This window comes from Citrobacter sp. KTE30, assembly GCF_000398825.1.
GTDB lineage: Bacteria > Pseudomonadota > Gammaproteobacteria > Enterobacterales > Enterobacteriaceae > Citrobacter > Citrobacter freundii.
This window is the reverse complement of record NZ_KB976055.1, coordinates 3,373,183-3,430,853: the sequence shown is the minus strand read 5'-3', so window position 1 is coordinate 3,430,853 and position 57,671 is coordinate 3,373,183. Positions and strand designations below refer to the sequence as shown.

Here is a 57,671-nt window from a genome sequence, read left to right as displayed (position 1 = left end):
ATGCTGTTACAGCTGACAGAACACCGCAGGCGCCTTAAAACCGTCCAGTCAAATGAGCGCAAGGCTCAGCTCAAACGTGAGTTTCTTCCCGCTTATGCCTCATGGATTGCCGGTTTACTGGATGCTGACGCGTCAGGTCAGGACGACGTGGCGATGTACGTCATGATCTGGCGCATTGATGCCGGAGACTATACCGGCGCGCTGGACATTGCCCGCCATGCCATTAAACACGGCTGGGTCCTGCCGCAGCGATTCAACCGGACCTGCGGGACTGCTGTTGCGGAAGAGTTTGCCGACGCGGCAATGCGCGCTTTTTCTGCCGGTGAATCATTCAGTGCCGCCATTCTTACCCAGGTGCTCGATATCGTTGAAGGTCAGGATATGCCGGATCAGTCCCGCGCCCGACTTCATAAGGCGATGGGCTACGCGCTGCGGGATAACGATCAGGCAGTGGCGGCACTTAACCATCTGAAGCGTGCCCTGCAGCTGGATAACAGTTCTGGCGTCAAAACCGAAATCAACAAGCTTGAAAGCCGATTGCGACAGGCAATGTCGGCTTAACGAATCGTGCCAACGCGCGGGGCGGCACGGGGTGGCGACAGGCTTTATGCCGCGTCAAAACCCCGTCCACCGCCCAACTATTTGGGAGTGCCAGAAATATGCAATTCGTTTCGCCGGAACAGGCCGGGGAAAGTACCCAGGACGTTATTAAGAACACCAGTTTCTGGCCTGATGTCAGGGTTTCAGAGTTCCGCCGTGATATGCGCATGGATGGGAGTGTCACCGATCCGCGCCTGCGTCTGGCGTTGCTGACAGCGATTGCTGAAGTTAACGCCGATCTTTATGAGTTCCGCGAGAAACAACGGGCGCAGGGGTATGCGAGCCTGGCCGACGTCCCTGCGGATGTGATCGACGACGAAAGCCAGCGGCTCATGCTGTATCGCCGTGCGGTGTTTTGCTGGGCAAAAGCAAACCTGGTTGAGCGCTATCGCGATTTTGACGCAACCGGCGACGGAAGCAAGAAAGCTGAAGATATCGAAACAACCTTAGGCGAGCTGTGGCGCGATGTGCGCTGGGCGGAGTCCCGCCTGCGCGATATGCCGCATATGACGGTGGAGCTGATTTGATGAAAGTGCGTGCGCATCAGTATGACACGGTGGACGCACTCTGCTGGCGCCATTACGGGCGCACGCAGGGAGTCACTGAACAGGTGCTGCAGGCGAATCCGGGGCTGGCTGAATATGGCCCATTTTTACCGCACGGGCTGCAGGTGGAGCTGCCGGACATTACGGCGTCAACCACTGCGCAGACTGTCCAGTTATGGGACTGAACTATGACGCTTGAACGAATCAGCGCCTTTATCACTTACTGCGTTGCCCTGCTTCTGGCATGGCTCGGCGATTTGTCTCTTAAAGATGTGTCGACCATCACCGGTCTTGCGCTGGGGATTATTACTGCAGCGGTGACCTGTTATTTACGCTGGAAAGCCTACCAGCTGCTGCGGGACGGCAGAATATCCAGGGGGGAATATGAGTCCTTCAATCGTTAAGCGTTGCCTGGTCGGCGCGGTGCTGGCGATTGCCGCCACGCTGCCGGGTTTTCAGTCGCTTCATACCTCCGTCGAGGGGCTGAAACTGATTGCTGATTTCGAAGGGTGTCGCCTCCAGCCATACCAGTGCAGCGCCGGGGTCTGGACTGACGGGATCGGCAATACGTCCGGGGTAGTGCCGGGCAAAACCATAACGGAGCGACAGGCCGCGCAGGGGCTGATTAATAACGTATTGCTGACGGAAAAAAGGATTGAAGCCTGCCTGCAGGTTAAGCCACCTCAGCATGTTTACGATGCCCTGATCAGTATCGGTTTTAATGTCGGAACGGGGGCAATCTGCCGGTCAACAATGGTTTCTTACATCAATCGCCAGCAGTGGTGGCAGGCGTGCAACCAGCTCCCCCGCTGGGTTTATGTAAATGGTCAACGGAATAAAGGGCTGGAAAACAGGCGCGCCCGTGAGCTTGCCTGGTGCCTTAAAGGGGCAGGGGCATGACGCGCGCGCTGGCGGTGATCCTGGCTCTGGTACTGGCACTGCTGGGCTGGCAGTCATGGCGGCTTAACAATGCCGGTCACACCATCGGGACGCAGGCTGAGGCGCTTAAAAAGAACAAGCAGGAGCTGGCGAAGAAAAACAGCCAGCTCATCAGCCTGTCCATTCTTACCGAAACCAACAGCCGGGCGCAGATGCAACTTTATGCTGCAGCGGAGGAGACTTCCTCGCTGTTGCGGAGTCGCCAGCGCCGGATCGAGGAGCTAAAACGTGAAAACGAGGATTTACGCCGCTGGGCTGACACTCCTTTGCCTGCTGACATTATCCGGCTGCGGGAGCGCCCGGCCCTCGCCGGAGGCGCACCATACCGTGAGTGGTTGTCCAAAAGTGACGCAATGCCGCCTGGACAGGTCAGCGCCGCGCAGTAATGGGGATTTGAACCAGGTGCTGGATGAGACTGAGGCCGCCTGGGCAGTATGTGCCGACAAAGTGGACACGATCATAGCGTGTCAGGAGCGAGACAGTGAACAAGCCGCAGTCCTTACGCAACGCCCTGAATAAATCGGTGGCGTATGTCCGTGACAACCCGGACAAACTGCACCTTTTTGTTGATAACGGTTCGCTGGTCGCAACCGGCGCCCGTTCAATGTCATGGGAATATCGCTACACCCTGAATGTGGTGATTGAAGACTTTAGCGGCAACCAGAATTTAGTGATGGCGCCCGTATTGCTCTGGTTAATGACCAATCAACCGGACGCTATCAACAACCCGGAGCTGCGCGAAAAACTTTTTACCTTTGACGTCGATATCCTGAGCAACGATCTGTGTGATGTCAGCCTCAATCTGCAGCTCACGGAGCGCGTGATTGTCAGCACAGACGGCACCATATCGAGCGTTGAAGCGGTGCCGGAACCCGACGTACCCGAAGAAATGTGGACGGTGAAACGTGGATGAACTGCAGAGGGTGGATGACTGGCTGACGGCGCTACTGGCGAATCTGGAGCCTGCCGCGCGCAGCCGTATGATGCGGCAACTGGCGCAACAGCTGCGCCGGACGCAGCAGCAGAACATCAGGCTGCAGCGTAATCCTGACGGTAGCGGCTATGAGCCGCGCCGGGTGACTGCCCGCAGCAAGAAGGGACGCATCAAACGCCAGATGTTTGCAAAGCTTCGCACCACAAAATACCTGAAAACCACCGCCAGTGCGGACTCCGCCAGCGTGCAGTTTGATGGCAAGGTGCAGCGCATTGCCCGTGTTCACCATTACGGCCTGCGGGATCGCGTCAGCCGAAAAGGCCCGGAGGTTCGCTACGCAGAGCGCCGCCTGCTGGGCGTGAATGAAGAAGTGGAAACCGTCACCCGTGACACCCTGTTGCGCTGGCTGGCGGGGTGATCTTTGTGCCACCGCTGGTACAAGCGCCAGCGCTGCCTCCCTTTTCCCTCTGATGGCAACCTTTCGTTATGAATGCACAACTGACCGAAATTATGCGCCTTATCACCAATCTGATCCGCACCGGCACTGTGACCGAAGTGGACCGGAAAAAGTGGCTGTGTCGGGTGAAAGTGGGCGAGCTTGAAACTAACTGGATTAACTGGCTGACGCTGCGCGCCGGTGGTGCACGTACATGGTGGTGTCCGTCGCCGGATGAGCAGGTGGTGGTGCTGAGTATGGGCGGCAATCTGGAAACCGCTTTTGTGCTGCCCGCCATCTACTCCAATCAGTTTCCGCCACCGTCGGATTCCGTGGACGGCTGCGTGACGGAGTACCCGGACGGGGGATGGTTTGAGTATGAACCCGCCACCGGACGGTGGCATGTCAGGGGCATCAAATCCATGGTGATCGAGGCAGCAGACAGCGTCACTTACAAAACCGGTGAGTTTGTGGTGGAGGCTGACACCACGCGTATTAACAGCGAGGTGGTAATCAATGGCGGCGTAACCCAGGGCGGCGGCGCGATGAGTTCTAACGGGATCGTAGTTGATGACCATGAGCATACTGGTGTTCTGAAAGGCGGTTCTAACACGGGAGGTCCGGTATGACGTTGTATATCGGTATGAGCAGGAATGACGGGCAGGCCATTGCAGATACAGACCATCTGCGCCAGTCGGTGCGGGATATTCTGCTGACGCCGCAGGGCAGCCGTCTTGCCCGCCGGGAATATGGCTCCCTGCTGTCTGCCCTGATTGACCAGCCACAGAATCCGGCGCTGCGCCTGCAGATTATGTCTGCGGTCTATGTGGCGTTGAACCGCTGGGAACCGCGCCTTACGCTGGACTCCATCACCATCAACGGCAATTTTGACGGCTCTATGGTGGTTGAACTTACCGGACACGGCAATAACGGCGCACCGGTTTCCCTTTCCGTATCAACAGGAGCAGACAATGGCAGTCATTGACCTTTCCCGGCTACCGCCGCCGCAGATTGTGGACGTGCCGGACTTTGAGGCATTGCTGGCAGAACGCAAGGCCGCCTTTGTGGCACTCCATCCGGCTGATGAACAGGAAGCCGTTATGCGCACGTTAGCGCTGGAGTCAGAACCCGTCACCAAACTGCTGCAGGAAAATACTTACCGTGAAATCCTGCTGCGCCAGCGTATTAATGAGGCTGCGCAGGCGGTCATGGTGGCCTATTCCATGGGAAATGACCTTGAGCAACTGGCAGGTAACTGCAACGTGAAGCGCCTGACGGTAGTCCCTGCAGATAATGACGCGGTGCCGCCGGTCGCCGCAGTGATGGAAAGTGATGAAGCATTACGCCAGCGCATTCCTGCAGCATTTGAGGGGCTGTCCGTTGCAGGGCCGACGGGAGCCTATGAGTTCCACGCCAGAAGCGCCGACGGGCGGGTGGCTGATGCCAGCGCAACCAGTCCGGCACCGGCAGAGGTGGTGCTTACCGTACTGAGCCGCGAGGGTGACGGTACGGCAGGGGCTGACCTGCTGGCAGTGGTTGAGCAGGCGCTTAACAGTGAAAAGGTTCGCCCGGTGGCAGACCGCCTGACGGTGCGCAGCGCTGAAATTATTCCGTACAGCGTGGACGCAACGATCTTCCTTTATCCGGGGCCGGAGGCTGAGCCGGTGATGGCAGAAGCAAAAGCCAGTCTGCAGAAATACATCGCCAGTCAGACGCGGCTGGGACGTGATATCCGCCGCAGCGCCATTTATGCCGCGTTGCATGTGGAGGGCGTCCAGCGTGTGGAGCTGACATCCCCGCTGGGTGATGTGGTGCTGGATAAGACGCAGGCGGCATCCTGTACTGAATGGAGCGTCACCAACGGGGGCACAGATGAATAGCCTGTTGCCGCCGGGTTCGTCGCCGCTTGAGCGCCGACTGGCGCAGACCTGCAGCGGGATTTCCGATCTGCAGATATCACTGCGGGATTTGTGGAACCCGGCAACCTGCACGATCAGATTCCTGCCTTATCTGGCCTGGGCGTTTTCTGTTGACCGCTGGGATGAGGGCTGGACAGAAAGCGTCAAGCGCCGCGTTGTGCAGGACGCGTTTTATATCCATCAGCACAAGGGAACAACCAGCGCCGTGCGGCGTGTGGTGGAGCCGTTTGGCTTCCTGATCCGCATCATTGAGTGGTGGCAGACCGGCGAAACACCGGGGACGTTCCGTCTGGATATTGGCGTGCAGGACCAGGGCATAACAGAAGAAACCTATCTGGAGCTGGAGCGCCTGATCGGTGATGCCAAACCATGCAGCCGTCATCTGGTTGGTATGTCCATCAACCTGCAGACAGGTGGCCCGTATTTTGTGGGGGCAGCCACCTACACCGGCGAAGAAATCACGATCTACCCGTATATCAACGAAACCATTATTTCCGGCGGCACCGCTTATGAGGGCGGCGCGGTCCATGTTATTGACACGATGAGAGTGAACCCATGAGCGCAAAATTTTACACCCTGCTGACGGATATCGGCGCGGCGAAACTGGCAAGCGCCGCCGCGCTCGGTGTCCCGTTGAAAATTACCCATATGGCGGTGGGTAGCGGTGGCGGTGTGCTGCCCACACCCAACGCGCAACAGACCGCGTTAGTTGCTGAGGAGCGCCGCGCAGCGCTGAATATGCTGTATATCGACCCTCAGAACAGCAGCCAGATTATTGCTGAGCAGGTGATCCCCGAAAACGAGGGCGGGTGGTGGATTCGTGAAGTCGGCCTGTTTGATGAAACCGGCGCGCTGATTGCTGTGGGTAATTGCCCGGAGAGCTACAAGCCGAAGCTGGCGGAGGGCAGCGGACGCACGCAGACCGTGCGCATGGTACTGATTACCAGCAGCACTGATAACATCACCCTGAAAATTGACCCTGCTGTGGTTCTGGCAACCCGCAAATATGTGGATGATAAGGCGCTGGAGCTTAAGGTGTACGTGGATGACCTGATGGCAAAGCATCTTGCTGCTGTTGATCCTCATTCGCAGTATGCACCAAAAGACAGTCCGACACTCACCGGCACGCCAAAAGCGCCGACGGCGGCGGCAGGCAATAATTCCGTGCAGATTGCAAACACGGCCTTTGTGCAGGCTGCTATTCTTGCCCTGATTGGTGGCGCACCGGCAACGCTGGATACGCTGAAAGAAATTGCAGCAGCTATCAATAATGATCCGAATTTCAGTACCACCATTAATAATGCACTGGCACTGAAAGCACCGCTGGCAAGTCCGGCACTGACCGGAGCGCCAACGGCTCCCACTGCTGTTCAGTCAACGAATAATACGCAGATTGCCACTACCGCGTTTGTGAAATCTGCTGTTGCGGGGCTGGTTGGTTCGTCGCCGGAGGCGCTGGACACACTGAATGAACTGGCGGCTGCGCTGGGGAATGATCCTAATTTTGCGACAACTGTGATGAACGCGCTGGCGGGTAAACAGCCACTTGATGCCACGCTGACGAATCTCAGCGGGAAAAGCATTTCAGGGCTTCTCGAATACCTTGGTCTGGGAAAGACCGACTCTCCAGAGTTTGGTGGACTGAAGGCACCCTCTATAACTTTACGGGATGGAAAGATAAGCCTCATCTCTTCTACAGATGGTACGACATTAGTCTTTACCGTGAGTGGGGAGCCTGTTGCAGAAATAAAAGCGGGTAGCTTCTTTCATAAAAAAATTATCTCTGCAGGTGAGGTTCTTCAGTCACCAAAATACATCTTCAGGGATGGGGATATTATTTTCTACTCAGGTCCAAATAATCTTGTCATGCAGGTTGACGGTAAAGATGTTGCGACGCTAACGCCAGAAAATTTTTATCATGTCAAACAGGTCGCTGCCGCTGAATCCTTGAGTGCACCAAAAGTGATTCTCAGGCCTGGCGATGTGAACCTCATTTCCGGGAAAAACAACCTGGTTACTCAGGTTGGCGGTAACGATGTTGCAACGCTGACGTCAGATAGTTTTTATCACGTTAAACAGGTAGCCGCGGCTGAATCACTTAAGGCACCAAAGGTCGTATTGCGTGATGGCGATGTGAATCTAATTGGCGGCGCTAACAACCTGGTTATTCAGGTTGGTGGCAACGATATTGCCTCGCTGACGCCGGGGAATAATTTCTTTAAAGGAAAGCTCACAGCTGAAACCAGTCTCCAGGTTGGTAGCACCTGCATTCTGGCTACTGACGGTAATTTAACAGGAAGTAAATGGGGCGGCTGGCTGGATGCATTCATGAAAGACGGCATGTCTACTGACGGGAATGGGTTGTGGTGGGATGCTTTTTCATCTCAGCTCCAGTTCCGTGTTGGAGACTGGAACATACCTGATGCTGCAGGAGGAGCAGGCACTAGCGTGACTTTCCCCAAAGCGTTTAAAAATGGGTGCCTTATGGTTATTCCCATCCCTGGCAATGGCGGCGCTTCACAGCAAATAGGAAGTCAGAGTTACTCAGCTTCTGGCGCGGTGCTTCAAAAAGGTGCGAGTGATAATAACCCTCGCTCCGGTAAATATCTGGCAATCGGGTACTGATATGAAATCACAACATTATTACAGCGCGTCATGGCGTGCTTTTTTTGAACGTCCTGATACTGAAGATAAGATTCCAGCCGAATGGCCGGTGGATGTTTTACCCGTTACTGATATGGATTATCAGCATTTGCAGGCGGGAGTTGAAACGGGGAAAATTATCATTCCCGATGATACCGGGCACCCGGTATTGTCGTGGCGATATTATTACAGCGCTTCACGCCAGGGTTTTTTCCCTGTAGATGACAAGCGTGAGTACGAATCTGGCGCGGGATGGCCTGAGGATGGAATTCCTGTTACTGACTCTGATTATAAGGCACTCTTTGATGCTCAGGGTAAAGGTAAAATCATTAAGCCTGATGACAATGGCTATCCTGTAGCGTCAGAACCTGTGATTGATTATGTTGCGACTGCCGAAGCTGAACGTACCCGCAGAATGTCAGCATTGACACTTCGCATCAATCGTCTTGTTGAGGCGCAGGATGATGGTGATATCACCGATTCTGAACTGGCTGAGCTCGCTGCACTCCGGGAATGCCGCACTAAACTGCGGCGCCTGGATTTAACTGCGGCGCCGGATATTAACTGGCCTGAACCTCCCGAAAATTAATCCCATCCCCCGCGCCTGCGGGGATTTTTTTGCCCCTTTCATTGTGCCATTTCCCATACATAGCCTGCCGCGTGCGCCGCGCGCATATCAACCAGAACATAGGCATACCCCTGTAAATCGGAGAGACTGCCTTATGGCTCAGGATTACCACCACGGGGTGCGCGTTGTTGAAGTCAACGAGGGCACCCGATCTATCACCACGGTGAGCACCGCTATCGTGGGCATGGTCTGCACCGGCGATGATGCTGATGCGTCCGTATTCCCTCTCAATAAGCCGGTTCTGCTGACGGATGTGCTGGAGGCCAGCGGTAAAGCAGGCGAGTCCGGCACGCTGGCCCGTTCACTGGATGCGATTGCCGACCAGTCAAAACCCGTGACGGTTGTTGTGCGCGTGGCGCAGGGCGAAACCGAAGCGGAAACCACCTCTAATATTATCGGCGGCGTGACCGCTGACGGTAAAAAGACGGGCATGAAAGCGCTGCTTTCGGCGCAGTCGCAGCTCGGTGTCAAGCCGCGCATTCTCGGTGTGCCGGGACACGACACGCAGGCGGTTGCCACTGAGCTGCTGAGCGTGGCGCAGAGTCTGCGCGGGTTTGCCTATCTGTCCGCCTACGGCTGCAAAACGGTGGAAGAAGCGATTGCCTACCGTGATAATTTCAGCCAGCGCGAGGGGATGCTGATCTGGCCTGACTTCATCAACTTTGACACCGTGCTAAAAGCCGATGCGACGGCTTACGCCTCTGCACGTGCGCTCGGTCTGCGCGCCAAAATCGACGAACAGACCGGCTGGCACAAAACCCTGTCCAACGTGGGTGTGAATGGCGTCACCGGCATTTCCGCTGATGTGTTCTGGGATCTGCAGGACCCGGCAACGGATGCGGGGCTGCTGAACCAGAACGACGTCACCACGCTGATCTGTAAAGACGGGTTCCGCTTCTGGGGTTCCCGCTGCCTAAGTGACGATCCCTTGTTTGCGTTTGAGAACTACACCCGCACGGCGCAGGTGCTGGCTGACACGATTGCAGAGGGGCATATGTGGGCGGTGGATAAGCCACTGAATCCGTCACTGGCCCGCGACATTATCGAAGGTATCCGCGCCAAATTACGCAGCCTGGTGAATCAGGGATACCTCATCGGGGCGGACTGCTGGCTGGATGAGTCAGTGAACGATAAAGACTCCCTGAAAGCCGGGAAACTCACCATCGACTACGACTACACACCTGTGCCGCCGCTTGAAAATCTGATGCTGCGCCAGCGCATCACCGATCGCTACCTGGTCGATTTTGCCAGCCGTGTCAGTGCATAAGGGGGATACATGGCATTACCACGCAAGTTAAAACACCTGAACCTGTTCAACGACGGGAACAACTGGCAGGGGATCGTTGAGTCCCTGACCCTGCCGAAATTCACCCGCAAGTTTGAGAAGTATCGCGGTGGCGGTATGCCGGGCGCGGTGGATGTGGATATGGGGCTGGATGACGGCGCACTGGACACGGAATTTTCAATCGGCGGCACCGAACTGTTGTTATTCAAGCAGATGGGCAAGGCAACCGTTGACGGCATCCAGCTGCGTTTCACTGGCTCTATTCAGCGTGACGATACCGGCGAAGTGCAGGCCATTGAGCTGGTTGTGCGCGGGCGTCATAAAGAAGTGGATTCCGGCGAGTGGAAAACCGGCGAGAGCAGCACCACCAAAGTCAGCAGCACCAACAGCTACGCGAAGCTGACCATTAACGGCGAGGTGCTCTATGAGGTTGATCTGGTCAACATGATTGAAATCGTTGACGGCGTGGACCTGATGGAAGCGCACCGTAACGCCCTTGGCCTCTGATTTAACTTAACGGCGCGGTGATCCGCGCCAGTATCTGATTAACAGGAAACGAACATGAGCGACAAGCTGACTGAAAAAACCGTACAACTGGATACGCCCATCATGCGCGGCAAAACCCAAATCACCGAAATTGTGCTGCGTAAGCCGCAGTCCGGTGCGCTGCGCGGCACCCGCCTGCAGGCCATTATGGATATGGACGTGGGGGCCATGATGACAGTGATCCCGCGTATTTCCACCCCGACGCTGACCGCACAGGAAATGGCTGAACTGGACCCCGCCGATCTCACCGCGCTGTCGGTCGAGGTGGTGACTTTTTTGTTGAAGAAGTCGGTGCTTGCCGGTTTACCGACAGCCTGACGATTGATGACCTGGTGGCGGATATCGCCACCATCTTTCACTGGTCGCCGTCCATCACTGACGTTATGCCGCTGACTGAGGTGCTGGAGTGGCGGCACAAAGCGATTCAGAGAAGCGGGGCCAGCGATGAGTGACAATAACCTGCGTCTGCAGGTGATCCTGAATGCGGTTGACAAACTCACCCGCCCATTTCGATCCGCGCAGGCCAGCTCAAGGGAGCTGGCTGCTGCTGTCAAAAAATCCCGCGATGCAATAAAGCAGCTTGATCAGGCCGGGAGCAGTCTGGACAGCTTCCGAAAGCTACAGGCAGAAAATCAGAAACTGGGCGACCGGCTGAACTATGCCCGCCAGCGTGCAAATTTACTCAGTCATGAGCTGGGTGCGATGGGGCCGCCTTCCCAACGGCAGGTTGTTGCTCTGGGCCGTCAACAGCTGGCTGTTCAGCGTCTGGAAGAACGCCAGAAAAAGCTGCAGCAGCAGACTGCGCTGGTGCGCGCAGAGCTTTATCGTGCCGGTATTTCAGCCAGTGATGGTGCCAGCGCGACGGCCCGCATTGCCCGTGAAACAATGCGTTATAACAGGCAGCTTTCTGAACAGGAAGCCAGGTTACGACGTGTAGGGGAGCAACAGCGAAAAATGCACGCCGCCCGTGCGGCATACTCCAGGAGTCTTGAGGTAAGGGATCGCATTGCAGGAGCCGGGGCCACCACCACGGCAGCGGGGCTGGCAATGGGCGCGCCGGTTATGGCTGCAGTTAAGAGCTACGCCAGTATGGAAGATGCCATGAAAGGCGTGGCAAAGCAGGTAAACGGGCTGCGGGACGATAACGGCAACCGTACAAAACAGTTTTATGACATGCAGGATGCCATCAAGGCTGCCAGTGAGCAACTGCCGATGGAGAATGGCGCTATAGACTATGCCGCGCTGGTTGAGGGGGGCGCGCGCATGGGCGTGACCAACCAGGACGACCCTTACGAAGACCAGAAACGTGACCTGCTGGCCTTTGCATCCACGGCAGCAAAAGCTGCAACGGCCTTTGAGCTGCCCGCCGATGAGCTGGCGGAAGGGCTGGGGAAAATCGCACAGCTCTATAAAGTTCCGACGCGCAATATTGAACAACTGGGCGATGCGCTGAACTACCTGGACGATAACGCCATGTCAAAGGGCGGGGACATTATCAACGTCCTGCAGCGTATGGGGGGCGTGGCTGACCGCCTTGACTTCCGAAAGGCCGCAGCGCTGGGTTCAACATTCCTTTCTTTGGGGGCTGCCCCGGAAATCGCCGCCAGCGCCTCTAATGCCATGGTGCGTGAACTGTCTATTGCCACCATGCAAAGTAAACGCTTCTTTGAAGGTATGGACCTGCTGAAACTCAATCCGGCGGAGATTGAAAAGCAGATGACCACCGATGCCATGGGCACCATCCAGCGGGTTCTGGAGAAGGTCAACAATCTGCCGCAGGATAAACGCCTGTCAGCCATGACAATGATTTTTGGCAAAGAGTTTGGTGATGATGCGGCAAAGCTGGCTAACAACCTGCCGGAGCTGCAGCGCCAGCTGAAACTCACATCAGGCAGTGGTGCTAATGGTTCCATGCAGAAAGAATCCGACATTAACAAGGATTCATTGTCTGCGCAGTGGTTGCTGGTTAAGACGGGCGCGCAGAACGCTTTCAGCAGCCTGGGGGAAACGTTGCGTCAGCCGCTAATGGATATTATGGGCATGGTTAAGGGCGTGACCGGGGCGCTGCGTCGCTGGGTGGAGCAGAATCCCATGCTGGCTGGCACGCTGATGAAAGTGGCGGCGGCTACGGCGGCTGTCACTGTCGGGCTGGGTACACTTGCCGTGGCAGTGGCTGCTGTGCTGGGGCCGATTGCGGTAATTCGGTTTGGCCTGTCAGTGCTGGGTGTAAAAACATTACCTTCCGTTGCTGCAGCGGTAACACGTACTGGCGGTGCCCTGTCATGGCTGGCAGGTGCGCCACTTTCCCTGTTGCGTCGGGGTATGGCGTCATCCGGTGGCAGTGTCGGGTTACTGAGTGCCCCGCTTAATTCCCTGCGTCGCTCAGCCGGAATGGCGGGTAATGCACTGAAAACGGTCGCAGGTGCGCCGCTTGCCGTGTTCCGTGCCGGTATGTCAGGCATCCGTAATGTTATCGGTATGGTGATGAACCCGCTGGCGGCGTTGCGGGGTGGGCTGACAGCTACCGGTGGCGTATTGCGTTTTCTTGTTTCTGGTCCGCTGGCATTACTTCGCGGCGCGCTGTTTGGTATTTCCGGCCTGCTGGGTGCGCTGCTCAGTCCGATAGGGCTGGTTGTGGCTGCGCTGGCTGGTGTGGCGCTGGTTGTGTGGAAATACTGGCAGCCCATCAGTGCATTTCTGGGGGGCGTTGTGGAAGGGTTCAAAGCCGCTGCTGCACCCATCAGCGCCGCCTTTGAGCCGCTCAGACCCGTGTTTCAGTGGATTGGTGACAGGGTGCAGGCCTTGAGGGGCTGGTTCAATGATTTGCTGACCCCGGTTAAATCCACTTCCGAAGAACTGAACAGCGCAGCTGCAATGGGGCGCCGGTTTGGTGAGGCGCTGGCGGAAGGTCTGAATATGGTGATGCACCCGCTGGAATCACTTAAATCTGGTGTGTCGTGGCTGCTGGAAAAGCTCGGTATTGTCAGTAAAGAGGCGGCAAAGGCGAAACTGCCCGCGCAGGTTACGCAGCAGCAGTCCGCCACGGTGAACAGTGACGGCAAAGTGGTGCTGCCGCCCGGCGGGTTCCCGGCTTACGCGGGGATGTACGACACGGGCGGGATCATTCCACGCGGGCAGTTTGGCATTGTTGGAGAAAATGGCCCTGAAATTGTGAACGGACCGGCAAATGTCACCAGCAGGCGGCGTACTGCTGCGCTGGCCTCTGTCGTTGCTGGCGTGATGGGGGTAGCTGCGACACCTGCAGAAGTGGCTCCGCTTCATCCGTTCAGTCTGCCTGCGAGGGCATACCAGAAGCAGCCAGTGAAGGCTGACAGCCCGCCGTCAGTTATTCGTTATGAGATAAATGCGCCCATTCATATCGTCGCGCAGCCGGGACAGAGTGCGCAGGATATTGCCCGTGAAGTGGCACGCCAGCTTGACGAGCGGGAACGCAGAGCCAGGGCAAAAGCGCGCAGCAATTTCAGCGATCAGGGGGGGTATGAATCATGATGATGGTGCTGGGTTTATATGTATTTATGCTGCGCACTGTCCCTTATCAGGAACTGCAGTATCAGCGCAGCTGGCGACATGCCGCCAACAGCCGGGTGAACCGCCGTCCGTCAACGCAGTTTCTTGGCCCGGATAACGATTCACTGACACTGTCCGGGGTTCTGTTGCCGGAAGTCACCGGGGGCAGGCTGTCATTGCTGGCGCTGGAGTTGATGGCAGAGCAGGGCAAAGCCTGGCCTTTGATTGAAGGCAGCGGAACCATTTACGGCATGTTTGTTATTGAGAGTCTGAGCCAGACAAAGACGGAGTTTTTTGCCAGCGGCATGCCCAGGCGCATTGAGTTTACGATCACCCTCAAACGGGTTGATGAGTCGCTGTCTGACATGTTCGGGAGTCTGAGTGACCAGCTCAGCAACCTGCAGGACTCTGCTGCCTCTGCGATTGGGGGGATTAAAAACACGGTAGGAGGATTGCTGCAGTGAACGTTAATTCTGATTTCCTGAATCTGCACAGCAAAAGCCCGGCATTCAGTATCGTCATTGAAGGTAAGGACGTGACGACCGTGCTGGATACCCGCCTGATGAGTCTGACGCTGACGGATAACCGGGGCTTTGAAGCGGACCTGCTTGAACTGGAGCTGGACGACGCCGACGGGCTGATCGCCATGCCGCGACGTGGGGCAGTGATTCAGCTGGCGCTGGGCTGGAAAGGCCAGCCGCTTTTCCCTAAAGGGGCTTTTACTGTGGATGAAATTGAACACAGCGGTGCCCCTGACCGGCTGACCATCCGGGCGCGTAGCGCAGATTTCCGTGAAACCCTCAATACACGGCGCGAAAAATCATGGCATCAGACAACGGTGGGGGAGGTGGTAAAGGAAATAGCCGCCCGGCATAAGCTCAAAATGGCGCTGGGTAAAGACCTGACGGATAAGGCGCTGGATCATCTGGACCAGACCAATGAAAGCGATGCAAGTTTTCTGATGAAACTGGCGAGACAGTATGGGGCGATTGCTTCCGTTAAGGACGGGAATCTGCTGTTTATCCGGCAAGGACAGGGAAGAACGGCGAGCGGCAAGCCACTGCCGGTTATCACCATCACGCGCAAAGCCGGTGACGGTCATCGGTTCACCCTTGCTGATCGTGGTGCCTATACCGGTGTTATTGCCAGCTGGTTGCATACGCGTGAACCCAGGATAAAAGAGACAACCAGTGTTAAGCGTCGTCGAAAGAAAACCACCACACCCAAAGAGCCGGAAGCAAAACAGGGCGATTATCTGGTGGGAACGGATGAAAACGTGCTGGTTCTTAATCGTACATACGCCAACCGGAGCAATGCAGAGCGCGCAGCAAAAATGCAGTGGGAGCGTCTGCAGCGTGGGGTTGCTTCATTCTCCCTGCAGCTCGCTGAGGGACGGGCTGATCTCTATACGGAAATGCCGGTGAAGGTTACAGGGTTTAAGCAGCCGATTGATGATGCAGAATGGACCATTACCACCCTGACGCATTCTGTCAGCCCAGATAATGGATTTACGACCAGCATGGAGCTTGAAGTAAAGATTGATGATTTAGAAATGGAATAAATAAGTTCTTAATATTGATTCTTTGTGTATCATTATTGAGATTTTAACGGTGGCGGAGAAGAAAAAAATGATGAATTGCCCAAAGTGTGGACATGCGGCGCACACCCGGAGCAGTTTTCAGGTTACTGATAGCACGAAGGAGCGTTACTGCCAGTGCCAGAACATTAATTGCGGCAGCACATTTGTCACCCATGAAACGGTTGTACGATTTATCGTTACGCCGACAATAATCAATAATGCCCCGCCACACCCTACGCCAGGTGGTCAAGGGCACATGAATTTTTAAAACAAGAACCTGCTGCGGCAGGTTTTTTTATATATCAGGAATTTCACCCGTTTCTATAAAATGCACAAAACTTTCTTCATCAATGATGATCGTACCCTTCATGCGTGCAGCATTTACTTTGGAAGGACCTGCATTGTATCCGCAACAGAGCATCTGCAGATTTTGAGTAACTGAACTTCTCACTGTCAGGCTGTTAGCCTCGGCAACTTCAATCAAACGCTCTTTATCCGCCTTTTTGAAACCTGTAAAACAGATGTCAAAAGTTAGAGTTTTAGGCTTGGTCGCTTTGGTTAGATGGATGTAATTTTCTGGTAGAAAGGACAGACAGGCTTGCTGTGCTTCATCAGCAGATGTGCATTCTTGAAGTATTCTATCTTTACGAAATGTTCTTATTGAATGAGCTGATTGGCATATACCCTGAATGTGGTTTTCGCTGTGGCTAACACTGCTTATTGAATGGGCACCAATGCGCGCATTCGCATTGATGTAAACAAAGTGCATTTCTTCCATGTGAATCACCTTTATTACACAAACGGCTAAGACGTTAATGAACGGTGGGCAATTTGGCTGCCGCCATTTTGCCGCCACAGCCAAACAAAAAGGGGTTACGTTTGCACGTAACCCCTTGTTTTATTTGGTGGAGCTGGCGGGAGTTGAACCCGCGTCCGAAATTCCTACATCCTCGGTACTACATGCTTAGTCAGTCTTTACATTCGCCTGGCACCTGCGGACAGACACGCCACTACCAGACTAGCCTGATTAGATTTAACGCTTCAACCCCAGGCAGGGCCTCCACGCGATCTCTTTTGGGTTTGACCTCTCTTTGATCCCCGTCTTAAGAGCGGAAGCTAGGGAGAGAGGGCTCAGAGCAGGTTATTAAGCTGCTAAAGCGTAGTTTTCGTCGTTTGCGACTATTTTTTTGCGGCTTTTTACGAGGCCAACCGCCCCTCGGCATGCACCTTGGGTTTCGCGAATCCCGTCGAATCCAGAATCAGCCCCAATGTGTTAGATCAAGTATAACAGACTTGTGACACGCGTGACCAGCCCCCGCAACCCCTAATCCTCAAGGATTTAGCGCTCACGCAGCGCTTCTTTTGCGCGATTAAACGGTTTGATTAAATAGTCGACGATGGTTTTTTCACCTGTTTTTATATCCACTGTGGCAATCATGCCCGGTACGATGGAGAAATGGCGTCCCAGTTTGTTCTGTAAGAAGTCCTGATGGGTGCGGATAAACACGCGGTAATAGAAGATTTCCGGTTTCACTTTATCCTGAATGGTGTCCGGTGAGATGGTTTCGACTACGCCTTCCAGACCGCCGTAAATGGCGTAGTCATAGGCGGTTATCTTCACCAGCGCCCGCTGGCCAGGATGGATGAACGCGATATCACGCGGCGACAGGCGGGTTTCGATCAGCAGATGATCGTCCAGCGGCACAATCTCCATCATCTCGCCGTTGGGCGGAATAACGCCGCCAATGGTGGTGACCTGGATATTTTTCACAATACCACGCATCGGCGCGCGTACGGTCAGGCGGGTGACGGAATCCTCGCGTCCTTTTAAAATAGCCGCCAGCATATCCACTTCGGCGTTGGCTTTTGACAGCGCTTCCCGCGCCTGCACAAAGTATTGCGAGCGCAGGTCGGTAATTTTTAATCCCAAATCGCTTTTTTGGCGTTGCAGGCGCAGCACTTCTACGTGGCTGGCGGCACCGCTTTTCTCCAGCCGTTGGGTGATGGCCAGCTCTTTATTTACCGAGACCAGCGCATCCTGCAGTTCCGCCATTGAATCCGCAAGCTGCGCGCGGCGGCTTTTATACAGGCGAGTTTCGGAGGCGATGAGATCCGGCCAGGCGCGCAGTGAATCGGGAAAGACCAGCGGCAAATCGTTAACTTCGGCATTGAGCCTTGCGCTGGAGGCCAGTGAGGCGCGATAACGGGCGGCGCTCTCCCCAACGTTGGACTCTGAACGGGTGGGGTCGAGGCGAGCAACAATTTGATTAGCCTGGACTTTATCTCCCTCGCGGACCGTCAGTTCGGCGAGAATACCGCCATCCAGTGATTGCAAGACTTGTTCACGCGAGCTGGGGATCACTTTCCCGCTGCCGGTTGAGACTTCATCCAGCTTGCCGAAATATGCCCAGATACCCAGGACGGCAAACAGCAGCGTGCTGAGCAGAATAATGCGGCTGGCCCCGGAAAAACGGTGCTCGCGGCGAATATCGAGGTCGTCCATAGCGGCATCATGCGGATTGGTTTTCATTTTTCCACTCCCGACCGTGAGTAGGGGCAGGTGCCCGGCTCGCATTCAACGCCTGCGCTTTCGGGGCATCCATGACCAGTTGACCTTCTTTCAACACCACCACGCGTTCGACCAGTTCCAGAACCGGTACGCGATGGGTGGCGACAATCAATGTGCGGTTACCCAACCACTGGTTGAGGCGCTGAATAAATTCCCGCTCGGTATGTTCATCCAGCGAGGCGCTGGGTTCATCGAGCAGCACGATATTGGGCGATCGCAGCAGCATTCTAGCCAGCAGGATCGACTGCCGTTGTCCACCGGACAAACCGTTGCCGCCTTCCATAATGGGATGCGCCAGCCCTTTGGCGAGCTGTTTAACGAAAGCAGCCGCGCCGCTGACCTCCAGCGCTTCGAAGATCTGCGCATCGCTGGCGTGCGGTGCGCCGAGGGTCAGGTTCTCGCGTAGGGTGCCGAAAAACAGTCGCGCATTCTGGCTGAGAAAACCGATGTTGCGGCGTAAATCGGCCATATCGATTTGCACCAGACTCAGGTTATCGAGCCGGACATCGCCCTGGATAATCTCCACACCACCCGCCATGGCCTGCAGCAGCGTTGATTTCCCGGCGCCGTTACGCCCGAGGATCGCCACCCGTTCGCCGGGCATGACCTCCAGGCGCGAGATCCGTAGTGGAACGCGCTGATCATCACTGTGGTAGCGAAAGTGTGCGTTCTCAAACTGATAATGGCCGTGAAAAATCTCCTGATGCACCCGGTCTTCGTCGTACTGCGTTTCGGTGGGAAGCTGCATGATGCTGTCTAATCCCATCTTCGCCGCCTTAACCTGTTGCCAGCGGGCCAGCACGCCGCACAGATTAGCCATCGGGGCAATCATTCTGGAACCGAGCATTGAAGCCGCCACCACGGCGCCGGTGGTCATCGTGCCTTCAATGACCATTGGCGCGCCGAACATAATGATGGCGGCGTAGACCAGGCTTTGTACCGACATGCCCCAGCCAATCAGCCCTTGAGTCAGCTTACGCGTGCGTAGCCCTGACTCTCCGGTAATACGGATATAGCTGTTCCACTGCTGTAAAAAGCGGTTTTCCGCCTGCATCAGCTTGATGTCTTCCAGCCCCTGGACGCTTTCGACCAGCACCGCGTTACGCAGGGTGGATTCATGGGCAGCCTGGTTGGCAAGCACAGCCAGCTTCTTCTGTAACAGCAAGCCAGGCAGGATCATCAGCAGGGCCGCGACGGGTGCAATCCACGCCAGCGGCGGGGCGATAAATGCCAGCACCACGATAAACAGAAAGAAAAACGGCAGATCGACAATGGTCGACATGGTCGAAGAGGTGATCATCTCGCGAACTTGTTCCAGCTCGCGCAGTTGAGAAATAAAGCTCCCCGTCGAGCGGGGGACGGCGCTGTTGCGCAGCCGCAATGCGTGGCTAAACACGCGATCGGAAATGCGCATATCGGCGCGTTTGCCGAGCAGATCCATTATGTGGGTACGCGCTTCGCGCAGCAAAAAGCCAAACAGCACCGCTACCAGAACACCGGTAGAGAGAACATACAGCGTTGGATAAGACTGGGCGGGGATCACCCGGTCATAGACCTGCATGGAAAAGATAATCCCGGCGAGCGACAGGACGTTAATCAGAAAGGCAGCAATCATGACCGGCAGGTAAGGGCGGATGTCCTTTAACACCAGTTTGCGCATCCAGTCGGGCTTGAAGCGCGAAATATAGCGGTCTACCCGACTGTCCTTCAGCGCCGACAGCGGGCGCAGCGCGGTAATGCTCACGATCTCCGGCAGAAGTTCTGCAATCGTTAACCTGTTACGCTGGCCCTCTTCGGCGATGATGAAAACATCTAACGTATCTTCGCCGTTAAAATGTTCTATTACCATCAGTTGGCCGTCGCGCAGTTCCGCCACCACTGGCAGGTGCCATTGACCGAACGCCTGCGTGGCGGTATTCAGCGCATGAAATGACAGTCCCGCCTGACGCGCCAGTTGCGACAGGGCCGTGGCCCGGCTTTTTCCCGCAAACCATGGGGCGTTGGCCTGGATTGCGCCAGGAGAACAGGCCACGCGATAGTGATTGGCAATATGCGTCATCGCCTGCGCCCACTGGCTCAGGGCGTGTTCGCCAATTACATCATCCGCATGTGAACCGAGGTCGCTCATAGCTTGATCTCCACCGATTGAATGCTGCGATTATTTAAGGCGAACGCCTGGCGAAGCGAGCCGGTGTTATAGAGACAGTTCAACTGGAGCTGGCGCAGCTGGTTTTGAGTCTGGAGTTCAGCAAAACGGGCCTGATACACCTCTTGCTCGGCGTTAAGCACGTCGAGCAGCGGGCGCGAGCCAAGGTCCAGATATTGCTGTTGATAAAGCTCGCGCGTTTGTTCGCTCAGCCGCTGTTGGCGACGTAGAATTTGTAGGGCGGTGGCGAGGCTCATCGCCTGGCTGCGGGACTCCAGTAATTTCTGCCGTACTTCGAGTCGGGTGCGCTGGATGGAGTATTGTGCAGATTCTACCGCATGGCTGGCGGCGTTGCGTCTGGCGGTGAGTCCGCCTCCCTGATACAGCGGCATCTCAACTTTTACCCATGCAGAATACTGGGTTTTGTCGAGTACCTCATGGCTGGGGTATTTGTCGTTGAGATAGTGCTGAACCGACGGCTCCAGAGAGATGGTGGGCGTCATCTGCGCGTTGGCGTAATCGAGATTTGCTTGCGCTACATTCGCTTGTGCCCAGGCCGCCAGGACCGCGGGAACCAGTTTATCGTCCGGTTTGACCACATCACAACTGCTGTCCAGTTTGACCGGGAATTCATTGCTGATGCCGTTAAGCGAGTTCCAGCCGAGGAAGCTCATCAGCGTTGCCTTGCTGCTGTCGAGATTGGCCTGATACTGCGCCAACTGAGAACGTGCAGACTCGATACGCGCATCGGTTTGCACCACGTCTGACAGCGAGGTTGCCCCTTCATCATTGCGTTGACGGGTCAGCCGACCAATGCCGTTTAAGGCGGTGAGCTGCTCTTCGGCGGCGTCCACCATTTGCTGCCACGTCTGCACCTGGACTATCGCGTTGGCGGTGGCGTGGGCGATGGTATCAATACTGAGTAACACATTCGCCTGCTGTTGTGCGGCTCCGGCGGTCTCGGCGCGGACCTGGCTTGCCACTTTGCCGAAGTCGTACAGCATTTGCGATACCGAAATCACCAGCGCCGGGCTAAAGCCGTGGTCGGTGTAGGTATTGCTGTAACCGTTGTTCATTCCGGCAGAAACCTGCGGGTAATATTTTGACTTCGCCACGTCGATTTGCTCGTTTTGCGAGAGCAGTTTGCCGATGGATTCACGAATAGAAGGATGCCAGCTCACGGCACGACTCACCGCGTCGTTGAGCGTCAGGCTACCGGGAGCGGCGGCACTTAGCGGCAGATCGGCAACCGCGCCGTCCAGCGAGGGAAGCATCTGGCTAGTGGCCAGTCCTTCCGGCGTAATAATTTGCGGTTCATCTTCGGCATTCACCCGCAGGGTACAGAGCGTTAATGCCAGCAGTAAGGCAACAGGCGCGACATTTCTCATAGATTATCCCTTACAAAATACGGCAGCGACGACTGTTATTGCCCCGGATGTCATCGCATCCGGGGCTGTAGTTATGGCGCTTTAACGCTATATGTTCACTTCAGGGCACAATGTGATTTTGTTGCACCAGCTCGTCGAGCGTGGTGTGTACGTTCTCCAGCGTGATGAGATTGGTTGAGTGATAAGTGTTGCCCGTACCGTCACGGTCGATGGCAATAACCGTGTTGTTACCGCTGGTGGTAACGGTGAGGTAGTTACCGAGCGTCGCGTTCTGCCCGTTCCAGCCCACCAGCAGGTCACCGATATCGATTTTGTCACCCTGGGCCAGCGAGAAGTTGGTCCAGGTGTCCGCTGTTCCGTTACCGCCGGTAGCGTCGTTGGCATTGAGCAGGTGATAAATCAGCGTATCGCCGTAGGCGCTGCCAGTCAGGCGATCGGCATCGACAGTACTCACCACTTGCGGATTCATATTGATGGTCAGCGTAGCGGTATCGGTATGGCCATTCAGGTCGTTAAGGGTGTAGGTAAATGTCTCTTTGGTGACGATGGTGGAGAGCGAGACATCGCTGTTGAGGGCATAGGTGTAATGACCATCAATGCCAATGGTCAGTTTGCCGTACAACCCGTTAATGATGGCGCTGGTCGTGCTGCTCAGCGGATCCAGCGTGGCGGCGCTGCCGCCCGTGCCATTCACCGTTAGCAAGGTATGCACACTGGCAATATGGTCTCCGTCATAAATATTGCCGGTGACGCTATTCGCTGTGGAAGTCTCGAAGTTTTGCAGGTCGATTATCGTGCCTTTCACGCTGGGGGTGATGGTGATATTCCCCAGCCCCAGAGCCCCGACGCTGCCGGTATAGTCGAGGCGATAGTTGCCGGGGTGCAGTACTACCCCGCTGAGGGCAATATCAATATTGCCTCCAATCAGCAATCCGCCATTGAATGAGTTACCGGCAATCTTGATGTTGTTGCTGTCATACAGCGCCCAGGTGACGGTCAGTCCGCCCAGCGTCAGACCTGAAGCGACGTTAAAATGCAGTATGGCGTTTTGCACCGCCGTTCCCGTCGCGACTTCAATGACGCCAGTACCATTTTGTGAGGTGGGTGAAAGGAGTTGGGCGCTCCAACTGGCGTTCCCAACGCTGTTGTCGGTAAACGACCTGGATGTATCGGCCTGGGTGGTGACCGCCATCTGGCTGCTGATGTCGTTTACGGCATCCAGCGCCTGTGGGGTTGCCGTAATGTTCAGCGACGCGCTGCCGGTATCGCCGTTTGGTGCTTTGACCTTATACACAAAGCTGTCCGGCGTATTGATACCGTCTGCGCCCAGTCCGCTTCTCAGCGTGTAGGTATAGTTCCCTTTCGCATCAATAGTCAGTGTGCCGTACTGTCCGTTAATGGTGGTAGTGCCTGTTGTGTTAACGGTGACACCGTTAACTTCGGTGATAACGGTATTAGCCGGAGCCGAGTCGTTGGCCAGCAGATTTCCATTGGTAGCTGCACTCAGACTGTCGACGGCGTAGGTGTGATCGGCCTGAATATTCAGGGTATAGCTGGTCAGTAGCGTCAGGCCGCCGGAAGCATTAAGCAGGAACAGATAGTCACCGCCCGGCAGTGTAATGGTATACGCCGGTGAGCTGCCGCCCAGCAGGGCGGTGACCCAGTTCGGCTGTACCCGGTACTGCTCATACTGCTGAATAGACTCGTTGAAGCGGTAGACATAGAGATCAAAGCCGCCCAGCGTTACGCCAAGTACGTTGGCCTGAACCGTGATCGTTCGTGTCGCGCCGTCATCAACGTTGAATTTAATCGGGTTGGTCAAACCGTTGACCAGGCTGACATCCAACAATTGTCCCAAACCAACGCTGGCGAGCGTGAAGCCGGTTTGTTGTGATGGATGGTTGTCGACTGCGATGACCTGCGTCCCGTAAGTCAGCGCAGCCACATCGTCTGCCGCCGTTACCGTGCTGGTGGTTGGGGCCTGACCCAGCGTGACCACCAGTTTTGCCGAGGAGTGATCGCTGCCATGCGTTAGCGTGTAGGTAAAGCTTTCGGAACGTCCATACACTGAGATTGACGTATTGGTCAGAGTATAGGTGTAGCTACCATTCTGATTGATATGCAGGGTGCCGTATTTTCCCTGCACATCAATGCCGCTCACCGGGATGTTCACCACGTTGCCGTTACCGTCAGTGATGGTGGTGACCAGCGTGCCGGAAGGGGCGTTATCCTGCCCATTGGCGGGATCGGTATCGGTGATGATATTGCCAGACTCGGTAGTACCACCGGTGATGGTCCCTGCGCTGGCTTTTACCACCGAGACATCAAGGCTGGTGTATGCCCCTGTCGCCAGTAGGTTGGTGTTGTAGCTGACTACGCGGTAATCCCCGCCAGTCAGTCCGCTGTAATTGAGCGTTACGCCCGAGGCGCCCAGGGTGAGCAGGCTGGCAAAGTCTGGTTTCCCGGTATCCACCACCGTTACCCAGGCATTCAGCGCGGTGTCGAAGCGCTGGATGACGACTTCAAGCGTGTTTAACAGCGACAGCACCACGCCGGTCGCTGCGGCATTGATTGTAATGGATCCGCTGCCGCCAGAAGCGATGCTGAAATTGACGCTTGCTGTATCGTTCCCCAGCACGTTGGCGACATTTCCCAGCGCATTGACCAACAGGAAACCATAATCGCTTTGATGCTCGGTGCTGACGGTGACATCGGTTTGTAGAGGCAGACTGGTGACATTGTCTTCAGCCAGCAGCGGCAATACCGGCGCGATAGCGCTTGTTGGCAATGAGGTATTTCCCGCCGCATCGGTCGCCGTGGCGGACAGCGACTGACCCTCAATCTGGCGAACCGGCAGGTTGACGCTGTAGACACCGCTGCTGTTGGCGATTGCCGTCACGCTGGTGCCGCCGGGCAGAGAGATGGTAACCGTGCTTCCCGCTTCGGCGACGCCACTGATGGTACCGCCATCGGCGCTGATCAGTATCGTTGGCGCGGTCGGCGGCGTGGTATCCACAATCACGCTGAACGAACCGGACACCCCGCTTACGCCGTTGGCGTTTGTTGCCGTGGCGGTAAACGCGTGGTTACCTTCGCTGAGCGCGCCGGATGGGGTAAAGTTCCAGAGGCCGTTACTATCTGCGGTCGTACTACCCATGAGTACGCCGTTGTTGTACAGATTGATGATGGCGTTAGCCTGCGCCGTTCCGCTAAGGGCTGGACGGGTATCATTGGTGGTTTTACCTGCCGCGACCAGACCTGTAATTGTGCCCACGTCGTCAAATACGCTGGCAATAACCGGCGCAGGCGGTACACCAGTAAACGGTGCCAGCACGTTACCCGCTGTGCCGATGTTGCCTGCGGCATCCTGTGCGCTGACCAGCAGCGTTTGCCCACTGATTTGCGGTGGGCTCAGCGTGAAGGTGAAATTACCGGAGGCGTTGGCTGTTGCGGTACCAAGTACGGTTCCGCTGCTGGAGGTGATGATTATCGTACTGTTTGCTTCGGCAACGCCGGTCAGCGTGGTGCCGTTGGCGTTGACCGCCAGACCGGTTGGAGTACCCGGTGCGACGGTATCGACCACAATTGCAGAGGCAGACGATAGCCCGCTGGTATTACCTGCGGTGTCTGTTGCTGTGATGGTGAAGGAATGCGTCCCCTGACCCAACGCCGTAGGTGGCGTGTAATTCCAGCTGCCGCTGCCGTCCGCCGTTACGCTGGTTACAAAGGTGCCGTTATCATAAATATCGACCCGAGCGTTGGCTTCCGTGGTGCCGTTTAACGTTGGGCGTGCGTCGTTGGTTGGCTGATTATTGCCAATCGCCCCGATGTTTGGCCCAACATCGTCAATAATGCTGCTGATTGAAGGCTGCGTTGGTGCCGTGGTGTCGACCACTACGCTAAAGCCTGCCGTTGCGCCGCTGGTGTTACCCGCCGCATCGGTAGCGGTGACGGTGAAGGTGTGCGATCCATTCGCCAGCGGCGTGGTTGGGGTAAACGTCCAGCTGTTATTACTTTGTACCAGCGCCGTGCCCAGCAGGGTGCTGCCGTCATAGATGCTGACAGTGCTGCCCGCTTCGGCGGTACCGTTGAGCGTTGGTCGGGCATCGTTAGTCAGTTGCCCGTTGCTAAGCCCCGCGTTGAACACACCGCCTGCGACGTCATCCACCACCGAGGTCAGGAGCGGCGCTGACGGCGCGATCGTGTCAACGTTGATAATAAATTCGCTTGAGGTGGGGCTGACGTTCCCGGCGGCATCCGTGGCAATGGCGGTAAAGACATGCTGGCCGTTGCCCAGTGTGGCAGGCAGATATTCCCAGGTGCCATCTACTGCCGCTGTCACCGTCGCCAGCAGCGTGCCATTATCGTAGATGGCTACCCGGGCACCGGCTTCCGCCGAGCCGTTCAGTACGGGACGAGTATCATTGGTGTAAGCGCCGTTCGACAGCGTTCCGGTTCCCGGCACCACGTCATCAAAAGCCTGGATAATCGTTGGCGCAAGCGGGGCAACAGTATCAACAACGATGTTAAATCCAGCGGACGTTGGACTAACGTTTCCGGCTGCGTCGGTTGCTGTCACCGTCAGCGCGTGGTTACCGTTGCCAAGCGCGGTTCCCGGCGTGAAGCTCCAGGCGCCTGTACCATCCGCTGTGATTGAACCGATAAACGATCCGTTATCGTAAATTCTCACCGTGGAATTGGCTTCAGCCGTACCGCTGAGGGTAGGGCGCGCATCGTTTGTCGCCTGGCCGTTGTTCAGATTTCCGGTCAGCGGGCCGACATCATCTGCAACCTGAGTAATCACTGGTGCTGCCGGTGCTTGTGTGTCGACGGTGTAGGTAAAGCCGCCTGAAGGCAGACTGGTATTGCCTGCGCTATCTGTCGCCGTGACGGTCAGAGTATGCAGGCCGTTACCCAATGCCGTTGAGGGCGTAAAATTCCAGGTTCCGCCTGCGCCGACGATGGTGGTGCCAATGGGCTGACCATCGTTCAGGACGGTAATGGTCGCGCCAACTTCACCGGTACCGCTGAGCGCCGGGCGACTTTCGTTACTGATTTGCCCGTTGGAGATTAGCCCGGTTGTCGGCGCGGTATTGTCCTGAACGGTGAGAATTACCGGTGCAGACGGGGCAACTGAATCGACCAAAACGGTGAACGAGGCAGAAGCTCCGCTGGTGTTGCCCGCCGCATCCGTTGCGGTCACCGTAAAGATATTTTCCCCCTGCGCCAGCGCGTTTGTTGGGGTGAAGCTCCAGCTACCGGAGCCATCGGCATTTGCGGTGCCAATGATCGTTCCGTTACTACGAATGGTGACAATAGCATTAGCCTCGGTCGTGCCACTTAGTGTTGGTTGGGCATCATTGGTCAGTTGGCCGTTGGTCAACAGCGTGCTTCCCGGCTGATCGTCGATGACCGAGGTAATACTTGGCGCGGCGGGCGCCAGCGTATCGACAACTACGACGAACGGTGGCGCTGCCGGGCTGATGTTGCCCGCACCATCCGTGACGGTGGCTGTCAGCGAGTGGCTGCCTTCACTGAGCGCAGGGGCTGGCGTAAAGCTCCAGTTACCGCTGGCATCGCTGGTGGTTGTGCCAATCACTGTGTTGCCATCACGGATGGTGACAATTGAATCTGCCTCGGTAACGCCCGTGAGCGTTGGGGTATTATCGTTAGTTGACTGTCCGGACGTCAGGTTTTGAATGGTGCCAACGTTGTCTGTGACTGTGACAATGGAGGGGGCATTCGGAATTAAAGTATCAACAATGATCAGAAAATCAGCGGAGGCATCGCCTTGGTTGCCAGCAGCATCGGTTGCGCGAGCGGTAAAGAGGTGATTGCCTTCTCCCAGCGCGTCTGTCGGGGTAAAGCTCCAGAATCCGTTGCTGTTTACCGTGGTTGTGGCATAAGCGATACCGTTATCGTAGAGGGTGATGGTTGCTCCTGCTTCGCCGGTTCCGTTTAAGGTCGGGCGTGAGTCATTGGTAATTTGTCCTTTATCCAGCGGTCCACTGCCGGGTGAAACGTCATCGATAATGCTGGTGATGAGCGGTGCCAGCGGCGCGGTGGTGTCGATGGTAATGGCATAATTGGGTGACTGCCCGCTGGGTATTAAGTTGACGGTTTGTGACACTGCGAAGTTATAGGTTGTGCCGTTAGTTAGCGGGGTGAGCAACTGATAACCCCAGGCGCCGGAAACCGCATCGGCGGTGACCGTGGCGATAGACGCGCCATTTTGATAGATAGTCACTGTAGCCCCAGCCGTGGCGGTTCCTTGCAACCGCGGTAAAGTGTCGTTGGTGGTTTTTCCGCTGCCGATTTCGCCCATGCCGGGGGCTACGTCATCCACGATCTCAAGAGTTGGCGGGTGCGGAACGCTGGATATTGAGGCGGTAAACGGTGTTTCTCCGCTTTGGTTACCCGCTGGATCCTGAGCGATCGCGTTCAATGATTCACCCGCCGTCTGCGCTGGTGAAATGGTGACAGAGAAGATACCTGAACCGTCTGCCACCCCCTGGCCGAGAATGGTGCTACCGCTGCGAATAATCACGGTACTACCAGCATCGGCTGTACCGCTAACCAGCGTACCGTTCGGATCAACGCTGGTAACGATAGGCATTGCAGGAGGTAGCGTATCAACAATCAACGTGACAGGATTTCCTGCCGGCAGCACATTACCGGCAGCATCTTGTGCGCCGAAAGTCAGCGTATGAATCATGTTGGGCGTGAGGGGAACATCTATGCTCCAGGAGCCATTCGCGCCCACGGTGGTTATCGCGATGGGAATGCCACCGTCATAAATTAACACCGTACTGCCCGGCGTACCCGTCCCGCTAATGGTTGGGGTGGTATCGTCCGTGACGCTACCGCTGGTGAGCGAGCCGGTAATCACGCCGACGTTATCTTCGATATTCGTCACGAGTGGCGCTGTGAGCGGGGTGGTGTTCACCGTAAACGAAATGCTGTTTGAGCTGCCGCTGATGTTACCTGCCGCATCGGTTGCGGTAGCGGTCAGCGTGTAGTTGCCGTTTGCCAGCGCAGTCCCGGGCGTAATACTCCAGGTGCCGCCAGCCACCGTTGCCGTACCGATCACTACACCGCTGTTATACAGGGTGATGATATCCCCGTCAGTGCCAGTACCGCGAATGGTTGGCGTGGCGTCATCGGTCACGGCATTGGGCAAGAGATCGCCTACCGAGCCACCGACGTTATCATTGGCGGCGATAATCACCGGAGGTGCAGACGGCGTCGTGTCGATGTTCAGTGTTATGGCATTCGACGGCTGGCTAACGTTGCCAGCCGGATCGGTTGCGGTAAGGGTTATCTGGTAAGTACCAGGGGAAACCGGTGCTGATGGAGTAAAGCTCCAGGTTCCGTCTGCACCTACTGTTGCTGTTCCCTGCAAAGGGGGAGTGCCGTTCAGATAAACGGTAATCAAATCCCCAACGTTCCCTGTACCGCTAAAGGTTGGCGTGGTGTCATTGGTGTTGCCATTCGTGACCACGCCCGTTACCGGAGCCACATCGTCAGTAATGATAGGGGCGTCAGGCTGCGCGGGAGGCGTATTGTCTACCGTCAGAGTGAAGCTAGCCGATGGGATCCCCGTATTACCTGCAGCGTCAGTCGCCGTGGCGGTGAATTTGTGTGGCCCCTCGATGAGCACGGGATCTGGGGTAAATGTCCAGGTTCCATTTGGTTGAACGGTGGCGGTGCCAATACTGACGTTATTGTCAAAAATAGTAATGGTTGCGCCCGGCTCGCCCGTACCGGAGAGGGCCGGAGCGGTACTTTTCGTACTACCGCCGTTCGCCAGAGCAACGGTGGCGCTGCCCACGAGTCCTTCACCGGCGATAATCACCGGAGCCGCTGGTGGGGTTGTATCAATGGTCAGCGTGAAGTTCCCGGCGCTGCTGGCGTTACCCGCCGCGTCGGTTGCGATAGCCGACAGCGCATGTGGACCTTCACTCAGCGGTTGAGTGACCTGGAAACTCCAGGCGCCCCCGGACACGACCGTTGCGGTTCCAATAAGTGTGGCGCCATCATAGATAGTGATGGTGGAGTCGACGGTCCCGGTCCCCTTCAGCAGCGGCAGGGTATCGTTTGAACGGCTACCGGTGGGCAGATCGGTTGGTGCATTCCCGACGTCGTCGGTTGCGGTCAAAATCACGGGGGTCCCAGGTGCTTGGGTATCCACGGTAACACTGACTACGATGGGCGAGGTAATGACGTTACCGGCTGCATCTGTTGCTGATACCGTAAACTGGTGGATGCGATCGTTGAGCGCCAGATTGGTTGGAACGGTATAGCTCCAGGTCCCCGAGCTGTCGATAAGCATCACCGTCATCAGCAGACTGCCATCGTACAGGCTCACGAGCGAGCCCGGCTCACCGGTACCTGAGAGGGTTGGCGTGTTGTCGTTGGTAATCCAGGCATTGCTCGTGACGTTACCGGCGCTGCTGCCAACATCAGCGTTAACCAGCGTTATGACTGGCACTGTCGGCGCGATGCTATCGACAATGATTTTCCAACTGGCGGCAGTGCTGGTGTTATTAGCGGCATCGGTTGCCGTCACTGTAAATACGTGTGCCCCCTGGCCCAATGCCGAGGTGGGCGTATAGTTCCAGTTACCGTTGATATCAGCGGTAATGGTCGTAAGCAGAGTTCCGTTATCGTAAATTTTGACCTGAGAGCCGGCCTCAGCTTTGCCCTCAATTTTCGGTTTATCGTCGTTGGTTAAACCATTGTTATTGATGGAGCCTGTGATATCGGCGACGTCATCAGTAACGGCAATGATAACGGGTTGGTTTGGCGCGGTGAGATCCGGGGCAACAGCCGAAGTTGGCAGGCTTTCGTTACCAGTGCTGTCCGTTGCGGTGACGTTTACTGTTTCATTGTTGATTTTCGACGGGGTGATCTGGACGGTGAAATTGCCGCCGCTGTCAGCCTGACCCACGCCAATAGGAGCCCCGTTGCTGTCTTTGACGGTGACGGTACTTCCGGCTTCGGCGTGACCGCTAACCGCGCCACCATTTCCTGCAACTGTGACGCCTGTCGGCGCATCAGGTGCGGTGGTGTCCGGTGCGTTGACAGAGGCGTCGTCGCCCTTGTTGCCTGCGGTGTCGGTCGCATTTGCCGTAAGGGTCTCGCCGTTGGTTTGTGGCGGAACCAGAGTTGCGGTGAAATCCCCATCCGTATCGGCAGTTACCGTACCAATGATATTGCCATCTGGATCCAGAATATTGACCGTACTGTTGGGTTCGGCCTTGCCGGTGACCTGGTCGCCAGTGCCATTAACTAGCAGGTTTGTTGGGGGTTGTGGCGCGGTAATGTCTGGTGCAAGCGCAGTTTCTGGTGGGCTTAGGTTCCCAGCTGGATCGGTGGCGATAGCGGTAATGGTTTCGCCATTGGTCTGTGGTGGGTTAATGGTGATGGTAAATGTGCCATCCGGCCCGGCGACGCCGCTGCCGATCTGAGTTCCGCCACTGCCGATGATAACTACGGTATTGCCTGGCTCGGTCGTTCCGGTGACGACAGTCCCATCCGCAGATACGTTGAGATCATCAGGTGGCAACGGTGGCTGGGTGTCGATGTTGATATTGAACGCTGGTGACATGCCTCCTGTACCTGACTGGTTTGTCGCGGTGGCGGTGAAGGCGTGTAGCTCATCTGATAACGGGGAGCTGGAAGTCCATGTCCAGTTACCGTTACCGTCAGCCAGTACGCTGTCGATAATTGTGCCGTTGTCGTAAATAGTCACCGTGCTGTTGGCATCGGCAGTGCCAGAGAGCGTGGGGGTATTATCGTTGGTGGCCTGATTGTTGCTCAATGGCCCGGTTGATGGGGAGAAGTCATCCATCACGCTGACGATAACCGGTACGCCAGGATAGCCCGAGTTCGTCGCATTGAATGGGGTATCTGGCCCGATGTTACCAGCCTGGTCCTGAATCTTCGCGATTAGCGCTTCACCGTGCGTCTGTGAAGGTGAAATCGCGATGACGAAATTGCCGGTTTGGCCGACCGTGGTTGAACCCAAAATCTGATTATTACTACCGATGATAATGACCTGGCTTCCTACCTCTGCACTACCGGTTACCTCGGTGCCTTCCGGATTAACGGAGGAAATGACCGCGCCTTCAGGCGGGGTAGTATCGACGGTGAATGTAGGTACGCTCGTTTCCGCGCTCACGTTACCCGCATCGTCAGTTTGCGTCAGCGTCAGATTGTGAACACCGTCGCTAAGCGGTGTGTCCGGCGTAAATGTCCAGTTGCCATTGTCATCCACCTGGACCATACCAATCAGAATGCCGTTATCAGAAATGCTGATGTAAGAACCGGCTTCGCCAGTGCCTGTGAGCGTTGGCGTGGCATCGTCGGTTACGCTGTTATTACCGATCAAGCCTTTAATGGAACCGGAATCGTCAGTTACTTCTGTGACCACAGGGGCGTCGGGGACAAGCGTATCGACAATAATCTCCCAACTGTCCGATATGCCGCTGCTGCCCGTACCGTCTGAGGCGCTTACGGTAAACTGGTGGGTACCGTCTGCGAGTGGAGAGGATGGCGTAAACGACCAGTTGCCGTTGGCATCGATAGCGACCTGGCCGATTTCTACGCCGTTATCAAAAATATGCAATGTAGCATTTGCGGGGCCGGTGCCCTGGAGAGTGGGCGTATTATCGTTGGTGGATTCCTGCTGATTAACAGGACCAGTAATCAGCTCCTGGTCATCGATTACGCTGGTAATAACCGGCACATCTGGTGCGTTAGGTGTTGTCGTTGGCGGATCGCCACCATCGCCATCGCCATTACCGTTTCCACCACCATCGCCGTTGCCGTTGCCATTACCGCTTCCGGCGTTATTATCGCTCCCTCCGCCGCCACCGCCGCCACCGCCGCCACCTGCGGCAAGGCCAATTCCGCCAGCAACCGCGATCCCGCCAAGAACCCACGGCCAGACGGCGCCGCCTTCATGGCTTCCCTCGGCAGTCATTAGCGGAGTGAGATCGTCTAAATGCTGGAAGTGGAACGCTCCATCAGTATCCTGAACCCACCACAGCGCGCCATTGCTGTCTTCCAGAACAAGCTGGTTTTGCGCATCACCTTTTCCGACGTAGAAGTTTTTAATGGTGATGGTTTCACCCGAGCGGAGTGTGACAACCAGATCCTGATTAACGCGTGTCAGTTGACTTACCTCCTCACGCGACACTGACAGTTTCACGATAGAAGGCGAACTGAGCGTAACTTCAGAGGATTCAACATTTGTGGAAACGCCAGTTAATTTTGATACAACGGCGAGTAGACGCATATGTTCACTCCTGATGGCATGTCGGGAGTATTAATCCGCAACAGCGAGCTGGGAAAATGAGCAGACAGGGGCCCCGTTCATCATAAAGATGAATTTACACATGTAATTACATTGATTAGGTCATGCAGATGTTCGTTTACTTAGTAAATACGTTCGGGAACTGCCGACAGAATAGTTCTTTCGTATTAGATGATATAGTCAGAAAGAAAGTATTCTGCAACTTATCCATATTAAAAATATATTTGGCTAATTGAAAAGGATACTTTCCGGTGCGTATTTAATGATTTGTTTTTGGTTAACTTATTGTATTTTAATATTTTTTATTTAAATTGAAATGAAGGGGGGATATAATAAACAACAGTAACAATAGTGTTATAAAATAAGCCTAAATATAGGCGATATGGTCTTGAAGTTTTATTTTATTAGACTATGGGTCGCTACGGTAATGCCATAGCAGTTTATTTCATACCTGAACGATTCAGCACAAATAAACCATAAATTTGATGAATGTATTGGGTGGGTTTCAATAACTAAAAAATAAGAACCAGTCTCAGGGGGAGAGACTGGTCACAGAGGAGTAGCGTTTAGCGACCAGCATTTTTCATAATACGCGCTTTATCTAACTGCCATTCGCGTTCTTTCACATCGGAGCGCTTGTCGTGCTGTTTCTTACCTTTTGCGACGCCAATTTTCACTTTGCACCAGGCATTTTTCCAGTACAGTGAAAGCGCAACGACGGTATAACCGTCACGATTCATACGACCATACAGGGAGTCGAGTTCACGCTGGTTTAACAACAGCTTACGGGTACGGGTGGGATCACATACCACATGCGTTGAGGCAACAGCCATTGGCGTGAAGTTGGCGCCAAACAGGAACGCTTCGCCGTCTTTAAGGATGACATAGCTATCGCCGATGTTAGCTTTACCTGCGCGTAGAGATTTGACTTCCCAACCTTGCAGAGCGAGTCCTGCTTCGAACTCTTCTTCAATAAAGTATTCGTGTCGTGCGCGCTTGTTAAGCGCGATTGTGGCTGAGCCAGGTTTGTGTGCTTTTTTCTTCGTCATAATGCCGCTCAGTATAGGTAATCTGGAATCGAAAAACACCCCATTTCATCCAGCGGGGCGCAAGGCGCTATCTTAGCACGAGTTAGGCTATAGCGTTTTTTTTAGCGGGGGATAAATGGTATTATTTGTGTGATTGATATTGATGGAAATTGTTATGCCTCAGATTAGCCGGACCGCTTTAGTACCTTACAGTGCGGAACAGATGTATCAGCTAGTGAATGATGTTAAATCCTATCCCCAGTTTTTACCGGGTTGCACCGGTAGCCGTGTGCTGGAGTCAACTCCGGGACAGATGACCGCGGCTGTGGATGTCTCGAAAGCAGGGATTAGCAAAACGTTCACCACGCGCAATCAATTGACCAGTAACCAGAGCATCCTGATGCATCTGGTCGACGGCCCGTTCAAGAAACTCATTGGCGGATGGAAGTTTACGCCACTGAGTCATGAAGCATGTCGTATTGAATTTCATCTCGATTTTGAGTTTACCAATAAGTTAATCGAGCTGGCGTTTGGTCGTATCTTTAAAGAGCTGGCTTCAAACATGGTGCAGGCCTTCACGGTTCGCGCGAAAGAGGTTTACAGTGTCAGCGTCGGCTAAAATTGTCGTTGAAGTGGCGTATGCGCTGCCCGAGAAACAGTATCTACAGCGTGTAACACTGCAACAGGGTGCTACGGTGGAAGAGGCAATCCGCGCTTCCGGTCTACTGGAATTACGTACCGATATCGATCTCAGCAAAAATAAAGTCGGGATATACAGCCGTCCGGTTAAGCTTGCTGATGTTCTGCATGACGGCGATCGGGTGGAAATATACCGGCCACTGATTGCTGATCCGAAAGAGCTGCGCCGACAGCGAGCAGAGAAATCCGCAAAAAAATAGCAGACAATAAAAAAGGTGCTCATTGAGCACCTTTTTTTGATCTGTTAATCCTACTTGTTGTCGGTCAACGCAGGTTTGTTATCAATGTTTGTCAAAACGCCGCTGCTGTTAAAAGTCAGCGTCAGTGTTTGCTGGGTTACGCCTTCATGACCAGGTTGCTGACGGAACACATAAAACCAGGTGTTAGTGCCAAAAGGATCGGACATCATTGGTGTACCCAGAGCATAAGCAACCTGCTGTTGCGTCATACCCGTGCGCACTTTGGCGACATCGGTAGGTGTCAGATAATTTCCCTGGTTGATGTCAGGGCGGTAAACCACTCGCTCCAGAGTGGAACAGCCTGCAGTCAACATCAGTAGTACTGCTGCAGCAGCAGTCAGCGTTTTACAGCGCATAGTGATTTGATTCCTTTTCGGGCCCGAGCAGTACGCGGCTCATATGTAATATGCCGATGATAATAGACCTTTCACCACTTTAAAACCTTTTGCTGTCGGGTCGGTCGGCGATTTTATGTTGAACTCAGACCTTAACAAGGTAAAAAAGTTTATGCCGCCAGCAGTTCTTTTGCATTTGCGAGGGTATTGCGCGTTACTTCGCTACCTCCGAGTAAGCGGGCTAATTCCTGCAGACGAGCGCGTTTATCAAGTGGCTGCATGTGTGTTTCGGTCATCGCGCCGTCAGTTTCTTTGCTGACATAGAAATGTTGATGGCCACAGCCAGCAACCTGCGGCAGGTGAGTAACACACATTACCTGGGTTGACTCGCCCAACTGACGCAGCATTTTTCCCACCACCGCAGCAGTCGGGCCGCTGATGCCGACATCCACTTCATCGAAAATCAGCGCCGGTGTTTCCATTTTACGTGCGGTAATAACCTGAATAGCCAGCGCAATGCGCGACAGTTCCCCACCGGAAGCGACTTTCGCAATCGGCTGTAACGGCTGGCCTGGGTTAGTGGTCACTTTAAACTCTACGCGATCGGCACCGTCTGAGCTCAAATGATGTTCCTCAAATTTCACATCAATGCAAAAGACACCGTGCGGCATTGAGAGAGTATGCATGCTCTCTGTAATAAGCTGTCCCAGTTCCTGAGCATAATGCTGGCGCTGTTGGTGCAGCATTTTTGCCGTTTCCAGTGCCTGCTGGTGGTGATTGTTCACCGCCAGGGTTAAGGTTTCGAGAGAGTCGGCCTGGTCGTCTAACTGCTGTTGTTCATCCAGCAATGACTGATAGAACTGTGGCAGCGCTTCAGGGGCAACATGATGCTTTCGCGCCAATGAGATTTGTTTGGAAATACGCTGCTCAAGTTCGAACAAACGGTTAGGGTCTAAATCCAGACGATCGCAATAGTGGCGCAGCTCGTCGCTGGCTTCGCTGAGCTGGATAGTAGCCTCTTCCAGCATGTCCAGAATACCGGAGAGCTTACTGTCCATTCCTGCCAGTTCACTAACCAACTGTTTTGCCGTGTACAGCTGGCTTTGCAGATTAACGTCTTCGCCGTCTGCCATGATAGCCAGTGCCTGTTGGCTGGTGGTGAGCAATTGCCCGCTGTTAGCCAGACGCTTGTACTCTTCATCAATTTGCTCAAATTCACCTGGCTGCGGGTTGAATTCGTTCAGTTCTTTTAACTGGTATTGCAATAGCTCTGCCCGGGCTGCGCGTTCCTGACTCTGTTGTTGATGATGTGCCAGGTCACGGCAGCTTTGGTGCCACAGTTGGTAGCGCACAGCCATTTCCTGAGTCAGGGACGCTTCATTGGCGTAGCCATCAAGCAGGGATTTTTGGTGTTCTGATTTTGTCAGGAGCTGATGCGCATGCTGACCGTGGATTTGAATAAGCAACTGGCCCAACTCGCGCAGCTGTGACAGCGGTACGGCAGTGCCGTTAATGAAGCCACGTGAACGTCCGTCGCTGCTGATAACGCGACGTAGCAAACACTCACGGCCTTCCTCAAGCTGGTTTTCTTCCAGCCAGCGCAGGGCCGCGGGGGTGTCTTTTAAGGTGAAGCGGGCGCAGAGGTCGGCTCGCGTGGCGCCTGCACGTACCATGTCGGCGTCTGCGCGTCCGCCCAGGCACAAACCGAGAGCATCAATGGCAATGGACTTACCCGCACCTGTTTCACCGGTAATAACGGTCATTCCGTTCTGGAAATCGATCTCAAGTTCACGAACGATAGCAAAATTGCTGATGGTCAGTTGTGCCAACATAGCTGTTTTCCTGTATGAAAAACCATAACTGTAATTACGTACAGTATAAACTGGTTTTTTATACAGTAAAGAGGTTGGCGTTAAATTAGAATAATTTTTTTGACCAGCCTAGCTTAGTGCTTAATGTGTTGAAATAGCTGTAATCTTTTGGATGTATCAGGTTCAGATGATAATCACAGCGGCGAATTAATACGTCTTCACCTTCCTGTATAGGCAGGGCGATCTGGCTGTCACAGCTGATTTCCAGATCGTTACGGCGATGAGAGAAGCGCAGGCGAATGGTGCTGCTACTGTTGATCACCAGCGGTCGTGCGGAAAGCGTATGTGGGAACATCGGGACTAGCGTAATGGCATCCAGCGAAGGCGTCAGTATCGGGCCTCCGGCAGAGAGTGAGTAGGCAGTAGAGCCGGTCGGTGTGGAAATAATCAAGCCGTCTGAACGCTGGGAGAAGGCAAAAATTTCATCGATATAGACTTCAAATTCAATCATGTGCGCCACTTTTCCGGGGTGCAACACAACTTCATTGATCGCAGTGCTAATACGCTTCTGGCAGTCCAGTTGGCACACCTGGGCTTCGAGTAAAAAGCGCTTTTCGCTGATGTAGTGGCCTTCCAGCACGTCAGCTAACTGTTGTTGCGCATTGTCTGGGTCAAGGTCGGTCAGGAAACCGAGGTTGCCGCGGTTAATGCCAATAACCTTGATGTCATAACGTGCCAGGGTGCGTGCGGCGCCCAGCATATTGCCGTCGCCACCGACAACCACGGCGAGGTCTGCCTGCTGGCCAATCTCTGCGAGCGTACCGGTTTTCACATTTTTCAGCTGCAGCTCGTGGGCGATTTGTTGCTCAACGATTACCTCATAACCTTTGGCGCACAGCCAACGGTAGAGCATTTCATGTGTGGTCAGTGCAGTGGGGTGACGTGGATGCCCCACAATGCCAATACACTTGAAATGTTTGTTCATTTTCTCGAGGTCCTTGTAACGAAGATTAGTGACAATGTGAGTACTTCCCTTGAAACCCTGAATCTTATCCCCATAATAATCCAGGTTAGCGAGATGAATGCGAAAAAAACGCGGAGAAATTCATGAGTAGTAAAGAACAGAAAACGCCTGAGGGGCAAGCCCCGGAAGAAATTATCATGGATCAGCACGAAGAAGTTGAGGCGGTTGAATCAGACGCTTCTGCTGAGCAGGTGGATCCGCGCGATGAAAAAATTGCGAATCTGGAAGCTCAGCTTGCTGAAGCCGAAACTCGCGAGCGCGACAGCGTGTTGCGTATCAAAGCGGAAATGGAAAACCTGCGTCGTCGTACCGAACTGGACGTAGAAAAGGCGCATAAGTTTGCACTGGAAAAATTCGTCAACGAGCTGCTGCCGGTGCTGGATAGCCTGGACCGTGCGCTGGAAGTTGCGGACAAAGATAATGACGCGATGGCGGCTATGGTTGAAGGTATTGAGCTGACCCGTAAGTCAATGCTGGATGTTGTGGCGAAGTTTGGCGTACAAGTGGTTGCGGATATCGACGTGCCGATGGACCCGAACGTGCATCAGGCGATTGCCATGGTAGAGTCTGACGACGTTGCTGCCGGTAATGTGCTGATGGTTATGCAGAAAGGCTATACCCTGAACGGACGTACCATCCGTGCGGCGATGGTCTCTGTGGCGAAAGCTAAAGGCTAATCAGCCTCAGACCGGGTAATGCTGATGCGCTACCCGGTCTGGATTACTCTCACTGGTCCGATACGCTTTCCCGCAGCGGTTTGACGGGCAACACCTGCACCTGTTTAATCATATTGTCCTGCACGTCGAGAATATCGATATCGTACTGCCCAATACGCACACGTGTGCCGGCAACCGGGATTTCTTCCAGCGCTTCAAGAATAATACCGTTCACGGTACGTGCATCATCCTCCGGCAGGTGCCAGTTAAACGCCTTATTGATTTCACGAACGTTGGCGCTGCCGTCAATGATCACCGAACCGTCATTCTGCGGTGTGACTTCTTCGGCAAGCGTCGGTGACATTGAGGTCGTGAAGTCACCAACAATCTCTTCCAGGATATCCTCGACCGTAACCAGTCCCTGAATATCACCATATTCATTGACGACCAGGCCCACTTTCTTCTTATTGCGCTGAAATTTAATGAGCTGGGTGCTGAGTGGCGTGCCTTCCGGAACGTAATAAATTTCGTCGGCGGCGCGTAACATGGTCTCTTTGGTGAACTCTTTTTTCTCGGCCATCAATCGCCAGGCTTCACGTACGCGTAGCATACTGATAGCGTCGTCCAGCGAGTCACGATACAGCACAATACGACCGTGCGGAGAGTGCGAAAGCTGACGCACGATTGATTTCCAGTCATCGTTAATATCAATGCCGATAATTTCATTACGCGGGATCATGATGTCATCTACGCTGACTTTTTCCAGATCCAGCACTGACAGCAGCATATCCTGGTTACGGCGTGAGATTTGCGATCGCGATTCATTCACCAGCGTTCGCAGTTCATCTTTACTCAGCGAACCGCTCACTACGATATCCGTTTTGATGCCCATCATGCGCATCAGCAGCCGCGTGATGGTGTTGAGTAACCATACCAACGGCATCATCAGAATTTGCAGGGGAGCCAGCAGGACACTGCTCGGATAGGCGACTTTTTCCGGATATAGTGCGGCAATCGTCTTTGGCAGTACTTCGGCAAAAACCAGTACCACAAACGTCAGTACCCCAGTGGCAATGGCGACGCCCGCATCGCCATACAGGCGCATACCGACAATAGTACCGAGCGCGGAGGCCAGAATATTCACCAGATTATTGCCGATGAGCACCAGGCTTATCAGACGATCCGGCTTGCGAAGTAACTTTTCAACGCGTTTTGCCTGTCGATTTCCCTGCTTGGCCCGATGACGTAGACGATAGCGATTCAGGGTCATCATTCCGGTTTCAGAACCGGAAAAATAGGCGGAAATGACCACCATGATGAGGAGCGTGACAATGAGCGTGGTGGTGGAGATGTGTTCCACGTAGGATTCCTTAAAGATTTAACTCACGAACTGCTGCAGGATACGACTGCCGAAATAGGCCAGTGTCAGAATGCCTGCGCCTGCGACGTTAAACCATACGACGCGACGTCCGCGCCAACCTTCATGGTAATGCCCCCATAACAGAACGATATAGACAAACCATGCCACGATAGAGAGAACGGCTTTATCAATGTTCTCGGTACTGAACAGGTTATGCATGTAAAACAGGCCTGTGCACAGGGTGAGTGTCAGCAGAACCACGCCAATTTGGGTGATATGAAACATTTTCCGCTCAATACTCATCAGCGGCGGCATCTCATTGCTGAAAGCCAGTTTTTTGTTTTTCAGCTGGTAGTCAATCCACGCAAGCTGTAGCGCATAGAGTGCGGCGATAATCAGCGTGGCGTAAGCGAAAAGCGAAAGCCCGATATGGATCATCATGCCCGGCGTAGCTTCGAGATGGGTGATGAACTCGTTAGGCATAAACGTGGCGAAGGCCAGGTTTATCAGCGCAAAGGCGTAGACAATGGGCAGCAATAGCCAGCCTCGATTGCGGGAAGCGACAATGGTCATTACCGTACAGATCATCAGGCTCACCAGCGAGCCGACGTTCAACAGACTCAGGTTTTGTCCGCTTTCACCGCCGGGCAGAATACGCGCTTCCAGGGCGATAGCATGGCTTACCAGCGCGACAACCGCAGAGAGAATAGCCATACGCCGCCAGCCGCTGTTTTTTTGCAGCAGAGCGGGAATAATCAGCGCGAGGCTGACTGAGTAGGCGACAAGAGCAAGCAGAGCAAAAACGGGCATATAGGTGTCGACAATTGGCCAGTGATAAAGAAAAGCAGTATAGCGTTACGTGACCGCTGCTCCAACCGTTGCATAACAACAAAGGCGGCTTCATGTTATACTGCGACAAATTTATGTTGATGTGTCGCTGTCGCGACCGACCGTTTCCACCCCAGGCGAGAGACAATGTTTGATAATTTAACCGATCGTTTGTCGCGCACGCTGCGCAATATCAGTGGCCGTGGACGCCTTACTGAAGACAACGTTAAAGAGACGCTGCGCGAAGTGCGCATGGCGCTGCTGGAGGCTGACGTAGCGCTGCCGGTAGTGCGTGAGTTTATCAATCGCGTAAAAGAGAAAGCGGTTGGTCATGAAGTTAACAAAAGCCTGACGCCGGGTCAGGAATTCGTCAAGATTGTCCGTAACGAACTGGTTGCGGCAATGGGCGAAGAAAACCAGACCCTGAATCTGGCTGCACAGCCGCCAGCCGTGGTGCTTATGGCGGGCCTGCAGGGTGCGGGTAAAACGACCAGCGTCGGTAAGCTGGGTAAATTCCTGCGCGAGAAGCACAAGAAAAAAGTGCTGGTGGTCTCCGCGGACGTTTATCGCCCGGCGGCGATCAAACAGTTGGAGACTCTGGCCGAGCAGGTCGGCGTGGACTTCTTCCCGTCGGATGTTGGCCAGAAGCCGGTCGATATCGTTAACGCCGCGCTGAAAGAAGCCAAACTCAAATTCTATGACGTGCTGCTGGTGGATACCGCCGGTCGTCTGCACGTTGACGAAGCGATGATGGACGAAATCAAACAGGTCCACGCTTCTATCAAACCGGTAGAAACGCTGTTTGTGGTCGACGCCATGACCGGTCAGGATGCCGCGAATACCGCAAAAGCCTTTAACGAAGCGCTACCGTTAACCGGCGTAGTACTGACAAAAGTTGATGGTGATGCTCGTGGCGGTGCGGCGCTTTCTATTCGTCATATTACCGGTAAGCCAATTAAATTCCTCGGCGTCGGCGAGAAAACCGAAGCGCTGGAGCCGTTCCACCCGGACAGGATTGCTTCGCGTATTCTCGGCATGGGCGACGTGCTGTCGCTGATCGAAGATATCGAAAGCAAGGTTGACCGCGCGCAGGCAGAAAAATTAGCCAGCAAGCTGAAAAAAGGCGATGGCTTCGATCTCAATGATTTCCTTGAACAGCTCAACCAGATGAAAAACATGGGCGGTATGGCAAGCCTGATGGGCAAGCTGCCGGGCATGGGTCAGATCCCTGACAATGTGAAATCGCAGATGGACGATAAAGTTCTGGTGCGTATGGAAGCCATCATCAATTCGATGACGATGAAAGAACGCGCTAAGCCGGAAATTATCAAAGGTTCCCGTAAACGCCGTATCGCTGCCGGTTGCGGTATGCAGGTACAGGACGTAAACCGCCTTCTGAAACAGTTCGACGACATGCAGCGCATGATGAAGAAAATGAAGAAGGGCGGTATGGCGAAGATGATGCGTGGTATGAAGGGGATGATGCCGCCCGGCTTCTCCGGTAGATAAATATATCGGGCTACCTTATTTGCCATTTTGACGCCGGAGTGTGCTCGAAATGCTCACGTACTGCGTGTACGCTCCGCTTTCTGCGCGCACGCCGACGCCAAACTGGCTGCAACGGTAACGCCCTGGTATAAAGCTTCATCACATGTTGATTGCTTTTTTCCCAGAAATCAGTAAAATTTTCGGGCTTTTAATATGACACCCGGGCTCCGTTCCTCGATGGGGCCTGGGTGTTTTATTCACACAAGAGGATGTTATGGTTACTATTCGTTTAGCTCGTCACGGCGCTAAAAAGCGTCCGTTCTACCAGGTTGTTGTTACCGACAGCCGTAATGCACGCAACGGTCGCTTCATCGAGCGCGTTGGCTTCTTTAACCCAATCGCTAGCGAAAAAGAAGAAGGCACTCGCCTGGATCTGGATCGCATCGCTCACTGGGTTGGCCAGGGCGCGACTATTTCTGATCGCGTAGCTACGCTGATCAAAGCAGCAAACAAAGCAGCTTAATCTGTCACGGTGGTCATGATGAGCAAGCAACTCGCCGCACAGGCTCCTGTAGAACCCATCGTTTTGGGGAAAATGGGGTCTTCTTACGGTATCCGTGGTTGGCTCAGAGTGTTTTCTTCCACTGAAGACGCCGAAAGCATTTTTGACTATCAGCCCTGGTTTATCCAGAAGGCGGGTCAGTGGCAGCAAGTACAGCTGGAAAGCTGGAAGCACCACAATCAGGATCTGATCATCAAGCTGAAAGGCGTTGACGATCGTGATTCGGCGAATCTACTGACTAATTGCGAAATTGTCGTGGATTCCTCGCAGTTGCCAGCGCTGGAAGATGGTTCCTACTACTGGAAAGACCTTATGGGCTGCCAGGTAGTGACCACTGAAGGCTACGATCTCGGTAAAGTCGTCGATATGATGGAAACCGGTTCGAATGACGTCATCGTCATCAAGGCAAACCTGAAAGATGCGTTTGGTATCAAGGAACGTCTTGTGCCGTTCCTCGATGGGCAGGTTATCAAGAAAGTCGATCTCGCTACTCGTACTATCGAAGTAGATTGGGATCCTGGTTTTTAAACCACCGGATAAACGGTAAAAGTCGGCGTTATGGGGATTGGCTTGTGTTTATAGGTATCGTTAGCCTGTTTCCAGAAATGTTCCGCGCAATTACCGATTACGGGGTAACTGGCCGGGCAGTAAAAAATGGCCTGCTGAACATCCAGAGTTGGAGTCCTCGTGACTTTACTCATGACCGGCACCGTACCGTGGACGATCGTCCGTACGGCGGCGGACCGGGGATGTTAATGATGGTGCAACCTTTACGGGACGCCATTCATGCAGCAAAAGCTGCGGCTGGTGAAGGCGCAAAGGTGATTTATCTGTCACCTCAGGGACGCAAGCTTGATCAAGCGGGCGTTAGCGAACTGGCCACGAATCAAAAGCTGATTCTGGTATGTGGTCGCTATGAAGGAATAGATGAGCGCGTGATTCAAACCGAAATTGACGAAGAATGGTCAATCGGCGATTACGTACTCAGCGGTGGTGAGTTACCGGCAATGACGCTGATCGACTCCGTTTCCCGGTTTATTCCGGGAGTTCTGGGTCATGAAGCTTCAGCAATCGAAGATTCGTTTGCTGATGGATTGCTGGATTGCCCGCACTATACCCGACCTGAAGTGTTAGAGCAGATGGAAGTACCGGCAGTGTTACTGTCAGGAAACCACGCTGAGATACGTCGCTGGCGTTTGAAACAGTCGCTGGGCCGGACCTGGCTTAGAAGACCTGAACTTCTGGAAAACCTGGCTCTGACTGAAGAGCAAGCAAGGTTGCTGGCGGAGTTCAAAAAGGAACACGCACAACAGCAACATAAACATGATGGGCAGGCGTAAGCCCCCAATATCAGTTTACCCAGGATAAGAGATTAAATTATGAGCAACATTATTAAGCAACTTGAACAAGAACAGATGAAGCAGGACGTACCTTCCTTCCGTCCGGGTGATACCGTGGAAGTGAAAGTATGGGTTGTTGAAGGTTCCAAAAAACGTCTGCAGGCATTCGAGGGCGTGGTTATCGCTATTCGTAACCGCGGTCTGCACTCTGCATTCACTGTTCGTAAAATTTCCAACGGCGAAGGCGTTGAGCGTGTCTTCCAGACTCACTCTCCGGTAGTTGACAGCATTGCTGTTAAACGTCGTGGTGCTGTTCGTAAAGCTAAACTGTACTACCTGCGTGAGCGCACTGGTAAGTCTGCTCGTATCAAAGAGCGTCTTAACTAAGATTCGCGCAAGCGACATCCTGTTAGAAAAGGGCTGGCCGAAAGGCTGGCCCTTTTTTTATCCCGACGTTTGCTCTGTTGTTCTTTATGGCAATGGAATGACTGCGCGGCGCGCAGCCAGTTGGGGGATGATTATGGCGTCGTGATCACGACTGCAACGCGACGATTTTCAGCACGACCTTTTGATGTCTGGTTGCTGGCAATGGGATATTTCTTCCCGAGACCCTGAGTCGTCAGGTTGGTGCGGGGAATGTTGGCACCCTGTGCCCAGGCATCGGCAACCACATTCGCGCGTTTGAGTGACAGAGCTTCGTTATAGCTGTCTTCACCGTAGTTATCAGTATGACCATCCAGGCGAGCATGATTTAGCCCGGTAGCTGCCAGTTTGGATGCCATTTCCTTGATCTGTTTTTCACTTTCAGGACGGAGTTTATAGTCATTTTTGTCAAACAGGATGTTATCAGACAGGCCCAGAGACCAGTCTCCGGAAGCTTCGGTAAATCCGTACGATTTCATGGCTGCAATTTGCTCTGGGGTAAATTTTCCCTGAGGTGCCTGACAGCCTGCCAGAATCAGTAAAAGCAGAAGAAACGGGGATAATAAACGTTTTAGCATGTGTGTAATTCCTTATTTAATAATAGTGCGTTCAGAACGCAAATTTTTGGCCTGATACATATTTTGATCGGCAAGTTCTTGTAATTTCTCGGCAGAGGCATGTTCCCACGTCAGCGCAAAACCGATGCTGAGTGTCATGCTTGCTAAATGACCATTATGCAGGTCAAAAGGTCGGTCAAACTCTTGTGACAGTGCCGCGCAGATCCGCTGAACCTCATATTCAGAATGAACGCTATACAGCACCATCGCGAACTCGTCGCCGCCAAGTCTGTATGGCGAATGTCGATTACCACCAAACTCGGACAGCCTTTTAGCGACTTCAATCAGAACCCGATCCCCCGCAGCGTGGCCCCAGGTATCATTGATAAATTTAAAATTATCACCATCAAGGAATAACAAAGCGGAGCTGCTGTGGGCGGCATCGTCATTCATCAGCGCGTTAATACTGCTACGAAAAGCGGCGCGATTTGCCAGGCCCGTCAGAGGATCATGTAGCGCGGTACGCAAAAGTTGAGCGTTCTTTGCCTGCAGCCGAAGTTGCCACTCCTCCATCTCGTCCAGCAGACTATTAAAGTCCTGGGCAAAAAGATGAAACTCTTCAATGCGTTCCTCGGAAACGCGTCGCGAAAAGTTACGGTTGGTACGTACATCATGTACCACCTCGGTTATATTTTGCAGGGCTTCCACGACGCCATTGTGTAAATAGCGGGTGAGCATTAATGCTATGCCTGATGCCAACAAAATGCACCCGGTAAGAACGGCCAGCGACAAATAGATGAAACGGCTGATAACGCTATCGCGTGCAGTCAATCGTACTTCGCCGATGACGTTGCCATTATGCAAAATAGGCTGAGTGACCGGTTGTGGGAACAGCCAGTGGCTGATCAGTCCGCTGATCTTCTCCGTGGTGTCTTGCGCGTTATAGCGCCAGGTGGCGATCACCTTCTGGTGTTTATTACGCACTTCCGCAACGGAAAATTGCCCTTGCTGGCCCAGTGCCGCCAGTGTTTCAGTTGCTGCAACACTATCAGAAAAGACTAATGCAGCTTCAAGCGTGCGGGTCATGGTCGCGGCAGTCAGATCCAGGTTCTTTTGCGCATACTGTCTTAAGGCCAGCACGGAAGAAATGCTGAGCAGCAGCCAGATCAACGTCATCGTCACCAGGACACTGATTATGCTGATACGCCGTAATGTCCGTTTAAACGTCGGGCGTGTTACAGGAGAATGGCCCTTATCCATGCTTATTATTCCGTGCAAGCATCAATACGTCAGGACTGACCCTTACGCCGCTGCGTGAAAGGGAATCCATATTTACGGAAAATCTCACATCTTCATCTTTAATTATGAGGCAAAAGGCGCTGCCAATAACGCATTCGGGATTTTGTTCTGCAATTAATAGCAATGCCTTTGTCGGATATTTATTCTTTAATTCCACCTGATAAGTAGGTGATTCTTTTCCAAAATAAAAACCGTCACATTGCGAAACTAATATTTCTTGTTCCGTACGAATGATGACGGGAAGATAGGGTAATGCCCCAGTACTGGTATCTTCCAGAACACTGGAAAAACGCGATGAAGAGAAAATACACAGTTTGGGTGGCCCGGAAAGTGCTGGCCAGCGTGTATAACTGACGATGCCGGAAACCATAGCACGTACAGATTTTGCTTCTTCTGTAACGCTTTGGGCGTACAGCGGTAACCCGGTCAGGAGCAGTGCCAGTAGAAGTATGAGTCGGTAAGAATAGCTCATGAATAGTTACCTACCAGCGTTTGCCGTAAAGCGTCGAAATACATTCAAGATTGTTTAAGACAAAATAACATTATTTTCCTAAGTCGTCATTATTCCAGGGGTAAAGCTGATGGCGATTTAAGTTAAATCCTAGTTGTCTGTAATATTTAAACCATTGTTTAGTTTAATCTTATTGAGGCAGCACCTTCGTTTGCTCCTTTTTTCCAGGCATCGTGTAACTGGTCAATATTTTCGACCGTATCACAACTTGGGGGAAAGGTTTTCCCGGCCAGACCTCTGGCGTAAACAAAATCTTGTTGGCAGATTTTGCGTTGCCCTTCGGCATAACCCTTAAGATATTTCGTACGATCGACTTCGGGATCATTGAAGTTGTCGGCAAGAGTTTCATTATCTTTAACGGCATAGCCCGAAATGGCATCTTGTATCCCGGCGTCATACCAGTCGGTACCAGTCCAGGTAGGGGCATGGGTGTAGGGATCTATCTGACATCCGCTAAGAAGGAGTAGAAATAAGATGCTGATGAGTTGCTTCATTGCCTGTGCTCCCTTGTTTTTTTAAGCATAGCGGATCTGAAAATTCGTGGTGTAAATTTAAGTGTACATTTATAAGGGCTATTTTTGCCTTAAAATAACACTGTGTAAATTAAAATTTACGGATTGTGGATTGAAATCTTTACCTGTTATGGTATCGTTATTTCCTCCTCGCTGAGGATCAACTATCGCAAACGAGCTAAACAGGATCACCATCATGCAAAAAGACGCGCTGAACAACGTACATATTACCGACGAACAGGTTCTGATGACCCCGGAGCAGCTGAAAGCTGAATTTCCGCTGAGCCAGGAGCAAGAGGCGCAAATCGCCCAGTCGCGTAAAACCATCTCAGATATTATCTCCGGTCGCGATCCGCGCCTGCTGGTCGTATGTGGCCCATGCTCCATTCACGATCCTGAAATGGCTATTGAGTATGCTCGTCGATTTAAAGCCCTTGCCGCAGAGGTCAGCGATAGCCTCTACCTGGTGATGCGCGTCTATTTTGAAAAACCCCGTACCACCGTCGGCTGGAAAGGGTTAATTAACGATCCTCATATGGATGGCTCTTTTGATGTTGAAGCAGGTCTGAAAATTGCGCGTCAGCTGCTGCTTGAACTGGTAAATATGGGACTGCCGCTGGCAACTGAAGCGCTGGATCCAAATAGCCCGCAATACCTGGGCGATCTGTTTAGCTGGTCCGCAATCGGAGCCCGTACCACGGAATCGCAGACACACCGCGAAATGGCTTCCGGTCTTTCGATGCCGGTTGGCTTTAAGAATGGTACCGACGGTAGCCTGGCGACCGCTATTAACGCCATGCGAGCGGCTGCGCAGTCGCACCGATTTGTCGGTATTAACCAGGCCGGGCAGGTTGCACTGTTGCAAACACAAGGGAATCCGGACGGCCACGTGATCCTGCGCGGGGGTAAAGCGCCGAACTACAGCCCGGCAGATGTCGCCCAGTGCGAAAAAGAGATGGAGCAGGCGGGACTACGACCTTCTCTGATGGTAGATTGCAGTCATGGTAATTCCAATAAAGATTACCGCCGTCAGCCTGCCGTGGCTGAATCCGTAATTGCACAAATCAAAGATGGCAATCGCTCGATCATTGGTTTGATGATTGAAAGTAATATTCACGAAGGCAACCAGTCTTCTGAACAGCCGCGCAGCGAAATGAAATACGGCGTGTCCGTAACCGATGCCTGCATTAGCTGGGAAATGACGGATGCGCTGCTGCGTGAAATTAGTCAAGATTTAAACGGTCAGCTGTCGGCGCGTGTAGCATAAGAGGTTGGTTATGGTTGCTGAATTGACCGCATTACGCGATCAAATTGATGAAGTCGACAAGGCGCTGCTGGATTTACTGGCACGCCGCCTGGAGCTGGTTGCCGAAGTTGGTGAAGTAAAAAGCCGTTTTGGGTTGCCGATTTACGTGCCGGAACGGGAAGCCTCTATGCTTGCCTCTCGCCGGGCGGAAGCGGAAGCCCTTGGCGTGCCGCCGGACCTGATTGAAGATGTGCTACGCCGCGTTATGCGTGAGTCCTATTCCAGTGAGAACGACAAAGGGTTTAAAACGCTTTGTCCTTCTCTGCGGCCGGTGGTGATCGTCGGCGGCGGCGGTCAGATGGGGCGTATGTTTGAAAAAATGCTCACCCTGTCAGGTTACCAGGTGCGGATCCTGGAACAGCAGGATTGGGATCGCGCTACGGAGATCGTCTCTGATGCTGGGATGGTGATCGTCAGTGTGCCGATCCACGTCACCGAGCAGGTGATCGCCAAACTACCGCGTCTGCCGTCTGACTGCATCCTGGTGGATCTGGCTTCAGTGAAAAATGGTCCTTTGCAGGCGATGCTGGCTGCACATGATGGCCCGGTAGTGGGGTTACACCCAATGTTTGGTCCGGACAGCGGCAGCCTGGCAAAGCAGGTCGTCGTCTGGTGTGATGGACGTCAGCCGGAAGCCTATCAGTGGTTTCTGGAACAGATTCAGGTATGGGGTGCACGACTACATCGGATCAGCGCCGTTGAACACGATCAGAACATGGCGTTTATTCAGGCATTGCGTCACTTTGCGACCTTTGCTTACGGTCTGCATTTAGCGGAAGAGAATGTTCAACTGGAGCAGCTGCTGGCGCTCTCTTCGCCGATTTACCGTCTTGAACTGGCGATGGTTGGCCGTCTGTTTGCCCAGGATCCGCAGCTCTATGCCGATATTATTATGTCGTCTGAGAGCAACCTTGCGCTGATCAAACGCTACTACCAACGTTTTGGTGAGGCGATCGGTTTACTGGAGCAGGGTGATAAGCAAGCGTTTATCGACAGTTTCCGTAAGGTGGAGCATTGGTTTGGTGATTATGCGAAACGCTTCCAGAGTGAAAGCCGTACTTTGTTACGCCAGGCGAATGACAGCCGTCCTTAATTAAGACGCAGGATGGCGGCTTCGATTTATCCGGCCTACAAAAATCGCATGAATTGTAGGCCGGATAAGCGTAGTGCCATCCGGCATTGTCAAACGTTAGCTCGGATCGACCGGCACCACGTTCTCACTCGGATAGCATCCCAGTACTTTCATCGAACGTGTAATCTCACCCAGCTCTTTCAATGCTTTTTGCATTTGGGGCGATTCCAGGTTGGCCTGGATATCAAGATAAAACATCTCTTCCCACGGATTGCCGTGAATCGGGCGTGACTCCAGTTTAGTCATAATCAGATTATGGTTACGCAGCACCAGCAATGCTTCTACCAGCGCACCGGCCTGTTGTCCTGTTGCCATCAGCAACGTGGTTTTTGCCGGAACCTGGTCGGATACATTGATTGCTTTACGTGCCAGCACCACGAAGCGGGTGATGTTTTGCGACTGGTTAGCCTCAATATGCTCGAGAACCTGCAAACCATACAGTACGCCTCCGGCTTCGCTCCCCAGGGCCGCCACATGCGGTGAGTTAGCCTGCGCAACTTTTTCCATTGCCGCAGAGGTGCTTTCAGTGTACTCAATCTTCCAGTGCGGGTAGCGATTCAGGAACTTGCTGCACTGCTGGAACGGCTGCGGATGGCTGTATACCGTTTCAATGGTCTCAAGATCCGTAGTGCCGGACACCAGTACACAGTGGTCTATCGTAATGGTCATCTCGCCAACAATAGACAGGCTGGTGTGCTGCAGCAGGTCGTAAACGTCGTTAATCCCACCGGAGCTGGTGTTTTCAATCGGAACCACAGCATAGTCAGCCTGTCCGGTTTCGACCTGATTAAAGATATCGGCAAATTTTGCGCAGCCGCTTTCAATAAATTGTTCAAAATGGCGGGCGGCGTACTGACGTGCTGCCAGATGGGAATATGATCCTTTTGGCCCCAGGAAGGCCACGCGCGCGGAGTGTGGGTTAATTTTGTTCAGGTGTTGCTGGAGCAGAGCCTGTTGAGTCAGGACGGAGTCTTCGATTATGAGCTGGAACAGGCGGGTAATGTAGTGAGCATCGAGATGATGTGCTTTGCCCAACTGAATCAGACGGTCCAACAGGTCACGTTCACGGTCGATATCTCGTACCGGACGATGTGAAAGCAGTTTGGCTTTACCAACTTCTACGGCCAGTCCACGTCGCTCAGCCAGCAGGGCCAGTAATTTTTCATCCAGCGTGCTGATCTTATCGCGCAGCGCCAGCAATGGGTTTTCCGATGTCATAGTGTTGCCTTTCTTGTTATCAATAAAAAAGGCCCCCCGTTGTGGGAGGCCTTATTGTTCGTCTTCGCATTCTTTATCACACGACGAAACGCCTCCCATTCAGGGGAAGGTAAAAAAGAATGCGAAGAAGAACGGAACAAGTTTCATGTAATTTTCCTTTGGCTACGTCAGTAAAGTACCCGTACTGTTTTCACCCTGTCAACAAAAAACGCGCCCGAAGGCGCGTTGGCGATACACTCAATGTAAGGGACTACTCTTCTTCTGCTTCGACGAAGTTGGCGTCTTTGACTGAAGTTGTTGCACGACGGGCTTCGCCTTTGTGCTGCACTTTATTGAGCTGCCGTTCCAGCTTGTTGATCAAATCGTTAATTGCGGTGTACATATCCTCGTGTTTTGCGCTGGCGACCAGATGTCCGTTCGGTGTATTGATGGTGGCATCAGCAATGAAACCCTGTGGCTCCTTAGACAGAATGATATGTGGATTAATCAGATGAGTTTGCCATTTTTCTAGTTTGGCGAGACGGTCTGCGACATGCTGGCGAATTGCCGGAGTAATTTCCATTTGTTTACTGGTAATGTTCATTGTCATAAATTTTACCTCTTGTCTTTCCCGTCTTGGTGATTCCAGCATACCGTTCCCAATGTCAAAATACGTGATGTAAATCACATTTTTTTGTCGCTTTTTGTCAAGAAAACCTTTTTGTGAGGCACCGCAGGAACAGGCGATTTTTTACTTGAGGAATACCTGAAAGCAGGCCATATTTGATGGGATGCGTCGGAGCTAAACCGCTTCAGTTGTAGCGTTAACGGATAAAAAAACGGCAGCCCTTGGGCTGCCGTTTTGCATTCTGAGGCAAATCAGGTATTGCTGCTGTTAGCGGCAATGATTTTCGCTACTTTTTCTGCCTGCGCATTCATCTGCATCTGGCGATAAGCTTTTTCCATTAACGGCAGAGCATCACGTGTTGCCTGAGTATCAGGGTAGTCGCGCAGCATGCCTTCCACACGGTTTACCACGGCAACCCATGCACCGCGGGCAGTGTAGTATTCCGCAACAGAATATTCATACTTCGCCAGACGATCTTTCAGGAACACCAGACGTTTGGTGGCATCAGTGGTGTACTGGCTGTTCGGATAGCCACGTACCAGTTTGGAAAAGTCATTAAACGCAGCTCGGGCGTGTTGGGGATCGCGATCGCTGCGATCAACACCAAAGAATCCTTGCAGTGCGCTATCATCCAACGCCATATTGGTCAGGCCACGCATATACATGACATAATCAATGTTAGGGTGTGTCGGGTTAAGACGGATAAAACGATCGATAGCAGCCTGAGCAAGTGGCAGATCGGCGTTTTTGTAGTAGGCGTAGATGAGATCTAATTGCACCTGCTGAGAATACGGTCCAAATGGATAACGGTTATCCAACGCTTCCAATTGCGTTATTGCCTGTTTCCAGTTACCGTCCTGCAGCTTTTGCTGAGCAGTCGCGTAGATTTCATTTGGCGGATTATCGGGCACCTCTTCCTTTGAACCAGAGCAACCCGCCAAAAACAGGCTCAACGTGGCTGCTGCCACCAGATATTTCATGCGCGTCATGACGTTTTGACTTTCCTCAAAATGTAATACGGGAGATTCTCTGTTCCTGCTCCCGGTTAAGACCAGCTACAATAGCACACTATATTAAACGGCAAAGCCGTAAAACCCAACGTTAAACGAAGAAGCAGTTTATGGCACAACGAGTAGAACTCACCGCAACAGTCTCCGAAAATCAGCTCGGTCAACGCTTAGATCAGGCTTTGGCCGAATTGTTCCCTGATTATTCGCGATCGCGCATAAAAGAATGGATCCTCGACCAGCGCGTGCTGGTAAATGGCAATCTTTGCGATAAACCGAAAGAAAAAGTGTTGGGTGGAGAGCGTGTCTCCATCAATGCAGAAATTGATGAAGAGGTTCGTTTTGAACCTCAGGATATCCCACTGGATATCGTTTATGAAGATGATGATATTCTTGTCATCAACAAACCCCGTGACCTTGTAGTGCATCCGGGCGCCGGGAATCCTGATGGTACGGTATTGAATGCGTTACTGCATTACTACCCGCCAATCGCGGATGTTCCTCGTGCCGGTATCGTACACCGTCTGGATAAAGACACGACCGGATTAATGGTGGTGGCAAAAACGGTTCCGGCACAAACACGTCTGGTTGAGTCATTGCAGCTGCGCGAAATTACCCGTGAGTACGAAGCCGTAGCAATTGGTCACATGACTGCTGGCGGAACCGTTGAGGAACCGATTAGCCGTCACCCGACCAAGCGTACGCACATGGCGGTACACCCAATGGGGAAACCGGCGGTAACGCACTATCGCATTATGGAACACTTCCGTGTGCACACGCGTCTGCGGTTGCGTCTGGAAACCGGACGTACGCACCAGATCCGCGTGCACATGGCACATATCACTCATCCGCTGGTGGGCGATCAGGTCTACGGCGGTCGTCCACGTCCACCGAAAGGCGCTTCTGACGAATTTATCTCCGTACTGCGTAAGTTCGACCGCCAGGCGCTACATGCGACCATGCTGCGTTTGTATCACCCGATTTCCGGTATCGAAATGGAATGGCATGCGCCGATCCCACAAGATATGGTGCAATTGATTGAAGTGATGCGCGCTGATTTCGAAGAACATAAGGATGATATTGCCTGGCTATGAGTAAGCTAATTGTTCCGCAGTGGCCGATACCGCAAGGTGTCGCGGCGTGTAGTTCTACCCGTATTGGCGGAGTCAGTATGCCGCCTTACGATTCGCTGAATCTGGGTGCCCATTGCGGCGATAACCCGGAGCATGTTGAAGAGAACCGCAAACGACTGTTTGCTGCGGGCAATCTGCCGTCAAAGCCGGTCTGGCTGGAGCAGGTCCACGGTAAGGATGTCCTGAAACTGACAGGCGGGCCTTACGCCTCCAAACGCGCAGATGCGTCGTATAGCAACACGCCGGGCACAGTGTGTGCGGTAATGACCGCTGATTGTCTGCCGGTGCTGTTTTGCAATCGCGCCGGGACGGAAGTGGCTGCGGCCCATGCGGGTTGGCGAGGATTATGCGCTGGCGTGCTGGAAGAGACGGTGGCGTGTTTTGCCGACGAACCTGAAAACATTATTGCCTGGCTAGGTCCGGCGATAGGCCCAAACGCCTTTGAAGTGGGAGCAGAAGTTCGCGAGGCATTCATGACGAAAGATCCGCAAGCGAACCTCGCATTTGTACCGCGCGGCGACAAGTATCTGGCGGATATCTACCAGCTTGCCCGTCAGCGGCTGGCAAATGTCGGCGTGGAGAACCTCCACGGCGGCGACCGTTGCACCTTTAGTGAAAGTGAGACGTTCTTCTCTTATCGTCGCGACAATACCACGGGTCGTATGGCAAGTTTTATTTGGCTGATATAACCTAAAGAATCAAGACGATCCGGTACGTGTAATTTTCTTTTCACATAATTCAGGTCATTCACCTTGAATAATTGAGGGATGACCTCATTTAATCTCCAGTAGCAATTTTGACCTGTTATGGGAGGAGTTATGCGTCTGGATCGTCTTACCAATAAATTCCAGCTTGCTCTTGCCGATGCCCAGTCACTCGCATTGGGGCACGACAATCAATTCATCGAACCACTTCATCTAATGAGCGCCTTGCTGAATCAGGAAGGGGGATCGGTACGTCCTTTATTAACGTCTGCTGGCATTAATGCTGGCCAGTTACGTACAACCATTGACCAGGCGTTGAGCCGTTTGCCGCAGGTAGAAGGTACCGGCGGTGATGTGCAGCCTTCTCAGGAACTGGTGCGTGTACTGAATCTTTGCGACAAGCTGGCGCAAAAACGTGGGGACAACTTTATTTCGTCAGAACTGTTCGTTCTGGCGGTGCTTGAGTCACGCGGTACGCTGACCGACTTATTAAAATCAGCTGGGGCGACGACCGCCAATATCACTCAGGCAATTGAACAAATGCGTGGAGGTGAAAGCGTGAATGACCAGGGGGCTGAAGACCAACGTCAGGCCTTGAAAAAATATACCGTCGATCTGACTGAACGTGCTGAACAGGGCAAACTCGATCCAGTTATCGGCCGTGATGAAGAAATTCGCCGTACCATTCAGGTGCTGCAACGTCGTACTAAAAATAACCCAGTGTTAATCGGTGAACCCGGTGTCGGTAAAACAGCCATTGTTGAAGGGCTGGCCCAACGCATCATCAATGGTGAAGTGCCGGAGGGCTTAAAAGGCCGTCGTGTACTGGCGCTGGATATGGGCGCGCTGGTGGCTGGGGCCAAATATCGCGGTGAGTTTGAAGAGCGCTTAAAAGGTGTGCTGAACGATCTCTCGAAACAGGAAGGCAACGTCATTCTGTTTATCGACGAATTGCATACCATGGTTGGGGCGGGTAAAGCCGATGGCGCGATGGACGCCGGGAACATGTTGAAACCAGCGCTGGCTCGCGGGGAACTGCACTGCGTAGGCGCCACAACGCTTGATGAATATCGCCAGTACATCGAAAAAGATGCGGCGCTGGAACGTCGTTTCCAGAAAGTGTTTGTGGCTGAACCTTCAGTGGAAGACACCATCGCAATCTTGCGTGGCCTGAAAGAACGTTATGAGCTGCACCATCATGTGCAGATTACTGACCCGGCGATTGTTGCGGCAGCTACGTTGTCTCATCGTTATATTGCCGATCGTCAGTTACCGGATAAAGCTATCGACCTTATTGACGAAGCGGCATCCAGCATTCGTATGCAGATTGACTCCAAGCCGGAGGAACTCGACAGACTCGACCGCCGTATTATCCAGCTCAAACTGGAACAGCAGGCATTAATGAAAGAGTCTGATGAGGCAAGTAAAAAACGTCTCGATATGCTCAACGAAGAGCTGGACGACAAAGAGCGCCAGTATTCTGAGTTAGAGGAAGAGTGGAAAGCTGAAAAAGCCTCCCTCTCGGGAACGCAAACTATCAAGGCTGAGCTGGAGCAGGCAAAAATCGCCATCGAACAGGCGCGCCGCGTTGGCGACCTGGCGCGGATGTCTGAACTGCAGTACGGCAAAATTCCTGAACTGGAAAAACAGCTGGAAGCAGCCACCCAGTCTGAAGGCAAAACCATGCGTCTGCTGCGTAATAAAGTCACGGATGCAGAAATTGCTGAGGTGCTGGCGCGCTGGACCGGGATCCCGGTTGCTCGCATGCTGGAAGGCGAACGGGAAAAACTGTTGCGTATGGAACAGGAGCTGCACAGCCGTGTGATTGGTCAGAACGAAGCGGTGGAAGCCGTTTCTAACGCCATCCGTCGTAGCCGCGCGGGCTTGTCCGATCCGAATCGTCCGATTGGTTCATTCTTGTTCCTTGGTCCAACCGGGGTCGGTAAAACCGAACTGTGCAAAGCGCTGGCAAACTTTATGTTCGACAGTGACGACGCAATGGTGCGTATCGATATGTCCGAGTTTATGGAGAAACACTCGGTGTCTCGCTTGGTTGGGGCACCTCCGGGATATGTCGGTTATGAAGAAGGTGGGTATCTGACGGAAGCAGTACGTCGTCGTCCTTACTCTGTCATCCTGCTGGATGAAGTGGAAAAAGCACACCCGGATGTGTTCAACATTCTGCTGCAGGTGCTTGACGATGGTCGTCTGACTGACGGACAGGGAAGAACGGTCGACTTCCGTAATACGGTTGTCATCATGACCTCAAACCTGGGGTCTGATCTAATCCAGGAACGCTTTGGTGAGCTGGATTACGGCCACATGAAAGATATGGTGCTGGGCGTCGTGAGCCATAACTTCCGACCGGAATTCATCAACCGTATAGATGAGGTTGTTGTATTCCATCCGTTGGGTGAGCAGCACATTGCTTCTATTGCTCAGATCCAGCTGCAGCGTCTGTACAAACGTCTGGAAGAACGTGGCTATGAAATCCATATTTCTGACGAGGCGCTTAAACTGCTGAGTGCGAATGGTTACGATCCGGTATATGGCGCACGTCCATTGAAACGTGCTATCCAGCAGCAGATCGAAAACCCGCTGGCGCAGCAAATTCTGTCTGGTGAACTGATTCCGGGCAAAACGATTCGTCTGGAAGTGAATGACGATCGCATCGTGGCAGTGCAGTAAGTCACAAAACAACAATAAACGGGCCCTGCGGGGCTCGTTTTTGTTTAAAATTCAGGCGAAAATAGACGTATTGATTGAAAAGTAATCGCTTGATAAGTTTTTTATATTTTTAACTTGTCAGCCTGAAATAACTCCCTATAATGCGCCTCCACTGACACGGAACAACGGATTATAAGCCGCCGGGTCAGCGGGGTTCCAC

The 57,671-nt window shown here is 53.6% G+C and carries 55 protein-coding genes, 1 other RNA gene and 1 other annotated feature (1 of these 57 running past the window's edge); of the genes, 36 read left to right on the top strand and 20 right to left on the bottom strand.

Annotated elements, in window-relative coordinates; genetic code table 11:
* From gpM to WC1_RS23960, 23 genes are all read left to right on the top strand, one after another.
* Nucleotides 1-561 carry the 3' portion of a phage terminase small subunit gene (gene gpM, locus WC1_RS06840; protein ID WP_006777754.1) on the top strand. 93 nt of this gene lie to the left of the window's left edge, so only the last 561 of its 654 coding nucleotides appear in the window; the start codon falls outside the window, past its left edge; it ends in the stop codon at nt 559-561.
* Between the two features lie 98 nt (nt 562-659).
* Entirely contained in the window at nt 660-1,127 is a 468-nt protein-coding gene (locus WC1_RS06845) for a head completion/stabilization protein (RefSeq protein ID WP_016150808.1), read from the top strand.
* Complete coding sequence (locus WC1_RS06850; RefSeq protein WP_000868184.1) at nt 1,127-1,330, top strand: tail protein X; 204 nt, start codon at nt 1,127-1,129, stop codon at nt 1,328-1,330. Before WC1_RS06845 ends, WC1_RS06850 begins: the two co-directional genes overlap by 1 nt.
* A gap of 3 nt (nt 1,331-1,333) precedes the next feature.
* Nucleotides 1,334-1,549, top strand: coding sequence for a hypothetical protein (locus tag WC1_RS06855; protein WP_014884902.1), 216 nt, complete (start codon nt 1,334-1,336; stop codon nt 1,547-1,549).
* On the top strand, nt 1,530-2,045 hold the full coding sequence (locus WC1_RS06860) for a lysozyme (protein WP_014884901.1): 516 nt from the start codon (nt 1,530-1,532) through the stop codon (nt 2,043-2,045). The genes WC1_RS06855 and WC1_RS06860 overlap by 20 nt, the downstream gene beginning before the upstream one ends.
* Nucleotides 2,042-2,470 (top strand): Rz-like lysis system protein LysB, encoded by a 429-nt coding sequence (gene lysB / locus WC1_RS06865; protein WP_016150807.1) that lies wholly within the window; start codon nt 2,042-2,044, stop codon nt 2,468-2,470. The genes WC1_RS06860 and lysB overlap by 4 nt, the downstream gene beginning before the upstream one ends.
* Nucleotides 2,355-2,603 (top strand): Rz1-like lysis system protein LysC, encoded by a 249-nt coding sequence (gene lysC / locus WC1_RS25005; RefSeq protein ID WP_231385735.1) that lies wholly within the window; start codon nt 2,355-2,357, stop codon nt 2,601-2,603. Before lysB ends, lysC begins: the two co-directional genes overlap by 116 nt.
* Nucleotides 2,566-2,997 carry a phage tail protein gene (locus tag WC1_RS06870; RefSeq protein ID WP_016150806.1) on the top strand — a complete coding sequence of 144 codons (432 nt, stop codon included), beginning with the start codon at nt 2,566-2,568 and terminating at the stop codon, nt 2,995-2,997. The genes lysC and WC1_RS06870 overlap by 38 nt, the downstream gene beginning before the upstream one ends.
* Nucleotides 2,990-3,436 carry a phage virion morphogenesis protein gene (locus tag WC1_RS06875; protein ID WP_016150805.1) on the top strand — a complete coding sequence of 149 codons (447 nt, stop codon included), beginning with the start codon at nt 2,990-2,992 and terminating at the stop codon, nt 3,434-3,436. Before WC1_RS06870 ends, WC1_RS06875 begins: the two co-directional genes overlap by 8 nt.
* A gap of 68 nt (nt 3,437-3,504) precedes the next feature.
* The gene (locus WC1_RS06880; protein ID WP_016150804.1) at nt 3,505-4,083 is read left to right on the top strand and encodes a phage baseplate assembly protein V; all 579 of its coding nucleotides are present in this window, start codon (nt 3,505-3,507) and stop codon (nt 4,081-4,083) included.
* Nucleotides 4,080-4,439 (top strand): GPW/gp25 family protein, encoded by a 360-nt coding sequence (locus tag WC1_RS06885; protein WP_016150803.1) that lies wholly within the window; start codon nt 4,080-4,082, stop codon nt 4,437-4,439. Before WC1_RS06880 ends, WC1_RS06885 begins: the two co-directional genes overlap by 4 nt.
* A complete protein-coding gene (locus tag WC1_RS06890; protein WP_016150802.1) occupies nt 4,426-5,334 on the top strand; it encodes a baseplate assembly protein in 909 nt (302 codons plus the stop codon). The genes WC1_RS06885 and WC1_RS06890 overlap by 14 nt, the downstream gene beginning before the upstream one ends.
* Nucleotides 5,327-5,932: a phage tail protein I gene (locus WC1_RS06895; protein ID WP_016150801.1), complete on the top strand. Its 606-nt coding sequence runs from the start codon at nt 5,327-5,329 to the stop codon at nt 5,930-5,932. Before WC1_RS06890 ends, WC1_RS06895 begins: the two co-directional genes overlap by 8 nt.
* Complete coding sequence (locus WC1_RS25000) at nt 5,929-7,998, top strand: phage tail protein (RefSeq protein WP_016150800.1); 2,070 nt, start codon at nt 5,929-5,931, stop codon at nt 7,996-7,998. Before WC1_RS06895 ends, WC1_RS25000 begins: the two co-directional genes overlap by 4 nt.
* Nucleotides 7,999-8,185: 187 nt before the next feature.
* Nucleotides 8,186-8,605, top strand: coding sequence for a tail fiber assembly protein (locus WC1_RS0122910; protein WP_032948125.1), 420 nt, complete (start codon nt 8,186-8,188; stop codon nt 8,603-8,605).
* 133 nt (nt 8,606-8,738) lie between these two features.
* The gene (locus tag WC1_RS06900; protein ID WP_016150798.1) at nt 8,739-9,911 is read left to right on the top strand and encodes a phage tail sheath protein; all 1,173 of its coding nucleotides are present in this window, start codon (nt 8,739-8,741) and stop codon (nt 9,909-9,911) included.
* A gap of 9 nt (nt 9,912-9,920) precedes the next feature.
* Nucleotides 9,921-10,436: a phage major tail tube protein gene (locus tag WC1_RS06905; protein WP_016150797.1), complete on the top strand. Its 516-nt coding sequence runs from the start codon at nt 9,921-9,923 to the stop codon at nt 10,434-10,436.
* A 54-nt stretch (nt 10,437-10,490) separates the two neighbouring features.
* Nucleotides 10,491-10,793 (top strand): phage tail assembly protein, encoded by a 303-nt coding sequence (locus WC1_RS06910; protein WP_001744189.1) that lies wholly within the window; start codon nt 10,491-10,493, stop codon nt 10,791-10,793.
* A 14-nt stretch (nt 10,794-10,807) separates the two neighbouring features.
* On the top strand, nt 10,808-10,927 hold the full coding sequence (locus WC1_RS23965; RefSeq protein WP_001397628.1) for a GpE family phage tail protein: 120 nt from the start codon (nt 10,808-10,810) through the stop codon (nt 10,925-10,927).
* On the top strand, nt 10,920-13,985 hold the full coding sequence (locus WC1_RS06915) for a phage tail tape measure protein (protein ID WP_016150796.1): 3,066 nt from the start codon (nt 10,920-10,922) through the stop codon (nt 13,983-13,985). The genes WC1_RS23965 and WC1_RS06915 overlap by 8 nt, the downstream gene beginning before the upstream one ends.
* A complete protein-coding gene (locus WC1_RS06920; protein WP_000980407.1) occupies nt 13,982-14,467 on the top strand; it encodes a phage tail protein in 486 nt (161 codons plus the stop codon). The genes WC1_RS06915 and WC1_RS06920 overlap by 4 nt, the downstream gene beginning before the upstream one ends.
* A complete protein-coding gene (locus WC1_RS06925; protein WP_016150795.1) occupies nt 14,464-15,564 on the top strand; it encodes a phage late control D family protein in 1,101 nt (366 codons plus the stop codon). Before WC1_RS06920 ends, WC1_RS06925 begins: the two co-directional genes overlap by 4 nt.
* 67 nt (nt 15,565-15,631) lie before the next feature.
* The gene (locus WC1_RS23960) at nt 15,632-15,850 is read left to right on the top strand and encodes an ogr/Delta-like zinc finger family protein (RefSeq protein WP_023184674.1); all 219 of its coding nucleotides are present in this window, start codon (nt 15,632-15,634) and stop codon (nt 15,848-15,850) included.
* A 27-nt stretch (nt 15,851-15,877) separates the two neighbouring features.
* Here WC1_RS23960 and WC1_RS06930 read toward each other — a convergent pair whose 3' ends face one another.
* The 7 genes from WC1_RS06930 to smpB all read right to left on the bottom strand — a co-directional run bounded on the left by WC1_RS06930 (nt 15,878) and on the right by smpB (nt 34,054).
* Nucleotides 15,878-16,360, bottom strand: coding sequence for a BRCT domain-containing protein (locus tag WC1_RS06930; protein ID WP_016150794.1), 483 nt, complete (start codon nt 16,358-16,360; stop codon nt 15,878-15,880).
* Between the two features lie 125 nt (nt 16,361-16,485).
* Nucleotides 16,486-16,849, bottom strand: a transfer-messenger RNA (tmRNA) gene (gene ssrA / locus WC1_RS23955).
* Between the two features lie 72 nt (nt 16,850-16,921).
* Nucleotides 16,922-18,085 (bottom strand): beta-barrel domain-containing protein, encoded by a 1,164-nt coding sequence (locus WC1_RS06935; RefSeq protein ID WP_085951585.1) that lies wholly within the window; start codon nt 18,083-18,085, stop codon nt 16,922-16,924.
* A 7-nt stretch (nt 18,086-18,092) separates the two neighbouring features.
* Entirely contained in the window at nt 18,093-20,279 is a 2,187-nt protein-coding gene (locus tag WC1_RS06940) for a type I secretion system permease/ATPase (RefSeq protein WP_016150793.1), read from the bottom strand.
* Nucleotides 20,276-21,685, bottom strand: a complete 1,410-nt coding sequence (locus WC1_RS06945; protein ID WP_003845860.1) for a TolC family outer membrane protein — start codon at nt 21,683-21,685, stop codon at nt 20,276-20,278. Before WC1_RS06945 ends, WC1_RS06940 begins: the two co-directional genes overlap by 4 nt.
* Before the next feature lie 100 nt (nt 21,686-21,785).
* Nucleotides 21,786-32,987: a BapA/Bap/LapF family large adhesin gene (locus WC1_RS06950; protein ID WP_016150792.1), complete on the bottom strand. Its 11,202-nt coding sequence runs from the start codon at nt 32,985-32,987 to the stop codon at nt 21,786-21,788.
* Between the two features lie 584 nt (nt 32,988-33,571).
* On the bottom strand, nt 33,572-34,054 hold the full coding sequence (smpB, locus tag WC1_RS06955; protein WP_003031211.1) for an SsrA-binding protein SmpB: 483 nt from the start codon (nt 34,052-34,054) through the stop codon (nt 33,572-33,574).
* Nucleotides 34,055-34,208: 154 nt separating this feature from the next.
* Between smpB and ratA the strand changes: the two genes are divergently transcribed.
* Both ratA and WC1_RS06965 read left to right on the top strand, forming a co-directional pair.
* Nucleotides 34,209-34,652: a type II toxin-antitoxin system toxin RatA gene (gene ratA, locus WC1_RS06960; RefSeq protein ID WP_003031213.1), complete on the top strand. Its 444-nt coding sequence runs from the start codon at nt 34,209-34,211 to the stop codon at nt 34,650-34,652.
* Complete coding sequence (locus WC1_RS06965; RefSeq protein WP_003839823.1) at nt 34,636-34,932, top strand: RnfH family protein; 297 nt, start codon at nt 34,636-34,638, stop codon at nt 34,930-34,932. Before ratA ends, WC1_RS06965 begins: the two co-directional genes overlap by 17 nt.
* Before the next feature lie 50 nt (nt 34,933-34,982).
* Here WC1_RS06965 and bamE read toward each other — a convergent pair whose 3' ends face one another.
* From bamE to nadK, 3 genes are all read right to left on the bottom strand, one after another.
* Complete coding sequence (bamE, locus tag WC1_RS06970; protein ID WP_003826401.1) at nt 34,983-35,327, bottom strand: outer membrane protein assembly factor BamE; 345 nt, start codon at nt 35,325-35,327, stop codon at nt 34,983-34,985.
* Nucleotides 35,328-35,476: 149 nt separating this feature from the next.
* Nucleotides 35,477-37,138, bottom strand: coding sequence for a DNA repair protein RecN (gene recN / locus WC1_RS06975; RefSeq protein ID WP_016150791.1), 1,662 nt, complete (start codon nt 37,136-37,138; stop codon nt 35,477-35,479).
* Nucleotides 37,139-37,223: 85 nt separating this feature from the next.
* The gene (gene nadK, locus WC1_RS06980) at nt 37,224-38,102 is read right to left on the bottom strand and encodes an NAD(+) kinase (RefSeq protein WP_003031220.1); all 879 of its coding nucleotides are present in this window, start codon (nt 38,100-38,102) and stop codon (nt 37,224-37,226) included.
* Nucleotides 38,103-38,224: 122 nt separating this feature from the next.
* On the opposite strand from nadK, the gene grpE reads away from it, so the two are divergent.
* On the top strand, nt 38,225-38,818 hold the full coding sequence (gene grpE / locus WC1_RS06985) for a nucleotide exchange factor GrpE (protein WP_003031221.1): 594 nt from the start codon (nt 38,225-38,227) through the stop codon (nt 38,816-38,818).
* Nucleotides 38,819-38,867: 49 nt separating this feature from the next.
* Here the strand turns inward: grpE and WC1_RS06990 are convergent, their stop codons facing one another.
* Together WC1_RS06990 and WC1_RS06995 are read right to left on the bottom strand one after the other, a co-directional pair.
* The gene (locus tag WC1_RS06990) at nt 38,868-40,157 is read right to left on the bottom strand and encodes an HlyC/CorC family transporter (protein WP_008324538.1); all 1,290 of its coding nucleotides are present in this window, start codon (nt 40,155-40,157) and stop codon (nt 38,868-38,870) included.
* Between the two features lie 18 nt (nt 40,158-40,175).
* Complete coding sequence (locus WC1_RS06995; RefSeq protein ID WP_003031224.1) at nt 40,176-40,967, bottom strand: cytochrome C assembly family protein; 792 nt, start codon at nt 40,965-40,967, stop codon at nt 40,176-40,178.
* A gap of 165 nt (nt 40,968-41,132) precedes the next feature.
* Here WC1_RS06995 and ffh point away from each other — a divergent pair, with 165 nt between their 5' ends.
* The 5 genes from ffh to rplS all read left to right on the top strand — a co-directional run bounded on the left by ffh (nt 41,133) and on the right by rplS (nt 44,762).
* Nucleotides 41,133-42,494: a signal recognition particle protein gene (gene ffh / locus WC1_RS07000; protein WP_016150790.1), complete on the top strand. Its 1,362-nt coding sequence runs from the start codon at nt 41,133-41,135 to the stop codon at nt 42,492-42,494.
* Between the two features lie 253 nt (nt 42,495-42,747).
* Nucleotides 42,748-42,996, top strand: a complete 249-nt coding sequence (rpsP, locus tag WC1_RS07005; protein ID WP_003031228.1) for a 30S ribosomal protein S16 — start codon at nt 42,748-42,750, stop codon at nt 42,994-42,996.
* 18 nt (nt 42,997-43,014) lie between these two features.
* Nucleotides 43,015-43,563, top strand: a complete 549-nt coding sequence (gene rimM / locus WC1_RS07010; protein ID WP_003031230.1) for a ribosome maturation factor RimM — start codon at nt 43,015-43,017, stop codon at nt 43,561-43,563.
* A gap of 44 nt (nt 43,564-43,607) precedes the next feature.
* The gene (trmD, locus tag WC1_RS07015) at nt 43,608-44,375 is read left to right on the top strand and encodes a tRNA (guanosine(37)-N1)-methyltransferase TrmD (RefSeq protein ID WP_003031232.1); all 768 of its coding nucleotides are present in this window, start codon (nt 43,608-43,610) and stop codon (nt 44,373-44,375) included.
* 39 nt (nt 44,376-44,414) lie between these two features.
* Complete coding sequence (rplS, locus tag WC1_RS07020) at nt 44,415-44,762, top strand: 50S ribosomal protein L19 (protein ID WP_002914145.1); 348 nt, start codon at nt 44,415-44,417, stop codon at nt 44,760-44,762.
* Nucleotides 44,763-44,893: 131 nt separating this feature from the next.
* On the opposite strand, the gene WC1_RS07025 is transcribed toward rplS, so the two are convergent.
* From WC1_RS07025 to WC1_RS07040, 4 genes are all read right to left on the bottom strand, one after another.
* Complete coding sequence (locus tag WC1_RS07025; protein ID WP_003839836.1) at nt 44,894-45,376, bottom strand: OmpA family protein; 483 nt, start codon at nt 45,374-45,376, stop codon at nt 44,894-44,896.
* Between the two features lie 12 nt (nt 45,377-45,388).
* A complete protein-coding gene (gene dgcN / locus WC1_RS07030; protein ID WP_003839838.1) occupies nt 45,389-46,615 on the bottom strand; it encodes a diguanylate cyclase DgcN/YfiN in 1,227 nt (408 codons plus the stop codon).
* On the bottom strand, nt 46,608-47,126 hold the full coding sequence (locus tag WC1_RS07035; protein ID WP_003839843.1) for a regulatory sequestration protein YfiR: 519 nt from the start codon (nt 47,124-47,126) through the stop codon (nt 46,608-46,610). Before WC1_RS07035 ends, dgcN begins: the two co-directional genes overlap by 8 nt.
* Before the next feature lie 158 nt (nt 47,127-47,284).
* Nucleotides 47,285-47,659, bottom strand: a complete 375-nt coding sequence (locus WC1_RS07040; RefSeq protein WP_016150789.1) for a DUF2799 domain-containing protein — start codon at nt 47,657-47,659, stop codon at nt 47,285-47,287.
* Between the two features lie 214 nt (nt 47,660-47,873).
* On the opposite strand from WC1_RS07040, the gene aroF reads away from it, so the two are divergent.
* A complete protein-coding gene (gene aroF, locus WC1_RS07045) occupies nt 47,874-48,944 on the top strand; it encodes a 3-deoxy-7-phosphoheptulonate synthase AroF (RefSeq protein ID WP_003031241.1) in 1,071 nt (356 codons plus the stop codon).
* 10 nt (nt 48,945-48,954) lie between these two features.
* Nucleotides 48,955-50,076: a bifunctional chorismate mutase/prephenate dehydrogenase gene (gene tyrA, locus WC1_RS07050; protein WP_016150788.1), complete on the top strand. Its 1,122-nt coding sequence runs from the start codon at nt 48,955-48,957 to the stop codon at nt 50,074-50,076.
* Between the two features lie 96 nt (nt 50,077-50,172).
* On the opposite strand, the gene pheA is transcribed toward tyrA, so the two are convergent.
* The 4 genes from pheA to bamD form a co-directional block, all read right to left on the bottom strand.
* Nucleotides 50,173-51,333, bottom strand: a complete 1,161-nt coding sequence (gene pheA, locus WC1_RS07055) for a bifunctional chorismate mutase/prephenate dehydratase (protein WP_003839850.1) — start codon at nt 51,331-51,333, stop codon at nt 50,173-50,175.
* Nucleotides 51,334-51,355: 22 nt separating this feature from the next.
* Nucleotides 51,356-51,481: a sequence feature (Phe leader region), on the bottom strand.
* Nucleotides 51,433-51,480 carry a pheA operon leader peptide PheL gene (gene pheL / locus WC1_RS24770; RefSeq protein WP_100250063.1) on the bottom strand — a complete coding sequence of 16 codons (48 nt, stop codon included), beginning with the start codon at nt 51,478-51,480 and terminating at the stop codon, nt 51,433-51,435. (Overlaps the previous feature by 48 nt.)
* A 102-nt stretch (nt 51,482-51,583) precedes the next feature.
* Nucleotides 51,584-51,922, bottom strand: a complete 339-nt coding sequence (gene raiA / locus WC1_RS07060; protein ID WP_003031244.1) for a ribosome-associated translation inhibitor RaiA — start codon at nt 51,920-51,922, stop codon at nt 51,584-51,586.
* A 269-nt stretch (nt 51,923-52,191) separates the two neighbouring features.
* Nucleotides 52,192-52,929, bottom strand: a complete 738-nt coding sequence (gene bamD / locus WC1_RS07065; RefSeq protein ID WP_003031245.1) for an outer membrane protein assembly factor BamD — start codon at nt 52,927-52,929, stop codon at nt 52,192-52,194.
* Nucleotides 52,930-53,060: 131 nt separating this feature from the next.
* Here bamD and rluD point away from each other — a divergent pair, with 131 nt between their 5' ends.
* The 3 genes from rluD to clpB all read left to right on the top strand — a co-directional run bounded on the left by rluD (nt 53,061) and on the right by clpB (nt 57,472).
* Nucleotides 53,061-54,041 carry a 23S rRNA pseudouridine(1911/1915/1917) synthase RluD gene (gene rluD / locus WC1_RS07070; RefSeq protein ID WP_003031246.1) on the top strand — a complete coding sequence of 327 codons (981 nt, stop codon included), beginning with the start codon at nt 53,061-53,063 and terminating at the stop codon, nt 54,039-54,041.
* On the top strand, nt 54,038-54,769 hold the full coding sequence (yfiH, locus tag WC1_RS07075) for a purine nucleoside phosphorylase YfiH (RefSeq protein ID WP_016150787.1): 732 nt from the start codon (nt 54,038-54,040) through the stop codon (nt 54,767-54,769). Before rluD ends, yfiH begins: the two co-directional genes overlap by 4 nt.
* A 129-nt stretch (nt 54,770-54,898) precedes the next feature.
* Entirely contained in the window at nt 54,899-57,472 is a 2,574-nt protein-coding gene (clpB, locus tag WC1_RS07080) for an ATP-dependent chaperone ClpB (RefSeq protein WP_003845841.1), read from the top strand.
* Nucleotides 57,473-57,671: the final 199 nt, after the last annotated feature.

Coding starts and splice junctions, on each gene's coding strand:
- WC1_RS06850 (WP_000868184.1), top strand. CDS start 1,127: ATGAAAGTGCGTGCGCATCAGTATGACACGGTGGACGCACTCTGCTGG.
- WC1_RS06905 (WP_016150797.1), top strand. CDS start 9,921: ATGGCATTACCACGCAAGTTAAAACACCTGAACCTGTTCAACGACGGG.
- rimM (WP_003031230.1), top strand. CDS start 43,015: ATGAGCAAGCAACTCGCCGCACAGGCTCCTGTAGAACCCATCGTTTTG.
- WC1_RS06855 (WP_014884902.1), top strand. CDS start 1,334: ATGACGCTTGAACGAATCAGCGCCTTTATCACTTACTGCGTTGCCCTG.
- WC1_RS07035 (WP_003839843.1), bottom strand. CDS start 47,126: ATGAGCTATTCTTACCGACTCATACTTCTACTGGCACTGCTCCTGACC.
- recN (WP_016150791.1), bottom strand. CDS start 37,138: ATGTTGGCACAACTGACCATCAGCAATTTTGCTATCGTTCGTGAACTT.
- WC1_RS06915 (WP_016150796.1), top strand. CDS start 10,920: ATGAGTGACAATAACCTGCGTCTGCAGGTGATCCTGAATGCGGTTGAC.
- yfiH (WP_016150787.1), top strand. CDS start 54,038: ATGAGTAAGCTAATTGTTCCGCAGTGGCCGATACCGCAAGGTGTCGCG.
- WC1_RS06940 (WP_016150793.1), bottom strand. CDS start 20,279: ATGAGCGACCTCGGTTCACATGCGGATGATGTAATTGGCGAACACGCC.
- WC1_RS07040 (WP_016150789.1), bottom strand. CDS start 47,659: ATGAAGCAACTCATCAGCATCTTATTTCTACTCCTTCTTAGCGGATGT.
- smpB (WP_003031211.1), bottom strand. CDS start 34,054: ATGACGAAGAAAAAAGCACACAAACCTGGCTCAGCCACAATCGCGCTT.
- rpsP (WP_003031228.1), top strand. CDS start 42,748: ATGGTTACTATTCGTTTAGCTCGTCACGGCGCTAAAAAGCGTCCGTTC.
- WC1_RS06910 (WP_001744189.1), top strand. CDS start 10,491: ATGAGCGACAAGCTGACTGAAAAAACCGTACAACTGGATACGCCCATC.
- grpE (WP_003031221.1), top strand. CDS start 38,225: ATGAGTAGTAAAGAACAGAAAACGCCTGAGGGGCAAGCCCCGGAAGAA.
- clpB (WP_003845841.1), top strand. CDS start 54,899: ATGCGTCTGGATCGTCTTACCAATAAATTCCAGCTTGCTCTTGCCGAT.
- bamD (WP_003031245.1), bottom strand. CDS start 52,929: ATGACGCGCATGAAATATCTGGTGGCAGCAGCCACGTTGAGCCTGTTT.
- WC1_RS06895 (WP_016150801.1), top strand. CDS start 5,327: ATGAATAGCCTGTTGCCGCCGGGTTCGTCGCCGCTTGAGCGCCGACTG.
- WC1_RS06880 (WP_016150804.1), top strand. CDS start 3,505: ATGAATGCACAACTGACCGAAATTATGCGCCTTATCACCAATCTGATC.
- nadK (WP_003031220.1), bottom strand. CDS start 38,102: ATGAACAAACATTTCAAGTGTATTGGCATTGTGGGGCATCCACGTCAC.
- WC1_RS06935 (WP_085951585.1), bottom strand. CDS start 18,085: ATGGACGACCTCGATATTCGCCGCGAGCACCGTTTTTCCGGGGCCAGC.
- WC1_RS06995 (WP_003031224.1), bottom strand. CDS start 40,967: ATGCCCGTTTTTGCTCTGCTTGCTCTTGTCGCCTACTCAGTCAGCCTC.
- rplS (WP_002914145.1), top strand. CDS start 44,415: ATGAGCAACATTATTAAGCAACTTGAACAAGAACAGATGAAGCAGGAC.
- WC1_RS06920 (WP_000980407.1), top strand. CDS start 13,982: ATGATGATGGTGCTGGGTTTATATGTATTTATGCTGCGCACTGTCCCT.
- tyrA (WP_016150788.1), top strand. CDS start 48,955: ATGGTTGCTGAATTGACCGCATTACGCGATCAAATTGATGAAGTCGAC.
- WC1_RS25000 (WP_016150800.1), top strand. CDS start 5,929: ATGAGCGCAAAATTTTACACCCTGCTGACGGATATCGGCGCGGCGAAA.
- WC1_RS23960 (WP_023184674.1), top strand. CDS start 15,632: ATGATGAATTGCCCAAAGTGTGGACATGCGGCGCACACCCGGAGCAGT.
- ffh (WP_016150790.1), top strand. CDS start 41,133: ATGTTTGATAATTTAACCGATCGTTTGTCGCGCACGCTGCGCAATATC.
- ratA (WP_003031213.1), top strand. CDS start 34,209: ATGCCTCAGATTAGCCGGACCGCTTTAGTACCTTACAGTGCGGAACAG.
- WC1_RS06950 (WP_016150792.1), bottom strand. CDS start 32,987: ATGCGTCTACTCGCCGTTGTATCAAAATTAACTGGCGTTTCCACAAAT.
- dgcN (WP_003839838.1), bottom strand. CDS start 46,615: ATGGATAAGGGCCATTCTCCTGTAACACGCCCGACGTTTAAACGGACA.
- WC1_RS06885 (WP_016150803.1), top strand. CDS start 4,080: ATGACGTTGTATATCGGTATGAGCAGGAATGACGGGCAGGCCATTGCA.
- WC1_RS06945 (WP_003845860.1), bottom strand. CDS start 21,685: ATGAGAAATGTCGCGCCTGTTGCCTTACTGCTGGCATTAACGCTCTGT.
- WC1_RS06845 (WP_016150808.1), top strand. CDS start 660: ATGCAATTCGTTTCGCCGGAACAGGCCGGGGAAAGTACCCAGGACGTT.
- WC1_RS06930 (WP_016150794.1), bottom strand. CDS start 16,360: ATGGAAGAAATGCACTTTGTTTACATCAATGCGAATGCGCGCATTGGT.
- lysB (WP_016150807.1), top strand. CDS start 2,042: ATGACGCGCGCGCTGGCGGTGATCCTGGCTCTGGTACTGGCACTGCTG.
- aroF (WP_003031241.1), top strand. CDS start 47,874: ATGCAAAAAGACGCGCTGAACAACGTACATATTACCGACGAACAGGTT.
- WC1_RS06890 (WP_016150802.1), top strand. CDS start 4,426: ATGGCAGTCATTGACCTTTCCCGGCTACCGCCGCCGCAGATTGTGGAC.
- pheA (WP_003839850.1), bottom strand. CDS start 51,333: ATGACATCGGAAAACCCATTGCTGGCGCTGCGCGATAAGATCAGCACG.
- raiA (WP_003031244.1), bottom strand. CDS start 51,922: ATGACAATGAACATTACCAGTAAACAAATGGAAATTACTCCGGCAATT.
- WC1_RS07025 (WP_003839836.1), bottom strand. CDS start 45,376: ATGCTAAAACGTTTATTATCCCCGTTTCTTCTGCTTTTACTGATTCTG.
- rluD (WP_003031246.1), top strand. CDS start 53,061: ATGGCACAACGAGTAGAACTCACCGCAACAGTCTCCGAAAATCAGCTC.
- bamE (WP_003826401.1), bottom strand. CDS start 35,327: ATGCGCTGTAAAACGCTGACTGCTGCTGCAGCAGTACTACTGATGTTG.
- WC1_RS06900 (WP_016150798.1), top strand. CDS start 8,739: ATGGCTCAGGATTACCACCACGGGGTGCGCGTTGTTGAAGTCAACGAG.
- WC1_RS06860 (WP_014884901.1), top strand. CDS start 1,530: ATGAGTCCTTCAATCGTTAAGCGTTGCCTGGTCGGCGCGGTGCTGGCG.